Source organism: Embleya sp. NBC_00896, from assembly GCF_045207785.1.
GTDB lineage: Bacteria > Actinomycetota > Actinomycetes > Streptomycetales > Streptomycetaceae > Embleya.
Map to the genome: position 1 here is coordinate 3,496,378 of NZ_CP108776.1, position 57,671 is coordinate 3,554,048.

The 57,671-nt window shown below is 70.8% G+C and carries 46 protein-coding genes and 3 tRNA genes (2 of these 49 only partly in view); 28 read left to right on the forward strand and 21 right to left on the reverse strand.

Features of this window, described 5'->3' with window-relative positions; genetic code table 11:
• From OG928_RS15825 to OG928_RS15835, 3 genes are all read left to right on the forward strand, one after another.
• Window positions 1-5,901, forward strand: partial view of a DEAD/DEAH box helicase gene (locus OG928_RS15825; protein WP_406284159.1) — the 3' portion only. Its footprint begins 855 nt before the window's first position; only the last 5,901 of its 6,756 coding nucleotides appear in the window; its start codon lies off the left edge, out of view; the stop codon is at window positions 5,899-5,901.
• Window positions 5,898-8,177 (forward strand): UvrD-helicase domain-containing protein, encoded by a 2,280-nt coding sequence (locus OG928_RS15830; protein WP_406284161.1) that lies wholly within the window; start codon window positions 5,898-5,900, stop codon window positions 8,175-8,177. Before OG928_RS15825 ends, OG928_RS15830 begins: the two co-directional genes overlap by 4 nt.
• Before the next feature lie 1,284 nt (window positions 8,178-9,461).
• The gene (locus OG928_RS15835; protein WP_406291006.1) at window positions 9,462-9,815 is read left to right on the forward strand and encodes a HEAT repeat domain-containing protein; all 354 of its coding nucleotides are present in this window, start codon (window positions 9,462-9,464) and stop codon (window positions 9,813-9,815) included.
• Here OG928_RS15835 and OG928_RS15840 read toward each other — a convergent pair.
• Window positions 9,743-9,952, reverse strand: coding sequence for a hypothetical protein (locus OG928_RS15840; protein WP_406291335.1), 210 nt, complete (start codon window positions 9,950-9,952; stop codon window positions 9,743-9,745). The genes OG928_RS15835 and OG928_RS15840 overlap by 73 nt on opposite strands.
• Window positions 9,953-10,311: 359 nt before the next feature.
• Here OG928_RS15840 and OG928_RS15845 point away from each other — a divergent pair, with 359 nt between their 5' ends.
• Window positions 10,312-11,805, forward strand: coding sequence for a hypothetical protein (locus OG928_RS15845; protein ID WP_406284162.1), 1,494 nt, complete (start codon window positions 10,312-10,314; stop codon window positions 11,803-11,805).
• Window positions 11,796-12,014, forward strand: a complete 219-nt coding sequence (locus OG928_RS15850; RefSeq protein ID WP_406284164.1) for a hypothetical protein — start codon at window positions 11,796-11,798, stop codon at window positions 12,012-12,014. The genes OG928_RS15845 and OG928_RS15850 overlap by 10 nt, the downstream gene beginning before the upstream one ends.
• Before the next feature lie 237 nt (window positions 12,015-12,251).
• Here the strand turns inward: OG928_RS15850 and OG928_RS15855 are convergent, their stop codons facing one another.
• The gene (locus OG928_RS15855; RefSeq protein ID WP_406284165.1) at window positions 12,252-12,434 is read right to left on the reverse strand and encodes a hypothetical protein; all 183 of its coding nucleotides are present in this window, start codon (window positions 12,432-12,434) and stop codon (window positions 12,252-12,254) included.
• 684 nt (window positions 12,435-13,118) lie between these two features.
• On the opposite strand from OG928_RS15855, the gene OG928_RS15860 reads away from it, so the two are divergent.
• The 3 genes from OG928_RS15860 (at window position 13,119) to OG928_RS15870 (ending at window position 15,839) form a co-directional block, all read left to right on the forward strand.
• Complete coding sequence (locus OG928_RS15860) at window positions 13,119-13,925, forward strand: hemopexin repeat-containing protein (protein WP_406284167.1); 807 nt, start codon at window positions 13,119-13,121, stop codon at window positions 13,923-13,925.
• Window positions 13,926-14,096: 171 nt separating this feature from the next.
• Window positions 14,097-14,633, forward strand: coding sequence for a hypothetical protein (locus OG928_RS15865; RefSeq protein WP_406284169.1), 537 nt, complete (start codon window positions 14,097-14,099; stop codon window positions 14,631-14,633).
• Window positions 14,634-14,678: 45 nt separating this feature from the next.
• Window positions 14,679-15,839: an ADP-ribosylglycohydrolase family protein gene (locus OG928_RS15870; RefSeq protein ID WP_406284171.1), complete on the forward strand. Its 1,161-nt coding sequence runs from the start codon at window positions 14,679-14,681 to the stop codon at window positions 15,837-15,839.
• 115 nt (window positions 15,840-15,954) lie between these two features.
• On the opposite strand, the gene OG928_RS15875 is transcribed toward OG928_RS15870, so the two are convergent.
• Both OG928_RS15875 and OG928_RS15880 read right to left on the reverse strand, forming a co-directional pair.
• The gene (locus OG928_RS15875) at window positions 15,955-17,226 is read right to left on the reverse strand and encodes an FUSC family protein (RefSeq protein ID WP_406284173.1); all 1,272 of its coding nucleotides are present in this window, start codon (window positions 17,224-17,226) and stop codon (window positions 15,955-15,957) included.
• 139 nt (window positions 17,227-17,365) lie between these two features.
• Entirely contained in the window at window positions 17,366-18,586 is a 1,221-nt protein-coding gene (locus tag OG928_RS15880; RefSeq protein ID WP_406284174.1) for a low temperature requirement protein A, read from the reverse strand.
• Window positions 18,587-18,814: 228 nt separating this feature from the next.
• Between OG928_RS15880 and OG928_RS15885 the strand changes: the two genes are divergently transcribed.
• Window positions 18,815-19,468, forward strand: coding sequence for a hypothetical protein (locus OG928_RS15885; RefSeq protein WP_406284175.1), 654 nt, complete (start codon window positions 18,815-18,817; stop codon window positions 19,466-19,468).
• Between the two features lie 169 nt (window positions 19,469-19,637).
• Here OG928_RS15885 and OG928_RS15890 read toward each other — a convergent pair whose 3' ends face one another.
• On the reverse strand, window positions 19,638-22,391 hold the full coding sequence (locus OG928_RS15890; RefSeq protein WP_406284177.1) for an ATP-binding protein: 2,754 nt from the start codon (window positions 22,389-22,391) through the stop codon (window positions 19,638-19,640).
• A 342-nt stretch (window positions 22,392-22,733) separates the two neighbouring features.
• Complete coding sequence (locus OG928_RS15895; RefSeq protein WP_406284179.1) at window positions 22,734-23,345, reverse strand: MarR family winged helix-turn-helix transcriptional regulator; 612 nt, start codon at window positions 23,343-23,345, stop codon at window positions 22,734-22,736.
• A gap of 164 nt (window positions 23,346-23,509) precedes the next feature.
• Here OG928_RS15895 and OG928_RS15900 point away from each other — a divergent pair, with 164 nt between their 5' ends.
• On the forward strand, window positions 23,510-24,583 hold the full coding sequence (locus tag OG928_RS15900) for an LLM class flavin-dependent oxidoreductase (protein ID WP_406284180.1): 1,074 nt from the start codon (window positions 23,510-23,512) through the stop codon (window positions 24,581-24,583).
• 121 nt (window positions 24,584-24,704) lie between these two features.
• Here the strand turns inward: OG928_RS15900 and OG928_RS15905 are convergent, their stop codons facing one another.
• On the reverse strand, window positions 24,705-25,154 hold the full coding sequence (locus tag OG928_RS15905; RefSeq protein WP_406284182.1) for a winged helix-turn-helix transcriptional regulator: 450 nt from the start codon (window positions 25,152-25,154) through the stop codon (window positions 24,705-24,707).
• 245 nt (window positions 25,155-25,399) lie between these two features.
• Between OG928_RS15905 and OG928_RS15910 the strand changes: the two genes are divergently transcribed.
• Entirely contained in the window at window positions 25,400-26,761 is a 1,362-nt protein-coding gene (locus tag OG928_RS15910; protein WP_406291008.1) for an MFS transporter, read from the forward strand.
• 79 nt (window positions 26,762-26,840) lie between these two features.
• Here OG928_RS15910 and OG928_RS15915 read toward each other — a convergent pair whose 3' ends face one another.
• A complete protein-coding gene (locus OG928_RS15915; RefSeq protein WP_406284184.1) occupies window positions 26,841-28,163 on the reverse strand; it encodes an MFS transporter in 1,323 nt (440 codons plus the stop codon).
• A gap of 155 nt (window positions 28,164-28,318) precedes the next feature.
• Here OG928_RS15915 and OG928_RS15920 point away from each other — a divergent pair, with 155 nt between their 5' ends.
• On the forward strand, window positions 28,319-28,900 hold the full coding sequence (locus OG928_RS15920; protein ID WP_406284186.1) for a CGNR zinc finger domain-containing protein: 582 nt from the start codon (window positions 28,319-28,321) through the stop codon (window positions 28,898-28,900).
• Window positions 28,901-29,050: 150 nt separating this feature from the next.
• Here the strand turns inward: OG928_RS15920 and OG928_RS15925 are convergent, their stop codons facing one another.
• Entirely contained in the window at window positions 29,051-29,764 is a 714-nt protein-coding gene (locus tag OG928_RS15925) for a TetR/AcrR family transcriptional regulator (protein WP_406284188.1), read from the reverse strand.
• Window positions 29,765-29,901: 137 nt separating this feature from the next.
• Here OG928_RS15925 and OG928_RS15930 point away from each other — a divergent pair, with 137 nt between their 5' ends.
• Entirely contained in the window at window positions 29,902-31,389 is a 1,488-nt protein-coding gene (locus OG928_RS15930; RefSeq protein ID WP_406284190.1) for an MFS transporter, read from the forward strand.
• A 95-nt stretch (window positions 31,390-31,484) separates the two neighbouring features.
• On the opposite strand, the gene OG928_RS15935 is transcribed toward OG928_RS15930, so the two are convergent.
• Together OG928_RS15935 and OG928_RS15940 are read right to left on the reverse strand one after the other, a co-directional pair.
• Entirely contained in the window at window positions 31,485-32,978 is a 1,494-nt protein-coding gene (locus tag OG928_RS15935; RefSeq protein ID WP_406284191.1) for an MFS transporter, read from the reverse strand.
• 369 nt (window positions 32,979-33,347) lie between these two features.
• Window positions 33,348-33,725, reverse strand: coding sequence for a nuclear transport factor 2 family protein (locus OG928_RS15940; protein WP_406284192.1), 378 nt, complete (start codon window positions 33,723-33,725; stop codon window positions 33,348-33,350).
• A gap of 149 nt (window positions 33,726-33,874) precedes the next feature.
• Between OG928_RS15940 and OG928_RS15945 the strand changes: the two genes are divergently transcribed.
• Window positions 33,875-36,610 (forward strand): AAA family ATPase, encoded by a 2,736-nt coding sequence (locus tag OG928_RS15945; RefSeq protein ID WP_406284194.1) that lies wholly within the window; start codon window positions 33,875-33,877, stop codon window positions 36,608-36,610.
• On the opposite strand, the gene OG928_RS15950 is transcribed toward OG928_RS15945, so the two are convergent.
• Both OG928_RS15950 and OG928_RS15955 read right to left on the reverse strand, forming a co-directional pair.
• Complete coding sequence (locus OG928_RS15950) at window positions 36,538-37,365, reverse strand: hypothetical protein (protein WP_406284196.1); 828 nt, start codon at window positions 37,363-37,365, stop codon at window positions 36,538-36,540. The genes OG928_RS15945 and OG928_RS15950 overlap by 73 nt on opposite strands.
• A gap of 124 nt (window positions 37,366-37,489) precedes the next feature.
• The gene (locus OG928_RS15955; protein WP_406284197.1) at window positions 37,490-38,068 is read right to left on the reverse strand and encodes a TIGR03086 family metal-binding protein; all 579 of its coding nucleotides are present in this window, start codon (window positions 38,066-38,068) and stop codon (window positions 37,490-37,492) included.
• A gap of 72 nt (window positions 38,069-38,140) precedes the next feature.
• Here OG928_RS15955 and OG928_RS15960 point away from each other — a divergent pair, with 72 nt between their 5' ends.
• Both OG928_RS15960 and OG928_RS15965 read left to right on the forward strand, forming a co-directional pair.
• Entirely contained in the window at window positions 38,141-38,992 is an 852-nt protein-coding gene (locus OG928_RS15960) for a DUF6597 domain-containing transcriptional factor (protein WP_406284198.1), read from the forward strand.
• An 88-nt stretch (window positions 38,993-39,080) separates the two neighbouring features.
• Window positions 39,081-40,316, forward strand: a complete 1,236-nt coding sequence (locus tag OG928_RS15965) for a DUF2786 domain-containing protein (protein WP_406284200.1) — start codon at window positions 39,081-39,083, stop codon at window positions 40,314-40,316.
• 96 nt (window positions 40,317-40,412) lie between these two features.
• On the opposite strand, the gene OG928_RS15970 is transcribed toward OG928_RS15965, so the two are convergent.
• From OG928_RS15970 to OG928_RS15980, 3 genes are all read right to left on the reverse strand, one after another.
• Window positions 40,413-40,961, reverse strand: coding sequence for a winged helix-turn-helix transcriptional regulator (locus OG928_RS15970; RefSeq protein WP_406284201.1), 549 nt, complete (start codon window positions 40,959-40,961; stop codon window positions 40,413-40,415).
• An 88-nt stretch (window positions 40,962-41,049) separates the two neighbouring features.
• On the reverse strand, window positions 41,050-43,377 hold the full coding sequence (locus OG928_RS15975) for a DEAD/DEAH box helicase (protein ID WP_406284203.1): 2,328 nt from the start codon (window positions 43,375-43,377) through the stop codon (window positions 41,050-41,052).
• A 208-nt stretch (window positions 43,378-43,585) separates the two neighbouring features.
• Entirely contained in the window at window positions 43,586-45,085 is a 1,500-nt protein-coding gene (locus OG928_RS15980; protein ID WP_406284205.1) for a hypothetical protein, read from the reverse strand.
• Between the two features lie 143 nt (window positions 45,086-45,228).
• On the opposite strand from OG928_RS15980, the gene crcB (OG928_RS15985) reads away from it, so the two are divergent.
• From crcB (OG928_RS15985) to OG928_RS16025, 9 genes are all read left to right on the forward strand, one after another.
• Window positions 45,229-45,612, forward strand: a complete 384-nt coding sequence (gene crcB / locus OG928_RS15985; protein ID WP_406284207.1) for a fluoride efflux transporter CrcB — start codon at window positions 45,229-45,231, stop codon at window positions 45,610-45,612.
• On the forward strand, window positions 45,609-45,965 hold the full coding sequence (crcB, locus tag OG928_RS15990) for a fluoride efflux transporter CrcB (RefSeq protein WP_406284209.1): 357 nt from the start codon (window positions 45,609-45,611) through the stop codon (window positions 45,963-45,965). The genes crcB (OG928_RS15985) and crcB (OG928_RS15990) overlap by 4 nt, the downstream gene beginning before the upstream one ends.
• A 95-nt stretch (window positions 45,966-46,060) precedes the next feature.
• A complete protein-coding gene (locus OG928_RS15995; protein ID WP_406284211.1) occupies window positions 46,061-46,417 on the forward strand; it encodes a metallopeptidase family protein in 357 nt (118 codons plus the stop codon).
• A gap of 135 nt (window positions 46,418-46,552) precedes the next feature.
• A tRNA-Glu gene (locus OG928_RS16000) sits at window positions 46,553-46,625 on the forward strand.
• An 89-nt stretch (window positions 46,626-46,714) separates the two neighbouring features.
• Window positions 46,715-46,789: transfer RNA gene (locus tag OG928_RS16005), tRNA-Asp, on the forward strand.
• A gap of 45 nt (window positions 46,790-46,834) precedes the next feature.
• Window positions 46,835-46,908 (forward strand) — tRNA-Phe (locus OG928_RS16010).
• 118 nt (window positions 46,909-47,026) lie between these two features.
• The gene (locus OG928_RS16015) at window positions 47,027-47,755 is read left to right on the forward strand and encodes a VIT family protein (RefSeq protein WP_406284213.1); all 729 of its coding nucleotides are present in this window, start codon (window positions 47,027-47,029) and stop codon (window positions 47,753-47,755) included.
• 275 nt (window positions 47,756-48,030) lie between these two features.
• Entirely contained in the window at window positions 48,031-48,363 is a 333-nt protein-coding gene (locus OG928_RS16020; RefSeq protein WP_406284215.1) for a hypothetical protein, read from the forward strand.
• Window positions 48,364-48,394: 31 nt separating this feature from the next.
• On the forward strand, window positions 48,395-49,606 hold the full coding sequence (locus OG928_RS16025; protein WP_406284217.1) for a glutathionylspermidine synthase family protein: 1,212 nt from the start codon (window positions 48,395-48,397) through the stop codon (window positions 49,604-49,606).
• A gap of 736 nt (window positions 49,607-50,342) precedes the next feature.
• On the opposite strand, the gene bldC is transcribed toward OG928_RS16025, so the two are convergent.
• Window positions 50,343-50,549 carry a developmental transcriptional regulator BldC gene (gene bldC / locus OG928_RS16030; protein WP_020555617.1) on the reverse strand — a complete coding sequence of 69 codons (207 nt, stop codon included), beginning with the start codon at window positions 50,547-50,549 and terminating at the stop codon, window positions 50,343-50,345.
• Between the two features lie 533 nt (window positions 50,550-51,082).
• Window positions 51,083-51,964 (reverse strand): hypothetical protein, encoded by an 882-nt coding sequence (locus OG928_RS16035; protein WP_406284219.1) that lies wholly within the window; start codon window positions 51,962-51,964, stop codon window positions 51,083-51,085.
• Window positions 51,965-52,112: 148 nt separating this feature from the next.
• Between OG928_RS16035 and OG928_RS16040 the strand changes: the two genes are divergently transcribed.
• Together OG928_RS16040 and OG928_RS16045 are read left to right on the forward strand one after the other, a co-directional pair.
• Entirely contained in the window at window positions 52,113-53,213 is a 1,101-nt protein-coding gene (locus tag OG928_RS16040) for a Leu/Phe/Val dehydrogenase (RefSeq protein ID WP_406291011.1), read from the forward strand.
• 239 nt (window positions 53,214-53,452) lie between these two features.
• Window positions 53,453-53,704 carry a DUF3073 domain-containing protein gene (locus OG928_RS16045; protein WP_020555620.1) on the forward strand — a complete coding sequence of 84 codons (252 nt, stop codon included), beginning with the start codon at window positions 53,453-53,455 and terminating at the stop codon, window positions 53,702-53,704.
• A gap of 233 nt (window positions 53,705-53,937) precedes the next feature.
• Here the strand turns inward: OG928_RS16045 and purM are convergent, their stop codons facing one another.
• From purM to OG928_RS16060, 3 genes are all read right to left on the reverse strand, one after another.
• Window positions 53,938-55,011: a phosphoribosylformylglycinamidine cyclo-ligase gene (gene purM, locus OG928_RS16050; RefSeq protein WP_406284221.1), complete on the reverse strand. Its 1,074-nt coding sequence runs from the start codon at window positions 55,009-55,011 to the stop codon at window positions 53,938-53,940.
• Window positions 55,012-55,129: 118 nt separating this feature from the next.
• Window positions 55,130-56,686, reverse strand: a complete 1,557-nt coding sequence (gene purF, locus OG928_RS16055; protein WP_406284223.1) for an amidophosphoribosyltransferase — start codon at window positions 56,684-56,686, stop codon at window positions 55,130-55,132.
• A gap of 37 nt (window positions 56,687-56,723) precedes the next feature.
• Entirely contained in the window at window positions 56,724-57,512 is a 789-nt protein-coding gene (locus OG928_RS16060; protein WP_406284225.1) for a sterol carrier family protein, read from the reverse strand.
• Window positions 57,513-57,619: 107 nt separating this feature from the next.
• On the opposite strand from OG928_RS16060, the gene OG928_RS16065 reads away from it, so the two are divergent.
• Window positions 57,620-57,671: the start of a hypothetical protein gene (locus OG928_RS16065; RefSeq protein ID WP_406284227.1), read on the forward strand. The gene runs 296 nt beyond the window's last position; the window shows 52 of its 348 coding nt (coding positions 1-52); the start codon lies at window positions 57,620-57,622; the stop codon falls past the right edge of the window.

The window sequence follows — 57,671 nt, forward strand, 5'->3', positions numbered from 1 at the left end:
AACGGCAACAGCATGCTTGAGGTGGCCGAACAGGTCTTCGGGGTGCCATTCCCGCCCGAGGCGGTGGTGGGCGAAGACCGACGCACCGTCTCCGAGTTCGCGGGTTCCAGCGACTTCGCATTGCCGTTTCCGGGGCCGGACGAGGTGGCCGCTTTCGGCGACCCGACCCGCGACTCCGAGGCGTTGGACCGGTTGGCCGCGGCCTTCACCGGTGTGACCGGCTCGACCCCGGCGGAACTGGGGGCGTTGCTACGGCGGCATCGATTGACCGCGGCGATCCTGGAGATCCTCGACGGACGCCCGCGCACCCTGGCCGAGGTCATGGAGGTCCTGCCTCGATACGCCTACCACTGGGGTGTGGCCGTACAGCAGCGGCCGAACATCGCGGCCCAGGCTCTCGCCCGCTACGTCGCGCTGCTGTCGACAGCCCGGGATCCCGACGACCCGCAACGGCCGTTGTTGTCCATCGAGATCCACCACTGGGTGCGATCGGTATCCAGGGTCCTGCGCGGGGTCACCACGGCGCGAGCCGAGTTCCAGTGGGACGACGAGCGGATCACCTCCGGTGGTCGACGGGCTCGGCCGATCCGGGGCACCCCCGAATCGGGGCCGACCGAGAACGGGGACGCCGCCCCCGCCGACGACAGCGCGCCGGCCCCCGCCCAGGTGTTCCTGCCGGCGGTCTTCTGCCGGGAGTGCGGGCGCTCGGGATGGGCAGCCCTGTCCCCGGAATCGGATCCGGCCGAACTGGACATGAACGCCACGAAGATCCGCCGCGCATCGGTCGGACGGGACAAGCGTCGCGTCCGGAACATGATCGCGGCCACCGTCGCCCAGGCATACGATACGGCGCTCGCCAGAGAGACTCCCCGCAGCGGGCCGATCGTCATGGTGCTCGACGCGCTGAGCGGTCGATTGCGTCCCGTGTCGCCGGAGCGCGACTTCGAGACGTCGCAGGACGGCGGACCGCGCGCCGCGAAACCGCTGCGCGACGGCGCGTTCGTGCTGACCGATCTGGCCGACGACCGAGCCGCCGAACGGGATCAGTGCCCTGCCTGCCGTACGACCAACGCGATCCGATACCTCGGAACGGGCCTCGCGGCGTTGGCGGCGGCCTCGATCACGCAACTCTTCACCGGCGGCGAACTCGACGAAAATCTCAAGGAGGACAAGACCCTCCTGTTCAACGACTCCGTCCAGGACGCCGCACACCGGGCCGGATTCGTCGCGAGCCGCGCGTACACCTTCTCGTTCCGTTCCCTGCTCGCCAGCCGGATCGCGGAGGACGAGCCCATCGCGCTCAGCGACCTGGCGGCGGACCTGATCACGGCCGTCGGGGACAGCAAGAAGGTGCAGGCGGCGGTGATCCCACCGGACCTGCACACGGTGCGCGGGGTCGACACCCTGCTCGCGGGGCGCAGCCGAGGATCCCGCGCCACCTGGGAACTGATCGCCGAACGGCTCGCGTTCGGAGCTGTCATGGAGTTCGGCCTGCGTTCGCGACAGGGCCGCACCCTGGAACTGACCCGGACCGTCGCGGCGGACGTCCCGATCACGGACCCCGACACCGTGTACGACATCGTGCGCGAACTGCTCCACACCACCCCCGGTGATGTCGCGCTGCCGGACGGGTCGCAGCCCGGTCCCGACCGCTACCTCGGCCACGTGCGGGGACTTTTGGAGCGGCTGCGCATCCGCGGTGCGATCCGGCACTCGTGGCTGGACGGCTGGATCGACCAGGCCGGGGTGCGTCGCTGGCTGATCTGGGGCGGGCGGGCGACCGGCATGCCCGCTTTCGGCCCACGCCTGTCGGCCCCCGCGTTCCTGTTGGGTACTCCCAAGCCGGGATCCGACGATTTCGACGTGCTCACGGGGCGACTGGGCTGGTACCAGGACTGGACCCGGCGCAGCCTCGGTTTGCGTGCCGACACCGCCAACGCCTTTCTGGTCCGGCTGCTGCCCGCACTGGCCGATGCCGGGGTGGTCTCGGCCCGTACCGCCAAGGACGGCGCCACCCGGGTCTACGGTCTCCAGCCCGGTCACATCCAGGTGCGCAAACTGGACGAAGACAGCGTGGCGGAGGCGTCCGCGCACTGCCCGGTCTGTTCGTGGGAGCAGACGATCCATCCCGAACTGGGCGACCATTGGCACGCCCAACCCTGTCCGCGCTATCGGTGCGGCGGGTTTCTGCGCATCGGTCCGGACCTCGAAAGCGGCGTACGCGGGCGGGACTTCACCAAGGACTTCTACCGGCGGATGTATCGCGAGGCCGGTGTCTTCACCATCAACACCGCCGAACACACCGGCACCCTCAGTCGTCCCAAACGAGAGGCGGTGGAGCGGGCGTTCCGGGCCGGGACCAGCGCCCACTACGCCAACCCGCAGGTGCTCTCCTGTACGCCGACGCTCGAACTGGGCATCGACATCGGCGACCTGTCCGCGGTGGTGCTCGCCTCGCTGCCGAAGGGGCCGGCCAACTACGTCCAACGCGTGGGTCGGGCCGGGCGGCGCAGCGGCAACGCGTACCTGCTCACCATGGTCGACCGCGGCCCCCGCGACCGGTATTACCTGGACGATCCTCGGCTGATGATCGCTGGGGACATCCAACCTCCGGGATGTTTCCTGTCCGCCGTCGAGATCCTGCGTCGCCAATACCTGGCCCACCTGCTGGACCTGGCCGCCGCCGAGCGACTGCCCGCCCCGGACGACGACCTGCCGGTTCTGCCGTTGCCGCGCCTGGCCACCGACCTGTTCGGTCCGTCGGCATGGATGCCCGACTTCGAGCAGGCGGCGCTCGCCGCGGGTGCCCGCCTGGTCGAGGACTTCCTCGCGCTCTTTCCTCCCTACAACCAGGACCGAGGTACGGGAGTGAGCCCGCAGGCCGCCGACGCGCTGCGGGCCTACGCCTGTGGAGGGCTCTCCACGGCCCTGAACGAGGCTCGGCGGGGTTGGGAGAACCGTCGCGAGGAGTTGCGACGCCGGATCGACGCGATCGACAAGGCCCATGGGGAACTCGTCGCCGGTGACCCCGAACACCAGCGGCAAGGCCGGGAATTGCGCGCCGAGCGTCGGGCCGTCGCGCGGCGGGCTGGGGAGATCAGTCGGGACACCGCGCACGGCGCGCTCGTCGACTTCGGCCTGCTGCCCAACTACAGCCTGGTCGATTCCGTCACCGAGTTGGAGGCCACGCTCACCTGGAAGGAGAACGGCGCCGACGGGCGGGCCGAGCACCACAGCAAGGTGCTCAAGTACGACCGCTCGGCTCGATTGGCGCTGGAGGACTTCGCGCCCGGCAACCACTACTACGTTCAGGGTTACAAGCATCGGATCTCGGGCCTGGACATCGGCAGCGCGGATCGGCCGGCCTGGACGTGGTGGCGGATCTGCCCCGACTGCGGGCACGTACGCACCCATCGCGCCCAAGCCGACGCCTCGGTCTGCCCGCGCTGCACCGGCACCGCCATCGGCGACGTCGGCTGCCTGCACAGGGTCCTAGTGCCCCAGCGGGTTCAGGCCCGGGACCAGCGCGACGACGTGCGGGTCCGTGACGACTTCGACGACCGTGAACGTCGCCACTACACGATCGTTCCGGCGGTGGACATCGCCCAGGAGCACATCGACGAGGCTTGGCGACACAAGAAGGCCACGTTCGGCTGGGAGTTCACCCGCCAGGCGATGATCCGCCACATCAACGTCGGTGTGGCTCGCGTCGAGGGCGGGGCCGAGGACTCGTTCGCCGGGCGGGTGGTGCGTCTGAACCCCTTCTGGGTCTGCGACGCGTGCGGCCACGCGGACGCGGACGGCGGCCCCCCGTCGGACCACGGGAGTCCGGTACCGGTCAGCCCCTCGAAATATCACCGGCCCTGGTGCCCTCGGATACGGGAAGCACTCGGCGACACCCGTGCCTCGCGAACGGGCCTCAAACTGCTTCTCGCGCACGAGCTGCGCAGCGAGGCGCTACGCATCCTCATTCCCGCCGTCACCGCGCACACCGAGGAACGACTGGTGTCGCTGAAGGCGGTCGTGCTGGCGGGCATCGCCCGCAGTTACGGTGGTGACCCCGACCACCTGGCGGTGGTCGCCTCGTCGATGGCGGATCCGGACGGTGGCCCCTCGGGGGCGAATCGGCATTACCTCGTGCTGTACGACACCTTGCCCGGCGGGACGGGCTACCTGCACCGCCTCGCCGGGCCCGACGGACTGCGCGACGTCCTGACGAGAGCGCGCGGGGTCATCGAGACGTGCGTGTGCGTCTCCGAGGGGCGAACGGCGTGCCACCGTTGCCTGTTGCGGCATGTGACCGACAGCGAATACGAGTTGGTCTCCCGTGAGCACGCGCTCGACATGCTCGGCGAACTTCTCGGGCGCGAGGGCGAGGGATGGCAGATCGAGCCGGTCGGTACGACTCGCGAGATCACCCTGGTCCATCAGGTGGAGAGCGAGCTCGAAGCACTCTTTCGTCGTGGCCTGTTCGACTGGGCCGAGCGCACCGACGACGTGAGTGTGCGTTCCGCGCTCACCCCGGACGGGGAGCGCGACATAACGCTGCGCTTCACGGCACCGGACGGCAGGGTCAGCGGCTGGCAGATGGAGACGCAGACCGATCTCGGTTTCACCCGCCCGGACGTGGTCTTCCGCAGCCTCGACGACGATCGGCGACGAGTGGCGGTCTACCTCGACGGCTTCAAATATCACGCGAGTGCGGAGTACAACCGGATCGCGGACGACGCGGTGAAACGCACCCGGCTGCGGGCCGATCGCGGTTGGCAGGTCTTTCAACTGACCTGGGACGACGTCCGGATCTGGACCGGGCAGGCGCAGGAGCCCGCCGATCCGGTGTGGGCGCCGTACCACAACACGGCACGCAAGACCGCTTCGGACATTCACCGGCGTCTGCACGCCGGCGACCCCCGTGACCTGCCGCGATTCGTGTGGACCAATCCGGTCGAGACCCTGATCGGCTATCTGACCAGCCCCGATCCCGATCTGTGGCGCCGTCGCACGCAAAGCGCGCTGGCCGGATTCGCCGCCGTATCGGCGACCAGCAGGGCGCTCGCGGACGGTCCCGAGATCGCACGACGCGTCTCGGACGCATTGGCGGGGAACCGATTGGCAGGTGGCCGGGGGGCCGTGCAGATCATGGCGACGAGGGACGCCGCCGGTTGCCCGCTGACCATCGCGCTCGACCTGCGAGGAGGTCAGTCCGCAGCCGCCTGGACGGCGCTCACCGTGCTCGACGACGGCATGGAGACGGTGGGCGGTGACCGGCAGGCGCACCACAGGCGTTGGCAGGCCTGGCTGTACTGGACCAACCTGTTGCAGTTCCTCAACGACGGCGACGGCGACGGCGTGCAACTCGCGGCGAGCCAACTGACCGGCTTCGACCCGGTGGAACTGGCCGTGACCGGTGGCGCGGGTTGGCTGGCCTCGCGACGGGCGTACGCGGCCGACGTCCGTGCAGGAGGCCACGCGGCGGAGATGGTCCCGGAGCCCCGACCCGAGACCGATGCGGCGGTCGCCGCATCGGGTGAGGGGCGGGATGAGGGTTGGGACGAAGTCCTCGCCTACCTCGTGGAGGACCCCGGACTGCCCGAACTGGCCGAAACACTGGCCGACATGGGCATCCGCGCGCCGCTCGCCGGATTCGAGCTGGGCGACGCGGCCTGGCCCGCCGAACTCGCCTGGCCCGACCACCGGGTCGGCGTGGTCCTGGCCCACCGGCCGGATGTCGACGGTGCGCCCGACGGTGACGCCGAGGCGCGTGATCAGGCCTACGCGGCCGCGGGTTGGACCGTGCGGACCGCAGCCGCGTGGACGGCCGCGGAACTCGCCGAAGCGCTGACGCACGAGCCGCGAGCGGCACACGACGTGGACGGGCACGACGACCAGGAGGACCGATGAGCAGCGCCGACACGCCGACCTCGGGCGCGACTCTGCGTCTGCTGGACAAGGCCGACAAGGAGATCGTCAAGCTGGACCGGGCGATCGTCGGCGCGGTCTACAAGTTCCAGCACGAATTCCGCAAGAATCCGAACGCGCCCGGCTTCGATCTCAAGCCCCTCAAGGGTGACGGTCGGCTGTGGTCGGCGCGGGTCAATCGCCAGTACCGGGCGTTGCTGCTGCGCCTGGCCGGCAACGACTGGCTGCTCGTCTCGGTGAAGGACCGGGCCAAGGTCCATCAGCACCTGGATCGCCTGGCCTACGGCATCAACCAGGTGACCGGCGCGATCGAGTACGTCGACCTCCAGGATGTCGAGAAGGATGTTCTGTACCAGGCGACTCCCGCCCCCTCGCAGGTGGCCGAACCGGTCACCGAAGAACGACCGGCCACACCCGAGCCGCTGTTCGCGCGGTACAGCGCCGAGGAGTTGGCGGCGCTCGGCGTGGCCGAACCGCTCATCCCCATCGTCGCGAAGCTGACCACCGACGACGAGCTTCTCGGCCTCGCCGAGTACGCCCCCCGGCACACCGGCGAGGTCCTGCTCAGGCTGCGCGACGGAGTTCCGTACGAGCAGGTTCGCGAGCAGGTCACCGAGCCCGTCGCGGTCGAGCAGGACGAGAGAATCGACGTCGAGGACTGGCAGGCGGCCATCGGGCGCTCGCAGGCCGTGGTCGTCACGGACGACGAATCGCTGCAAAGCATCCTGGACGAGGGGGATTTCGGCCGCTGGAAGGTCTTCCTCCATCCTTCCCAGGAGAAGTTGGTGCATCGCGACTTCTCGGGCCCCGCCCGGGTGAGCGGCGGGCCGGGTACGGGAAAGACCATTGTCGCGTTGCACCGGGTGAAGCATCTCGTCGACCGCTTGCCGCCGGGGCACAACAAGCCCGTTCTGTTGACGACGTTCAACAAGAACCTGGCCGCCGATCTGCGCGCTCGACTGATCTCGCTGGGCGGTCCCGAGACGCTGTCCCGCGTCGAGATCACGCACGTGGACCAGCTTGCGAGGCGAGTCGTCAGCGAGTCCGATCCCGGTCGGTCCAAGCGACGTATCGAGGATGGCCAGGCGCTCACCGAGTGGCGCCAACTCCTGGTGGAAGCCGGCGAGAACCACTGGGACGCGGAGTTCCTGAGCGACGAGTGGAATCAGGTGATTCTCGGGCAGGCGGTCACCTCCCGCGCCGACTACTTCCGCGTCCGGCGGGCGGGCCGGGGCCGCAGCCTTTCACGGGCCGAGCGGGCGGAAGTCTGGCAGCTTGCCGAACGCTTCACCCAGCGCCTGGACGTCAAGGGGTTGGAGACGCATCGGCAGGTGGCCGAGCGGGCGGCCCAGTTGGAGATCGCTCGGAAGGCCAAGATCGACAGCCGGACGCGACAGGACGCGGACCGGGGCGGCCCCGGCAACATCCATGTCGAATCCGGGACCGGCGCCTGGCTGCGCTACCGCTATCGGCACATCGTGGTCGATGAGGCGCAGGACCTCGGCGCGGCCCACTGGAAGATGCTCCGCGCGATGGTGCCGACCGACCGAAACGACATTTTTCTGGTCGGTGACACCCACCAAAGGATCTACGACAACCAGGTCACCCTCGGCAGCCTGGGCGTCAACATCCGGGGGCGGTCGGCCAAGTTGACCCTCAGTTATCGCACGACCCGGGAGATTCTCAAGTCGGCGGTCGGGGTCCTGGAAGGCATCGACTACGACGACCTCGACGGTGGCGGCGATGACCTTGCCGGCTATCGGTCGGTGCTGCACGGAGTACGTCCCGTCCTGCGTTCCGCGGCGAGTTGGGACGACGAGATGGATCTCGTGCTGGAGCAACTCGGGGACTGGCACGACGTCGCCCGTGAGTCGGTGGCGATCTGCGTGCCGACGAATGACATGGTCACGCAGGTGGCCTATCGGCTTGCCCAACGAGGCATCGTGTCCACGGAGATCACGCAGGACGGCCCCCGCCACGAGGAGGGGGTGCATGTCGGCACCATGTATCGCTTCAAGGGGCTCGAATACCAACGCATGATCATCGCGGGCGTTTCCGAGGGCCTGGTACCGAGGTCGGCGGTGGAGAACTGGGCGCGCACCGATCCGGCTCGGCACAAGCGTGAATTGCAGCGGGCCCGCTCACTGTTGTTCGTCGCCGCGACCCGGGCCCGGGACGCCTTGGCCATCTCCTGGCATGGAGAGCCGAGTCGGTTCCTTCGCTCCTTGGGAGCGAGGGGCAGCGCCGAGCACCAATGACGCGTCGACCGATGTGACCACTGCGAACGTCCGCGTAGTCCTCGGCGGTTGCGGGGTTCGCGGCGCCGATGGTGCTCGTGGCCGCCGGGCGGGTGTTCGGCGGGGATGTTGGTGATGCTGGTCGTGGCCGATGTCGTCGCGGCGTTCGCGCGGAACTTCGCGATGTGGTGGGGTGCGCGGGTGTTGGTGGGCGCGGACACTGGCGGATTCCGAGCGATCAGGGCCGGTCCGGCGATGCGCTCGGCGGCGTCGGTGGGGCGAGTGCACGCCGCCGTTTTTGGCGGGGAGGCGATCGGTGCCCCGGCGGCCACCGCGCCCGCGCTCGGGAGTCGACTCCACGCTCGCGGCGATGGTCCGGGGCCTCGGCGACGCTGCGGCGCGGTTGCTTTCGGCACCGGTTCACCCAGCGTGACAGCGGGATCCGTGACCGCGGATGTTCGCGGTCCTGCCTACCGAGGTCGCGGGACGTTCGGGCTCACCCCGGGCTCACAATGCCATTCCCCGCCGTAGAGGCTCGTACCCGGTAGCGTCTGGATGGCGCAAAGCAGCAGGTCAGAGAGTCGCGATGCGAACCAGGGCCAAGTCTCGGGTTTTCACTCGTTGTTCGGCCGCGGATTAAAAGTCCGCTGCTCTGCCAATTGAGCTAACGGCCCGGTTGGACATCGGCGGTGATCCGCGTTTTGCCCACCGGCAGAGCACCGGTAACGGATCGAACATGCTGCAAGTATCCCCGGACACGCCGTGACCTGCGGGAACGACCCGATGGGCGGTGCTTGCTCGGTTGCCCGGGGCATGAGCGCAAGGTGCGTGAATCCGACAAGTCACCTCCTTGGTTGCGGGCAGTCGGGGTGTGCGCGCCCACCTCGAAATCCGTGAGAGGGCGTGAAATCCGGTTCGATGAGTGCCAGTCGCGGACTTCCGGCCTCACAATGGCCTCCCAATCGCTCCGATTGGGCTCGATGACTCCCCCGCGATCTGGTAACTCTGTGTAGTTGAGCTCGCTTTGGTGGCCCAAATGCTCGAATGGCGGGGGCGCGTGCGTATTGCCCCTGCGGCTCGGCGGCCTGCAGGGCCCGGGCGAGCGCGGCCAGTCCCGCGTCGACCGTGACCGGGTTGTTGTCGTTCACTCGGCTCGCCCCAGCCCCCGCCCAGTCCGTGAATCGCGTGCTGCGCCACCTCGGCGGCTCGGGTGACGCCGTTCCCTCGTGCCGAGTTCGCCTTGGTGGGCTCTCTGGTAGTTCCGCAGACCCGGGTCGTGGATGTGGCCGATACTGACTTCGCGTGGTGTTCGGAGCGATCGCGCAAGGGTGGCCGACGGATCCTGAGGCACGCAAGCTGCTGCGTGAGTTCGCCATCAACGATCACTGGGTCGTTCGGCACGCTGCGGTCCGGGCAATCGGGCCGGGGTGGTCAGGGGACCCTGAAACGCGCACGTTCTTGTGGAAGTTCGCCGTCTCGGACGAAGAGGAGATCGTTCGACGGGTTGCGGTCGGGGCGCTTGCGCGGGGGTGGCCGGAGGATTCGGGGACGCTCGCGTTGTTGCGGGAGCGTGCCACGGCCGACGCTCACGAGGCTGTGAGGGCGGACGGGCCGATCTTGACCACTGCGACCCGGCCCCGGATGCCGAGCGGCCGGTGATGTGCCGCATCGATCGCCGCGTCCGTTCCGCGCCCGGCTGCAGCCGACGCGAACAGACGTACCAGCACAACCGACAGGAACGCGCCGCCGGCCACGACCAGCGGAACCAGCCACGGACGCGCACCGGAGTCCGCCACATGACGTGGGCGTCGCGGACGTCGGTCTTGGCCTGGCCCGGGTACAGGTCGGCTACGTACCGGCTGGAACGGCGGGTCCTGGCTCGCAACGAGCGCGGAGGGCTCCGCGAGGCTCGTTCTCGTGCCGTTTCATCGGCTCGGCCATGACAAGCCGAAGCCCGAATAGCGCGAGCGGGCCACCATTCGACCCATCGGAAAGTAGACTTGGAGGGGTCCCATGCACTTCACCATAATTGCCGGTCTCGCCCCGCGGCGATGAAAGATCGGGCCTGCGGAGTTGGCGCAGCACCGGAGCCGACTGGTCATGAGTCACCGAAGTCGAGGCGCCCACAGTCGGAGTCGTTGGAGAGGAATCCGCGTTGAGCAGCGTGCCCGACCACTCGCCGAATCACATGTTGCGCGGCACACCCGGGTTCGGTTTGCAATTGTGGCGGGCGACGCAGAGTCATGACGCCCTGGTCGCGGACTCGGTTGCCCAATCGGCTCCGGCGTCTCGGATGCCCGGGGGCATCACCCCGGACGACAGCTTCTACCGAACCGTGGTGGATGCCCGCGATGCGGACGAACTCAATCGCGCCGTCGCCGGCATGTTCAAGGCGTACACCGGCCGGAACGTCGCGGTGGACCTGACACCGAACGACGATGGCGCGGGAGCCGACCCCCTGTACGAGTCCAAGGTCCTCGCGATCACCGCGGGACATCAATGGGGCCTGACCCCCGGGAAACTGGCACCGGACAGCTATGGCATCGTCCCCACGAACTTGCCCGTCCTCGCCGTGCCCGGCCACAACAGCTATACGAACACGCTGGACGTCGCCTTCGACCCGCGCCACCGATTGTTCCGCGAGGGGCAGGAGTGGGTGGGCAAGTACGCCCGCCGCCTGGGACTGGACCGGAACGATCCGATCGTCTCACCCTTGCATGTCGGCCTGCACGAAAATGTGCACACGCCTGCCATGCGCCACGACCCGGCGCATACGTTCCTGCCCGACAAGCTGACGGCCGACCAAGCGAACGTGACAACGACCAAAGCGACTCTGAAAGGCTGGCTCGTCGCATCGGGAGCAACCGAAGCCGACGCTGCCAGGGCCGCCGAGCTCTGGCGACAGTTGGACCGGGTGGAACCCGATTCCGCCGAATACTCGTCCGCCGCGCAAGAACTGGGCCGGCTTGCCCCTGTCTTGTGGAATCGGGACCAGGCCCTGTTGACCTGGCACGCGCACCGGGAACTGCAGCGTTCGTCTCGACCCCATCCATCGGCAGAAGATCCTCGATGGGCGGAAGTGGACGACGCCCGTGTGCAATCGGACGTAAGCCCGTACGCCGCCGCCAACAAGCGGGAGGCTCTGGGTGAATCCGGTGTCGACGTCTCCCTGTTCGGTCACGACGCGAGTGATACGGCGAAGGTGTACGTCGACGCCTCACCCCTCGACCTCGACGCATTCGCGGACGCCGCCGACGGCCTGGTGGCCACCGCCGTGGACTTTGCCGGCCGGGTCGACCCGGCCACGGGGCGGGAACGGCGAGCCGCCCCCTCCCGCGCCGCGGCCTCGCGCGCCCATTCCTCGGGTGGCACCGACCCGGCAACGATCGCTGGCATGTCCGCCGGTGAGCGAAAAACCGCCACCCGGATGCCACGAACGAGTCTGCTCGCCGGGGCAACCGACGTCGCTCGAACGAACGGGACCCACACGGCACAAGTGCAGGCGCTGGCCGTGTTGCCCCTTCTCGCCGACACCTTCGGCCCCGTTGTTCGAACCTCCCCCGCACACGGTCGTGCTTCGGCCGCCGGCGGGTCTTCGCCGCTTCCCTCCCCCACCCTCCGAAATGAAGCAGGATTGGGATGCGAGTAGGACGCTTGGGTTGGGGTTCGGCGCACGACAACACGTCGCGAACCGCCGAGCGGTCACCGGTGCGGATACGGTGTCGCCCGACGCTGGGCGCCCCCATCTACTACCGGGTGCTCGTCTCCCGCAGGCCGATCGACACTGCACTCGCCGACCTCGCAGCGGACGTGACGTACGCGGACGCCCTGAGGGGCACGTTCCGCCTCCACGCCTGATGCTGCAGGCCCTTTCGGCCCTGGCATTGCCTCAGCGCCATCGTGGGCGGCGTGTCCGCCCGCACAATACGCAGCGTTATACCGTGCGGAGATGGTGGAAAGGACGAATCGGCCCGGGCTACCGTGATGCGCTCAGAATCCGGAGACGCGTCATGCGCGCTGACCTCGGTGATCTACTTCACTAACTCCCTGCGGGCAGCCGCGGTGGCACGGTGACCGGGGCGTTCGCTGGTGTGGTCAGCGTCCGCCACGCGTGGCACGGCGGACGATCTCTGCGAAGTCCGGCCGTGCGTCGGCTTCTTCGACGATCGCGGCGACGAGCGACACGCTGGTGGCGGTGGATCGCCGGCGGGCGGCGGCACTGTACGTGGCTTCGGTGTCGGTGAGGATCGCGCCGGGCACCGGCTCGATGCCCTGCACGCGCACGGACGGGTACGGGTGGCTGTATCCCTCGGTGCCGGTGCGTGAGCGTGCGGCGGTCGTGTTCGGGGGCGCGTTCGTGTCGGTCGCCGTAGCGGTGGCCGCTATGGCGTGGTGCCGGCGGGCGAGGGCGTCGTCGAGTGGGCCAGGGCGGTGCGTGCGGCGGTGACCAGTCGGCTCGCCGAGAGCCTGGCGTCGCCTGCGTGGGCGCCGACTGCGGCGCTGCGGGGGCGGTCCGTGCGCCGGACCCACGCGTCGGGCCCGGTAGTCGATGTCGGCGGCACTTCCGAGGTGGCGATTCGTGCCACGAGTTCGGGGTGAGAGCGCCGGCGACGAATGCTCCCCTGTGTTGGGCCTCCCACGCCACCGTCAGGGAGTCCACGTGTTCGGCCGCGTCAGAGGACCCGGTGCCCCGAAGCGGCACGAGGTACCGCCCGACAGACTCCAGCTTCACTACACTATGCACTCATCTGCATACATTGAGTGCTCGTCGGAGGAGGTCGTTCCTCCTGTCTGCTCGGCCTTCCGGTTCGCGGATGCCTTCCCCGGCCGCAGCGCCCGCCTACAGGCGACTGTCATCGCCGACGGCGGTACACGAGCCCCGGCGGATTGCCGGCAGGCCGCGGAACGACCGTCCGCAGCCCCGAAGTCCCCAGTGAGAAAACAACCGAGAGGTACATCCTCATGACCGAGGCATATTTCGCGTTCCAAAACCGGCCGGAGCCCGGCGAGTTCGTCATCAAGCTCACCGACCCCGCCAAGATCGACCACGCCAGAAAGATCCTGCTCGGGCAGGAGACACAGCGGGTGCACGTCCACGGAAGGATCATCAAGCGGCCCGAACCCTACAACCCGGGGTGGAGCTTCCACCTCGACCCGGCCACCATCGACTTCTTCGATATGGCCATCGAGGTGTGCGACGCGGGCATCCAGTACACCGAGGACCACCTGGACGAGGCGTGCGGGGCCTTCCTGCCCGGATGCCACTGGTGCCCGTGGGGCTCGACCCTCGTCCGCGAGGTCGGGGGTTCGCCGGGCAAAAAGATCGCCGACGGCTGGGCGGGGCTGAAGGACACCGCCTTCGCCGCGGGCATCGACGCCGCGTGCACCGTCCCGGGCAGTTCGACGGACCTGTACCTGTTCAAGGGCAACCAGTACCTGCGCTACCGCGCCACCGAGGAAAAGGTCACCTCCGGCCCCAAGGCCATCGCCGACGGCTGGCCCGGACTCAAGAGCACCGCCTTCGCCGACGGCATCGACGCCGCCTGCGCCACCCCGGGCAGGCCGTTGAACGTGTACCTGTTCAAGGGCTCCCAGTACGCGGAGTACCAGACCCCGGACGAGAAGATCACCGCCGGCCCGAAGGCCATCGCCCACACCTGGCAACTGGCCGAGGACTTCACCACCGGCCTCGACGAAGTCTGCCGCGTCCCCGGCCACGCCACCGACCTCTACTTCTTCAAGAAAGACCGATACGCACGCGGACGCTGACACTCCCGGCCTGTGGGACGAAGCCGTCACGCGCCACAGGCCAGGCGGTCCAGACGACGGCAACCGCCGAACGACAGGGCACATCGGCAGCCTGATGGTCAGCCTGCCGATGCGCCCTCACACAACGAATCCAACGCCCTGCGCCGCTCCGCGTTGGACCGGCCGGCGACGATGTCGTGGAAGGGGACGGGGAACCGCGCCCGGCGAGCCGCCCTGCGCGCCCAGATCGCCGAGATGCCGCCGTTTCGTCGGATCACCGGCCCGACGTCGGCGCAGCGGATCAAGTCCTGCCTGCGGGCGGCGCTGAACAAGGCCATCGCCGCCCGCAAGATCGTCTTCAACCCCGCCGTCCACGTCGAGGTCGCGCCCGCGACCCGGGCCCAGCCGCTCATGTGGACGCCCGAACGCGTCGCCACGTGGCGACGGACGGGGATCGTGCCCGGCAAAGTGATGGTGCGTCTGGAAGCGGGACGACAAGGTTCGGGGCCGGCGGCAGCCTCACCGAGGGCGATCCGGGCGCGCGTTGCATCCCCGCTCGGCTCCCCCGCACCGAGCGCCGACCGTCTGACCCACCGTCACCCCGCGTTCGACGCGAGGTGCCACTCGGGCTGCGGCGCCGCGTACACGAGCGCGTCCCGCCAGGCCGCCCGAAACTCCGGACCGACAGCAGGATCGAACGCCAACGCCATAGCGCTCGATCTGCAATGATTCTCAAATCGAGAATAACTACCCGCCTCAAGCAAGGAACCGCCAGTGAAACACCGTTCATGGGACGAATTGGCCGCCTACCGCGCCCGCGTGCGCGGCTGCATGCTCGGCGGAGCCATCGGCGACGCGCTGGGCAACCCCATCGAGTTCCTGTCCCTTGCCGCGATCCGGGCCAAGTACGGCCAAGCGGGCATCACCGACCTGGTCCCCGACAGCGACGGGGTGACCGGCCGGATCACCGACGACACCCAGATGACGCTCTTCACCGCCGAGGGCTACCTCCGGGCCTACCATCGGTCCAAGGCGAAGGGCATCGGTGGAGCCGAAACGACGCTGATACAACAGGCCTATCTGCGCTGGCTGGACACTCAGACACACCCCTCACCGCCGCCGACCGAAGACACCCGGCACCGCACCGGATGGTTGCGCCAGGAACCTTGGCTGTACGCGCGGCGCGCCCCTGGCAACGCATGCCTGTCCGGCCTGCGCCAGGCATACATCCCGGTCCGGGACGGCAAGTTCGACGGGACTCCGGGGCCGGTGAACCCCGACTCCAAGGGCTGCGGATCGGTCATGCGCTCCGCGCCGTTCGGCTTCACCGACGTCGGGGTCCAATCGGCCTTCGAACTCGCCGCCACCTGTGCCCGGATCACCCACGGCCACCCCACCGGCTACTACGCCGCAGGAGCCTTCGCCGTCATCGTCAGGCACCTGATCGACGGCGAGTCGATGGAGGCCGCCGTCCTGCGGACCCTGCGTCTGCTGGCGCGCTACGACGGTCACGAGGAGACGACGGTCGCCCTGCGCAAGGCCGTGGATCTCGCGGACGACGGCGAGGCAACCTCGGAGAAGCTGGAGACCCTGGGCGCCGGCTGGATCGCCGAAGAAGCCTTGGCCATCGCGGTCTATGCGGTACTGGCGCGCCCTCCGCACCAGACGTTGCACGTCGGCCAACAGGGCGCCCAGAGCCATCCGAACCCGCCACGCACTCCCATCGAGGCCGCCTTCCTGCTCTCCGTCAACCACTCCGGCGACAGCGACTCCACCGGCGCCATCTGCGGCAACCTGCTCGGAGCCCTGCACGGCGACGTGCGTATGCCGCACGCCTGGCTCGCGCAGATCGAGGGGCGTTCGGCGATCGCCACGATCGCGGACGACTTCGCGGCCGAAGTAAATCCGGGCGAGCAACGCCCCTGGAACTACTGATCCAGGGCCAATACCGGTGATTAGGTCTTGCTCCGCTTGGTCGGTGACACGGCGGTGGACGATCCTCAGGGTGCGGACGAAGGACATCCGGTCGGGATAGGCCGCGGGTGGGGCTTCAGCGTCGGTGGCGGGGCTTCGCGTGCCGGCGCACTCGTTTGGTTACTCGGACCAGGCGGTCTCGCGGCGCCAGTACCCGGCGGATGCGCTCGCGCACGGGGATTCGTGCGGCGCTCGCACCGCGTTCCTCGACCCGTCGGGCGAAGCCGCCCGGAACACAGGCCGCCCGGGTCTCGTCGGCGAGCTTGTCCACCGAGGCCAGCACGGTTCCGTACAACTCCCAGCGGTCGGGGTTCTCGATCGTGTCGGCGAGCAGGATCGCCTCCGTGCGGCGGCGGTCCGCCTCGGCCTGCTCCTGCCGTTCCCGCAGGATCTCCTCGGCGCGTTCGATCGCCCCGGGATGCTCCTGGCCCTGGCTGACGACGAGGTATCCGTACGCCGAGAACAAGGCGGCGAGCGCGTGGAAGAGGCTGCGCAGCGACTCTGCGGTGGCGCGAGGGACAAGCGTGCGGTCCTCGTCGTCCTGGTACAGCTGGGTGAGCGACCGGCAGACCGTGCGCAAGGCCACCGCGCTGATCTCCAGCGCGTCGAGTCCGCTGCGCAGGGCCAGCACCGTGAACGACACGCGTCGGCCGCGGGGGTTGAGTCGGGTGCCCTCCTCGGCCGTGGACAGCGTCGCGTCGACCCGCACGATGTCCCGGTCGATGCGCCGGGCCTCCTCCAGCCAGGCCACCGTGCGCGCGTGGGGGACCTCGACTGTGATCTCGCGCGCCATCTTGTCCAGCAACCGGCTCAGCGCCCCGATCGCGTCCATCACCGCCTCGTTCGCCGGGCGAACATGCACTGGTGGGGCCAGGAGGAGCGAGAAGGCCATACCGACGGCGGCGCCGATCAGGGTCTCCGCGATCCGGTCCCACGCGGTGTCGGCCACCTGGCTGACGCCGAGCACGATCATCGCGCTGATCGCGACCTCGTTGACCGAGTCCTCCAGACGGGCGAGGTGGCCGATGCCGAGCGAGGCCACCAGGAGGAGCGCCAGGCTCCACCAGTTCAGGCCGACGGCCTCGCTGAACAGGACCGCGATCAGCACACCGGCCACCACGCTGGCCACTCGCCGCAGGCCGTTGGTCAAGGTCGCGTAGGCGGTGACCTGTACGACGAGCAGGGCGGTGAGCGGCGCCAGGATCGGCTGCGAGTTCTCGGTCAGCCACACCCCGGCCACGTAGGCCACCACCGCCGCGACGGTGGTGCGCAGCACCTGGGCCGCGAGGGAGGTCTCGGTTTCCTTGACCTTCGCCAGTCTCGCGACCAGTTCGGCTTCCGACGGCACTCGGCCTCGCTCGACTCGACCCAGCGGCACGCGATGTGATCGACCGCGCGTCGGATGAGCCGGACTCGGCGCCCGGTACCCATCCCAGGAGAGCATTCACCGCGCGAGCGGCGACTACGCGCGGCGAACGGGCGATGCGTCAGGCCCGCGTGAACATCCTTGGCATGCGCATGAGCGGGATCGGCCGGCCGTTCTCGACGTTCCACGCCTCCAGCCCGTTGAGCGCCCCGAGCAGCAGCGCCACCAGGCCCGCGACCACCACGGCGGGCATCAGCGGCGCGCATACCGCCAGCACGACCGCGAGCATCCCGAATCCGAAGCGCAGCGTGCCGGCCGCGCCGAACATCTGCCAGCGCGAGTAGCAGAAGGTGAGCAGGAACAGCGCGACGCCGGGCGCGAGCAGCAGCGCCGGGGTGCCCGACGGCGCGTCCATCGGGTGCGCGATCGCCTTCTTCAGGCCCACCGCCACGCAGATGATCGAGGTGACATACGAGGCGTGGCAGTACGTGAAGATTTCGCGCACGATGCGAGACTGCTTGGGGTCGGTCTCCAGGCTGTGTCGCGCGGCCGGGGCGCCGTAGTGGAAGTATGTCCACCACAGCGCCAGGATCAGGACGAAACCAATCACCAGCATGGCCAGCCGAGGCACGGTGAACGGGTACTCGGAGGACTGCGTGCCGACCGCCATCACGGTCTCGCCCAGCGCGATGATCAGGAACAGCCCGAAGCGCTCGGGCAGGTGCGAGGTCTCGAACCGCACGCCGTCCAGCTTGTCGCTGAGCACCACCCAGCCGCCGATCTCGACGACCGCGGCGGCCGACCAGGCGGCCACCCGTCCGGGGCCCTCGAGGACCGCGCCGAGCACGAGCAGCGGCCCGGCCACCGCCAGCGCGCAGGTGAACGGATTCCACGTGTTGCCCCGAAACGCCGGCCGGCTGCGCAGCGCGATCCACAGCAGCGTGCGGAGCACGACATACGCGACGGCGAACAGCGTCGCGCCGCCGCGGTCCCCGGTCTCGTACGCCCTCGGGATGCCGACCGCCATCACCAGGCCGCAGCCGCCCAGGGCGAACAGCGTGAACCGGACCTTGGCGGTGTCGACCGCGTCGCCGGCGGTGTTGCCCAGCACGGTCGCGCCGACCCAGCACCACCACAGCGGCACGACCAGGAGCAGGGCCTTGGCCGCACCGCCGACACCGTGCGAGTAGGCGAGCGAGGTGGCGAGTTGCGTGACCGCGAACACCCAGACCACGTCGAAGAACAGTTCGCCCCAGGTGACCTTCTGTTCGCGGCCTTCGGATTCCCCGGACTCGCGGGACTCGGCCGTCCCCGGTATCTCGACCGTGGCTGTTTCGGCCACTTCAGCTGATTCATCCGACCCGCCCACCTGTGCGCTCATACCCCGCCCGCTCACCTGAGGATCAATCAGCTTTGCGTTCCGGAGGATAGAGGAAGCAGTTCGCCGCCGACGCGGCCTGGGCCGGACACGGCGTGGGGGTGGTTCGTTGGTGGCCGATATTTAGGTGTTTGCGTGATTTGCTGGCTCTTGTTTCGACGCTCGCGCCGGGCCACACGAGATGAGGGCTCCATGCACTGCCGACCGATGCTGCTCGTCGCCGCCATCGCCACCGCGTTGGCGCTGGGCGGGTGCGGCGATGACGACGACAGTGCGCCGTCCGTCCGCGCGCCCTCGATCACCGCGCCGGCCACGGTCGCCAACTGCGCCGAGCCCGGGCTCACCCAGGACCAATGGCTCAGGCTCTGCGGGCCGGCGTCCGGGAACACCCGGGCGCCGGGGCGGTCCTACTCGGCGCCGGTGGGCGGGTGGGTACAGATGCCGGGCGACATCGTGCTGTCCGTCTCGCGGGTCGAGGCGACGCCGATCGAGGGGACGGGCGGGCCCGGGTCCACGCCGTGCGTGGTGACGCTCACGGTCACGAACAGGTCGTCGGCTCCCTACGACGTGTCGGGCATCGTCATCCGGGAAATGAGCGGCACCTCGGGCGGCGGCCGAGCCGAGCGGATCACGCACAGCCAACTCGACCACCAAGAGCTCACCGGCTTGATCGCGCCGGGCACGAGCACGTTCACCAATCAACTCTTCAATGTCCCGAACGAAATCCTCGAGGGCTTCCGTGTCGTCGTCGGGCTTCAGCCGACTCCCGGGACCGTCCCCGACGCGACGTTCACGGGGGCCCTCATCCCAAGCGCGACTCCGACGACCGCCACCAGCACCCCGTAACGGCCGGAAGGTTCCGCCGCGCTCGAAACGCGGGAGCAGGAGCAGGAGCGGAAACGGGAGCAGAAACGGGAGCAGAGCGGATATGCCCGTCGTACCCCGGCCCAGGCCGCCGAGGACGAAGCCGTTCCGGCCGGCCGTTCGCCCGGCCGGCTGCTCGGCCGACCGCCGATCAGTCCTCGACGGCCTCGACGGCCTCGTCCGCCTCGACGGCCTCGATGGCCTCGACCCGGTGCAGGTCGTTGCGCGAGGTGACGCCGAGCTTGGGATACGCCTTGTAGAGGTGGTGGCCCACGGTGCGCGGGCTCAGGAAGAGCTGGGCCGCGATGTCCTTGTTCGACAGACCCTGTGCGGCCAGCCGGACCACGTGCAGCTCCTGTGAGGTCAGGCTGCCGGTCGCGCCCGTGTGTCGTGGCCGGGAGGCGACGGTCGCGCCGAGTTCGGTGCCCGCGCGCTCCGTCCACGGCACCGCGCCGATGTCCTCGAAGACCGCCTGGGCATCACGCAGATGGCGGCGGGCGTCGGAGCTGCGGCGATTGCGGCGGAGCCATTCCCCGTACAGCAGGGCGGTGCGGGCCTGGTCGAACGGGCGGATGTCCCGGGCGTGCAGCCGCAGGGCCGTCCGGTAGTGGAACTCGGCCTCGGCGTCCGACGCCAGGAGCGCGCGCCCGCGGGCGGCGAGCGCCTCCACGCACGGGCGACGGGCGGTCCGCGCCCACGCTTCCAGGCGGGCGAGCGGCGCCTCGGCGTGCTCCGGCCGGCCGCTGCGCACCGACGCCTCGATCAGGTCCGCCGCGCTGCGCATGACGAGGACCAGGTAGCGGGCCGAGCCGGCGGCGAGTGTGATCCAGCGGTCCTGGGCCGCCTCGATCCGGCCGTAGCCGAGGTCGAGGAGGGCGAGCGCGTGCGGCCCGCCGATGCTGCCCGGGCCTTCGCCGTCGACGGTCTCGGTGGCCCTGGCGTCCCTGGCGAAGGTGCGGCAACGCTCCTCGTCGCCCTCGATCGCGGCCACGATGGCGAGTACGCCGTTGGCCTGATCGCTCCACAGCGAGCTGCCGGTCGCGCCCTCGATCCGCAGCAACTCCTCTGCGGAGGCGGCGGCTTCGCGGTATCGGCCGAGCAGGATCTCGGTCGTGGCCTGGGCCGCCAGGATCTTGGGGAGCCGGCCGATGTCGCCGCGGGCCCGGGCCTCGGCGGCCGCCGTCCGGGCGATGTCGTAGGCCTCGCGGTCCTGGCCGACGATCAGGGCCACCCCGACCACCGTGGCCACGTCGTCGAGGGTGTCGTGTCGGCCGTGTGCCGCGGCGAGGTCGGGCAGGTCGTCGGCCGGGTCCGGCGGTTGTCCCGTGGCCAGATCGATGATGGCGCGCGCGACGTCGAAGACGGGCCGATCGTCGTGGCGCAGGCGTGGTCGCAGTACGGCGATCCGGTGGCCGACCTGGGCGAGCAGTCGCTCGTCGGCGATGTGCCAGGCGCTGTGGGTGGCCTCGATCAGCAGCCGGCCCGCGCGCAGCGGTTGGTCGGGCGCGACCAGGCCGGCCCCCTCGATCAGCAGCCGGGCCGCGTCGCCGTGGGCGCCCTGGGCGATCCGAAGGCCCGCCCTGATCCGGTTCGCGCGGGCGCGCTGCTCGCGGTCGACGGTGCGGGCGGCGGCCCGCTTCAACAGCTGCCGGACCCGTTCGAAGTCGCCGACCTCGAAGGCCGATTCGGCGGCCAGGGTGAGTCTGCGGGCCTCGGCGTCGGGGTCCGTGCTCAGCTGGGCCGCGCGCTCGTAGGCGGCCACGGCGGAGGCGGTCCCGCGGCGTTCGCGGGCCCGGGTGGCGCTGTCCTCCAACTCGGTCGCGACGAGTTCGTTGGGGGCGGTGGCGGCGGCGCCGAGATGCCACGCGCGCTGGTCGGCCTGGCTGCGCGGATCCAGGGTGCGGCAGAACGCGTCGTGCGTGGCCAGCCGCTGCGCGAGGGGCAGCCCGTCGTGGATGGCGGCGCGTACCAGCGGGTGGCGGAAGTCGACGACCTCGCCGTTGGCGCGGATCAGCCCGGCGGCCATCGCGGGGTCCAGCGCGTCCGGGCCGACCCCCAGATAGGCGGCGGCCCGCAGGATCACGTGCAGGTCGTCGGTGCCGGCCAGCGCGGCCACCCCCAGGACGGTCCGGGTGGCCGCGGGCATCCGGCTCACCTCGCCGTGGAAGGCCCGCCGCAGCCGGTCGGTCAGCGGCAGCGCGCCGGGCGCGGCGCCCGCCCCGCCGAACCGCTCGGACTCGACGGCGGCCGGGAGTTCGAGCAGCGCGAGCGGATTGCCCTGGGCCTCGGCGAGGACCCGAAGCCGGATCCCGGGTTCGAGGACGCGGCCCCCTCCGTCCAGCAGCGCGGCCGCGGCGCCCGGGGTCAGCGCGTCAACCCGGATCTCGGTCAGGCCCGCCGCGGCGAAGCCGGTGTCCCGGGCCGCGAACACGAGCGCGACCCCCTCGGCGTGCAGGCGTCTGGCCGCGAACAACAGGGCCTCGGCCGAGGCCCGGTCCAGCCAGTGCGCGTCGTCGACCAGGCACACCAGCGGCCCGTCCTCGGCGAGCTCGGCCAGCAGCGACAGCACCGCGAGGCCGACCAGGAGCCGGTCCCCGGGCCCGCCGCCGACCAGGCCGAACGCGGCCTGTAGGGCCAGTCGTTGCGGTTCCGGCAGATCCGGGATCCGGTCCAGGCCCGGCCCGAGCAGCAGATGCAGGCCCGAGAACGGGAGTTCCATCTCCGACTCGATGCCGGTGCCGCGCAGCACCCGAAGGCCGTCGGCGGCGTCGGCTGCGTAGTCGACCAGGGCGGTCTTGCCGACCCCGGCCGCCCCCCGCATCACGAGGGCTCCACTGCCACCTTCGCGGACCCGTGCCAACAGCCTGTCGATCGTCGACTGCTCGGTGTCCCGACCGATGAGCATGATCCGCGACAGTACAGGAGGTGATCCGTCCGAACGAGGCCCCCTTCGGGCGCCCTGGGCACCGGCCACGTGCTCGACTCCCTGGTCGGATCCGGGATTCGCCGGGCATGCCGACGGGCACCGCCCGAGTCCGGTTCGAGCCTCGTCGATCGATGGCCGCAGCGGCGCGCGGACCCCCGGGAGCGGGCGGGTCGCGCCGGGTCGGTGTCGGCCGGGCGGAGCTTGGCCGGGGGGGGGTACTCGCGCAGGGTGATCGCGGTGGCGGCCGTGCTGGTCATCTTGTCGAGCAGGCGCGGTCGTTCCCGTCGGTGCGCTCCTTCGGCCCGTCCCGCCGTCAGGGATTCACGCGGTGCGAGGTGGCTCGATCGGGATCGCGGGGTCGTCCGCCCCGGCGGAGGCGGCGGCCGTGAGGTTCTCCTCGAAGGCGCCGAGCAGGCGCAGGGCCGCGGCCTCGTCGGCGGCGGTCATCGAACCGAGCGTGGTCTCCTCCAGTTGCCGCCAGACCTCCTCGACCTCGTGGCGCAGGGCCCGGCTCGCGATCGTGGGCTCGATGACCACGACGCGGCGGTCGTACGGGCAGGCCGCCCGGCGGACGAAGCCGGCCTTCTGCAGTCGTTGGACCATGCGCGTCACGGTGGCCGGATCGGAGTCGAGGGTGCGGACCAGGTCGACCTGGCGCTGCGGGCCGGCCTCCCACAGGCGCATCATCAGCAGCTCCTGGCCGGGATACAGGCCGGTGCGGCGCAGCAGGTGGCCCGCGTACATCCGGTGCAGCCGGGACACCCGGAAGAGCGCGTGGCTGACCGGGCCGCCACGGGTCGCGGCCTCGGCCTCGGCGCAGTCGCCGCCGGGCTGCTCGACGGGCTGCTCGATGGACTCCTCGGTGGACTGCTGGATCGGCTGCCGGATGGGCTCCTCGACGGGCGCTTCGCTCGGGGTGTCCGCTCGCTCCATGTGTCCGCTCTCCATGTGGTTGTCCGGGCACTCAAGTCTATGTACCGCCATCCACAAGGGCTCCGGGAAGAATCCGCGACAAGTCCTTGTTCGAGCAAGCAATGTCATCGGCGCACCCCGATCGGGCGCGCGGCCGGTGGTCACCACTCGAGGAGGGCGAGCCCATGCAGTTCGGAGTCTTCACCGTCGGAGACGTCACGACCGACCCCACCACCGGCCGGACGCCGACCGAACACGAGCGGATCAAGGCGATGGTCGCGATCGCGCGCAAGACCGAGGAGGTCGGGCTGGATGTGTTCGCGACGGGAGAACACCACAATCCGCCGTTCGTGCCGTCGTCGCCGACGACGCTGCTCGGGTACATAGCCGCGCACACCGAGCGGATCGTGTTGTCCACGTCGACGACGCTGATCACCACGAACGACCCGGTGAAGATCGCCGAGGACTACGCGATGCTCCAGCATCTGGCGGACGGGCGGGTCGACCTGATGATGGGGCGTGGGAACACCGGTCCGGTGTATCCGTGGTTCGGTCAGGACATCCGCCAGGGCATCCCGCTCGCGATCGAGAACTACGCGCTCCTGCACCGGCTCTGGCGTGAGGAAGTGGTGGACTGGGAGGGGAAGTTCCGGACGCCGCTCCAGGGCTTCACCTCGACGCCGCGGCCGTTGGACGGCGTCCCGCCGTTCGTGTGGCACGGCTCGATCCGCAGCCCCGAGATCGCCGAGCAGGCCGCCTACTACGGCGACGGGTTCTTCGCGAACAACATCTTCTGGCCGAAGGAGCACTTCGTCCGGCTGATCAACCTGTACCGGGACCGCTTCGCGCACTACGGCCACGGCACCCGTGAGCAGGCCATCGTCGGTCTCGGCGGGCAGGTGTTCATGCGGCGCAACTCGCAGGACGCGCGGCACGACTTCCGGCCACACTTCAACGCGTCGGCCGTGTATCGGGGTTCGTCGATGGAGGACGTCCTGGAGCAGACGCCGCTGACCGTGGGCAGCCCGCAGGAGGTCATCGACAAGACGCTGACCTTCCGGGACACCTTCGGCGACTACCAGCGGCAGTTGTTCGTGCTCGACGGCGGCGGGCTCGCGCTGCCGTCCGTATTGGAGCAGATAGAGATGCTCGGCGAGGAGGTCGTCCCGGTGCTGCGCAAGGAACTCGCCGTCGGCCGGCCCACCGACGTTCCGGCCGCACCGACGCACGCGGCCCTGGTCGCCCGGAAGGGTCGCTGACGGCGGCGGCCTCGGTCGCGACCGGTCCATGCCCCTACGACTCCGCGCGCCGGGAGGGGTGCGCGGGGCGTTCGGGGGCTCCTGCCGGCCACGATCCGAGTGTTCGTGGCGGGCGTCGGGCTCAGCGGGCGCCGGTGGTGACTCCGGCGTCCGCCTCGACCCGGGCGTCGTACTCGGCGCGGGACTCGGCGATCTGCTCCTGGTGCTCCTCGGTCCAGGTGACCAGCGAGCGGATCGTGGTGTGCAGCGTGGTGCCCATCGGCGTCAGCGCGTAGTCCACCCGCGGCGGCACGACCGGGTAGACCGTCCGGTGCACGAGGCCGTCGCGCTCAAGCTGGCGCAGTGTCACGGTCAGCATGCGCTGGCTGATCCCGTCGATCTCGCGGCGCAGCTCGGTGAACCGCAGCGTGCGGGTCTCCAGGATCGCGATCACCAGGAGCGACCACTTGTCGGCGACGCGGTCGAGGATCTGCCGCACCTCGCACCCCTCGCGCACGTCCCACTGCAGGGCGTCGTAGTCGGCGTGGTTACTCACGCAGGGGGTCGGTGACTTCAAAGTGCCTTCTTCCATGAACGTCGATGCTGCCGAAGGATGGGGTCGGTTACAAGAGGGAACCGGGTTCTTTCGGAGAACCGATCGACCGGTGCCTCGATACCTCCCACCCGTTCGTCCACAGGGGCTGCAGCATGTCCGGATCCACGACCACCTCCTCGTCCCCTTCCCCTTCCGCGTCGGCGTCGGCGTCGGCGTCGGCGTCGGCCGAGCCGGCTGCGGCGAGGCCGCCGGTCTCGCCGCCGGAGAACGACACCGGGCGGATGGACGCCCGGGCGTGGGGCATGTTGATCGTGCTGTGCGGCGCGATCTTCCTGGAGGGCATCGACGTCGCGATGCTCAACGTCGCACTGCCGACCATCCGCGAGGACCTGAACATGTCCACGGGCGCGGTGAGTTGGGTGATGAGCGCATACGTGCTCGCCTACGCCGGCTTCATGCTCCTGGGCGGCCGAACCGCCGACCTGCTCGGCCGACGGCGGATGTTCCTCTTCTGGTTGACCGTGTTCCTGGTGTTCTCCGGCCTCGGCGGGTTCGCCACCGAGGGCTGGATGCTCATCGTCGCCCGGTTCGTGACGGGGGCCTCGGCCGCGTTCATGACACCCGCCGGTCTGTCGATCATCACCACGAGCTTCCCCGAGGGGCCGCAGCGCAACAGGGCGCTGCTGTTCTACGCGGGCACCGCCGCGGGCGGCTTCTCGCTGGGACTGGTGATCGGCGGCCTGTTGACCGCGGTCGACTGGCGGTTGGTGTTCTTCGTGCCGGTCGTGCTGGCCGCGTTGATCCTGGCGATGGGGACCGCGTTCATCCCGAACGACGGGCGCCCGGAACGGGACGGGAAGGGCTTCGATGTGACCGGTGCGATCGGCGTCACGAGCGCGATGCTGCTGCTCGTGTACGGCGTGGTCCGGCTGGAGCACCCGGCGCGCGGCTGGGGTTGGACGATCGCGGTCTTCACGGGCGGGGCCGCCGCGCTGATCGGGTTCGTGGCGAGTGAGCGGCGGGCGGCCGCGCCGCTGGTCCGGCTGGGCATCCTGAGGTCGGCGACGCTGATGCGGGCGAACCTGGCGGCGATGCTGTTCGCGGGCTCGTTCTTCGGATTCCAGTTCATCGCGGTGTTCTACCTCCAGGAGATCCGCGACTGGTCGACCCTGGAGACGAGCTTCGCGATGCTCGCGATCGGGGCGGACGCGGTGCTCGCGCCGACGGTGACGCCGCGGCTGGTCGAGCGGTTCGGGAATCTGCGGGTGATCCTCGGCGGGCTGGTGCTGGCCGCGCTCGCGTACGCGCTGTTCCTGCCGATCGACGGGGACACCTCGTATCTGACGATGTTCCCGACGATGCTGCTGCTGGGGCTCGCGTTCGCGCTGGCGTACGGACCGCTCACGATCGCCGCGACGGACGGGATCGACGAGGCCGAACAGGGCCTGGCCGGTGGCCTGCTGTACACCTCCTTCCAGTTCGGCGCGGCGCTGGGCCTGTCGGTGGTGACGGCGGTGATGGCCGGCGTGAGCGGCTCGGAACTCGACGGCTTCCGGACGGCGCTCACCGTGCCGCTGGTGGGCGCGCTGCTCGGCGGGAGCGTGATCGTCTTCGGTCTGCGGAAGCGGGCGAGGATCGGCTAGCGGGGGTGTCCGCCTGCGCGAGATGTCCTCGAACGCCGGATGGGTCGACCTCGGCCCGTCCGGCGTTCGGGGTCCATCCTCACGCCCTGGTCGCGAGATCCGGCGCGTCCGGTACGCGCAACGCCGGGGCCAGTCGCTCGGCGGTGACGATGCGGAGGTAGGGCGGGATCGTCGCGGCGACGGCGACCGCGAACACCAGGAACGCGGCGCGTACGCCGAACCATTGCGCGAGCAGGCCGATCAGCCCGGCGCCGACCGGCATCGCGCCCCAGGTGAGCAGCCGGGCGGCGCCGCTGTACCGGCCCATCATCCGCTCGGGCACCAGATTCTGGCCGATCAGGCGGGAGTTGACCGACCACAGAGTGCCGCCCATGCCGCCGACGAAGGCCGCGGCGGCGACCGCCCACAGGTTGGTGGTCAGCACCGGTACGGCCATCATCGCGAGCGTGCCGACGAGGTCGGCGAGCATGACCTTGCGGTGGCCGAGCAGGCGGTTGATCCGGCCGACCACGATCGCGCCCACCAGGCCGCCGATGCCCAACGCGCTGAGCACGACGCCGTATTGCCTCGCGGACAGATGCATCAGGTCGCGCGCGACCAACGGCATGAGGGCCAGCCATGCTCCCCAGCTCGCGCACAGGACGGTGAGGATCAGCGACATCGTGCGGAGCAGGCGATCGCGCCAGAGGTGACGCAGCCCTTCGACGATCTGCTGGTTGACCGTGGTGGGCTCGGTGGTCGCGGGGTCGGTGGACCCGGTGGCTGCGGCGGCGCCGCGGACCACGCGGAAGCGGCCGGTGAGCAGCAGGAGCAGCAGGCTCGCGGCGAGGTACGCGACCCAGGTCGCACCGAGCGCGAGGCCCGTGCCGGCGGCGAGTAGCAGCCCACCGACAAACGGCCCGGCGAACTCGTTGGCGGCCGTTTCGGCGCCGGTGATCAGGGCGTTGGCCCGCTCCCGGTCGGCGCGCGGAACGATCACCGGGATCAGCGCCGACGCCGAGGTCAGCGCGATCACCTCGGCCACGCCCAGGATCAGGCCGCCGACCGCGAGCGCGGTGATGGTGACGTCGCCGCGGAGCGCGATCGCGACGAGGCCGCCGATCGCGAGCAGTCGCAGCCCGTCGGCCAGCCACAGCAGGTGCCGCCGGTCGGCGCGGTCCACGAGCACGCCCACGTGCAGGGCGATCAGCAGCCACGGCAGCGTGAGGGCGAGCGAGACCAGCGAGATCAGCGCGGGGGAGTCGGTGCTGCGCGCGGCCAGGACCGGTAGCGCGATCTTGGTGATCCCGTCGGCGAGGTTGGTGACGATGGTGAAGGTCAGCAGGACGGCGGTGTTGCGGGCGCGGGGCGCCTTCGCCGCGATTCGAGTGCTCTTGGCCGTCCGCCAGCCTGGCAGGGTCATCGCCGCCCCTAACTGTCTAAAGCTTTGACCGGTTAGTGGCCCAAATCAGCGTGGCATCGGGACGTGAGGCTGTCAACCGGTAAAACCGATAGCCGGTTAGGTAGGGGTAGACTCGGACCGTACGGGGTCGAATCGCACCGGATCGGAGGCCCCCGATGCTGGAAGCGCCCGCATCGGCAGTGTTGATCGAGGCGTTCGTCAACACCGTCGACGTGGAACTGGGCACGGACGACCTCACGACGCCCGCGGCGCTCGGCGCGTGGTTGGTCGAGCGGGAACTGCTCGACGCCGGCGCCCGGGTCGACGCGGCGGACCACGAGACGGGCCTGCGGCTGCGCGCCGGACTGCGCGAGAAGTTGGGCGTACACGTCGGCGACGCGCCGGACCCGGAGTTGGTCCGCCGCGCCGACGAGGCGTTGCGGGGGCTGCCGTTGCTGTTCGGGCTGGGCGTCGACGGCGAGCCGGCGGGCCTGCTCCCGAGCCCCGAACTACCCCCGGTCGCACGTGCGTTGGCCGCGCTGGCGATCGCCTGGAGCGAGCTGGTCACGACCGGCGAGGCGGCCCGATTGAAGCGGTGCGCGGAGCACGGCTGCGCCTGGGTGTTCTGGGACGTGTCCAAGAACCGAAGCCGGCGATGGTGCTCCATGCGGGTATGCGGAAACCGCACAAAGGCCCGCCGCTACGCAGCCCGCCAAACACAAACCACCAAGCCGCCCTCAACCGCCGGCCGGGCTTGACGATGACACTCGAGGCCGTCTCGCCCATCCGGACAGGGCGGCTTTTCGTCGTGCGCAGGTTGCCGGCCGCGACGTCGCCTTCCCCGAGCGAGAGTTCGTCGGTCACGCCGACCCCGTCGCGGCGCTGAGCCCGCACTCCGAGCCGCCGACCTACGCCGGCGGCGTCAGCCCCAGTGACCGGGCCAGGTCGAGCATCTCGGTCCGGTAGATCCGGCCCGGGTCGCCGGTCTGACCACGCAGGTGGCCGTAGATCTCCAGTGACACGAACCCGTGCATGCGTCCCCACACCCGCAGCGCGAGCGCGACGGCCGTGGGCGGCAGGTCCGGGAACTGCGCGCGGACCAGGCCGACCAGCGTCGCGTCGAAGTCCGACCAGTCGTACGCGTCGTCGGACTGCAGCGCCTCGGCGTGCGGCCACGCGGCGGCGACCAGGCCGGTGAGTCCGGCGCACGCGCGGTGTCCCGCCTCGGCCGCGGCACCCCCCTCCGGGGCCCGATATCCCGGCACCGGGTCGCCGTAGATCAGCCGGAAGCCCTCCGGATTCGCGAGCGCCCACTCCCGGAACGCCCGCGCCCAGGCCAGGATCCGGCCCGCCGCGTCCTCGACCGGCAGCGCGTCCCGCGCCGCCTCCGCGGCCTCCACCAAGGACGTGTACACGTCGCTGATCAGCGTGCTGACCAGGTCGTCGCGGGTCGGGTAGTAGCCGTAGATGGCGTTCGCGGTCATGCCCATCTCGCGAGCGATCGCACGCAGCGTGATCGCGTCCGGACCGCCTTCGGCCATCAGCTTGAGCGCGATCGTCTTGATTTCCCGGGCGGTCTCCACGCGCAGGCGGGCCCGTCGGGTCTGCGTCCGTTCTTCCATGGCCGAACTCTACAGCGTTGCGATACTGCCTGGCGTGCTGTAACTATACGGCGTGCAGTAAATTCACACCGCGCAGTCTCATCACGCAGTCGCATCACGCAGTCACACAACCCACACCGCACAGAACGGCTCTCGCTGTGCCCATTTCCCCTGCCCGCACCCGCCGCAGCACCCCCGACCGGACCACATCCGGGCCCGACACCCCGGCCCGGGGCGCTCCCACCGGACTGACCCTGGCGATCCTCGCGGCCGCGCAATTCGTGGTCGCCCTCGACTACAACATCGTTTACGTCGCGCTCCCCGAGATCGGCAGCGGACTGGGCTTCACCGCCCAATCGCTGCAGTGGGTGGTCAGTTCGTACGCGGTGACCTTCGGTGGCCTGCTGCTGCTCGGCGGCCGACTCGTCGACCGGATCGGCGCGCGCAGGATGTTCGCGCTCGGCGTCGCCCTGTTCGGCCTCGCGTGCCTCGTGGGCGGCTTCGCCGGCAACCCCGGCGTACTGCTCGCCGCCCGCGCGCTCCAGGGGGTCGGGGCCGCGATGCTCGCCCCGGCGACCCTGTCGCTGATCAACACCGGCTTCGCCGAAGGCGTCGAGCGCACCCGCGCGCTGGCGATCTGGTCCGCCGCCGGCAGCGCGGGCCTCGCCGCCGGGGCGCTGCTCGGAGGCGTGCTCACCGAGCTCGGCGGCTGGCGCTGGGTCATGTTCGTGATGGTCCCCGCGGCCGCGGCGATCCTGTTCGCCGCACCGCGCGTACTCGCGGCCGATCGGCCCACCGCGGCCGGACGCGGCGGCCTCGACGTCCCCGGCGTACTGCTCGCCACCGCCGGCTCGACCCTCCTGGTCTTCGGCCTGGTCAGCGGGCCCGACGCGGGCTGGGTCTCGCTCCGCGGAGTCGGCGCGATCGCCGCCGGCGCCGTACTGCTCGGCCTGTTCGTCCTCGTCGAGCGACGGACCCGCGACCCGCTCGTACCGCTTCGCCTGTTCGGCAATCGCAGCCTGGTCGTCGCGATGGCCGCGATCCTGGTCTTCCAGAGCGGACTGGGCGGCGCCTACTACGTGTTCACGACGTACCTACAGAACGGCCTCGGGTACAGCGCGCTGAAAACGGGGCTCGCGTTCCTGCCGGTGACGGTCCTGTCCGTGGTGGCCGGCATGCGGCTCGGCCCGGCCCTGATCGGCAGCCGCGGCCTGCGCTTCACCCTGTTCGTCGGAATGCTCGCGAACGGCCTCGGGATCGGCGCGCTCGCACTCGGGATGTCGGCCGACGGCTCCTTCGTGGCGCTGCTGCCCGGCATCCTCGTGTGGGGCCTCGGCGGCGGGGTCACCTTCACCGCGATGTTCGTGACCGCCGCATCCGGCGTGGCCGCCCGGGAACAGGGCATCGCGTCCGCGCTCGCGACCACCGCCCAACAACTCGGCGGCGCGGCGGGCCTCGCCGTGCTGATCGCCATCGCCAACGCCCACCTGGCCACGGACACCGCACCGGCGCCCGAGGACCTGATCGACGGCCTGCGCGCCGCCGGCCTCGTCGCCGCCGCGGCCTCGATCCTCGGCGCGTTCCTGGCCTTCGCCCTCCGCCGGCCGGCGGCCGCCGCATCGCCACCGGACCGCACAGCCGCATAACCCACACCCACAACACCCACGCGACCCGCACCACGCACAAATACGGCGGGGCCCGACCACCCGGGTCGGGCCCCGCCGTCCGTCGAACCACCGCGTCACACCAGCATCTCCACCTTCGCGACCGGCTCCGCCACCGGCTCGCCATCGACCGGCGTCGGGGCCGGCTGCCGCCGAGGCAGCAACTGCACCAGCACCGCGACCACGGCGCAGAAGCCCGTCAGCAGCCACAGGCCGTTCACGAACGCGTCCACATACCCGCCGGCCGTCGGCGCGTCACCCAGCGTGTCGTAGAAGACGATGCCCACCAGCGCCACACCCAGCGCGCCGCCCACCTGCTGGGCCGTGGAGAGCAGACCCGCCGCCGAGCCGGCGTGCCGGGCCTTGATTCCCGCCAGCACCGTCTCCGCCATCGGGCCCATCACCAGGCCCATCCCGAAACCGGTCACCGCGAGCCCCGGGATCAGCCAGAGCGTCTCGTTCGTGCCCGTCACCGTCTCGACGAGCACGACCTGCCCCGCCCCCTGCACCAGCGCACCGGCCGCCAGCACCTGTCGGCCGAGCTTCGCCGCGATCTGCCCCGAGACCGCCGAGGACAGGAAGTACCCGACGCCCAGGGCGATGAACAGCAGGCCCGAGTCGAGCGCCGACATCCCGTGGCCCATCTGCAGGTACAGCGCCAGGATCAGGAAGAACGCGGCGTTCACCAGGCCGTACACCAGCGCCATCGTGATCCCGACCGAGAACGGCCGCTCCCGGAAGAGCACCAGGTCCACCAGCGGCGCGCCACCGTTCAGCCCCAGGCTGCGCTGGTACAGCGTGAACGCGCCGAGCAGCAGCGGAGCCACCCCGAGCGACAGCCAGGTCCACAGCGGCCAACCCTGCTCACGGCCCTGCACCAGCGGAAGCACCACCGCGACCAGGCCGAGCGTGACGAGCGCGGTACCGACCAGGTCGAGGCGCGTGCTGCCCTCGCCGCGGCTCTCCGGCACCAGCCGAGGGGTCAGGACCAGGGCGATCAGGCCGACCGGGACGTTGATCCAGTAGATGCTGCGCCAGTCCAGACCGAACAGGTTCGCCTCGATCAGCACCCCACCGATGAGCTGGCCGAACACACCCGCGAAGCCCATCGCCAGGCCGTACGCGGTGAACGCCTTGACCCGCTGCTCGTCGACGTACAGGACGTTGATGATCCCGAGCACCTGCGGCATCAGCAGCGCCGCCGCGGCACCCTGCAGGACCCGCGCCGCGATCAGCATCTCGGCGTTCCCGGCGAGCCCGCAGCCCGCCGAGGCGAGGGTGAACAGGCCCAGCCCGATCGCGAACATCCGTTGTCTGCCGTAGATGTCGCCGAGTCGGCCGGCCGTGATCAGCCCGGCGGCGACCGCGAGACCGAAGCCCGCGACCACCCATTGGATCGCGGCCGGCGTCGCGTCCAGGTCTCGTTGGGTCGCCGGAATCGCGACGTTGACGATGAAGAAGTCCAGCGTCGTGATGAAGATGCCGGCGAGCAGGACCAGCAGCGCGCCCCACGACTGCTTCTGCGTCGGGGCCTCGGCGTCCGGGGTGATGGCCGTCGTGGTGGCGGGCATGAGCGGTTCCTTTCCGATTTCGGGCAGGCAAAGAAGACCGTGCGTCAGGGGAGGTACCAACAGGAGCGGAGCGGGCGGCGCCGAGCACTGCGCCCGGAGTCCGCAGTCCGGGGGCCGGGAGTCCAGCGGCCGGGTTATGCAGCCCCGGAGCCCGGAGGCCAGCGGTCCCGGTTATGCAGCCCAGGAGCCCGGAGGCCGGAAGGCCGGAAGTCCGGGGGGCCGGGTTATGCAGACCCGGCCCCGGGTCGTCGAGCGGGGTGAAGCATGAGCATGAACAGGGCGAACATGACCGCGGCTACAGGCGTACAACAGCACCGCGACCGCATCGGGGTCGGCCGGCCACCGGGCCGGACGCCGCCCCCACCGGGATCACAGACCCGCGGGAACCTTGTCCAGGAAGCCGCTGACGCGAGCGATGCGACCGTCCTCGGCGACGTGGATCACGTCGAAGCCGACCACGATGGCCTCCTCGCCGACCGGACCCAGGTTCCACGTGAAACGCGCCAGGTCGTGGTGACCGTCGACCGGACCGCCCAGGGTGAAGACCAGGCCCGCGAACTGGCCCTGCACCGCACCGAGCGTCGCGTCGATCGCGTCGTGGCCCTCGGCCGACACCAGCGGGTCGACGTAGGCGGCGTCCTCGGTGTAGACGGCCTCGACGAGCTTGCGGCGCGCGGCGGGGTCGGTCTCGTTCCAGGTGGAGATGTAGCGCTCGGCCAGGGCGGTGAAGTCGATGTTCGAGGTCATGGTGACCGTCCCTCTCGGTTGCTCCGGGCTTCCGGTTGTTCCGGCGAGCTCCGTTGGACATGAACCTACGGACCCCCGAACGGACCGGAATCGGTCCCGCATAGGTACTTTGGCGCGGGGGGATCGGTAGACATGGGGGTCGGCTACGCATGCTGTACGGACGAGACTCCGAACTGAGCACGATCGACAAGCTCCTCGCCGACGCCGAGGAGGGCCGCAGCGGCGTACTCGTGGTGCGCGGTGAGCCGGGAATCGGCAAGACGGCCCTGCTCGATCACGTCGTCGAGACGACGGATCTGCGCACGATCCGCGGTACCGGGATCGAGTACGAGGCCGAACTCCCCTACGCCGGCCTGAGTCTGTTGCTCCGCCCGGCGCTCGGGCACCTCGACCGACTGCCGGATCCGCAACGACACGCCCTGGAGGCCGCCTTCGGGCTCGCCGTGGGCGAGCGCTCCGAGCCGATGTTCGTCGGCCTGGCGGTGCTGTCGCTGCTGTCCGAGTACGCGGGGGACGGGCCGCTGCTGTGCGTCGTGGACGACGCGCAATGGCTGGACCGGGCCTCCAACGACGCGCTCGTGTTCGCCGCGCGGCGACTGTACGCCGAGGGCATCGCGCTGATCTTCGCCGCGCGCGACGACCGGCACGCGTTCCCGGTGCCGGGTCTGACGGAGCTGCACCTGAGCCCGCTGCGCCCCGAGGACGCGAGCGCGCTGCTGGACGGACACGTGAAGGAACTGTCCGCCACCACTCGGTTCCGGGTGCTCACCGAGGCCCGCGGCAACCCGCTCGCGCTGATCGAGCTGCCGGTGTCGCTCGCGGTCGAACAGCCCTCCCACACACTGCGCCCCGGCGCGCTGCCGCTCACGAGCAGGCTCCAGATCGCCTTCCACGGCCAGGTCACCCGGCTCGACGACCGGACCGGGATGCTGCTGCTGCTCGCCGCCTGTGACGACTCGGGCGACCTGGGCATCCTGCTCCGCGCGGGGGCGGAGTTCGGAGTGGGCCCGGCCGACCTGGCCACCGCCGAGGAGGCGTCGCTGATCGTCATCGACGACGACCGGCTGCGCTTTCGGCATCCGCTGATCCGCGCCGCGGTGCAGCAGCGCGCGCCGATCGACCGGCGGCTGGCCGCCCACCGCGCGCTCGCCGGCGCGTTCGACTCGCCGGACCAGGTGGACCGGCGAGCCTGGCACCTGGCCGCCGGCGCGACCGGCGTCGACGAGGAGACCGCCGCCGCGCTGGAGGGCACCGGCGAGCGCGCCCGCGAGCGCAGCGGCCATCTCGCGGCCGCGCTGGCCTACGAGAAGGCGGCCAGGCTCACCGAGAACGTCGAGGCCCGCACCCGCCGGCTCATGCTGGCCGCCGAGGCGGCCTCCGAGGCGGGCGAATTGGACCGCGCCCGGACGTTCGCGGAGCGTGCCCAGCCCACCGCGACCGACGACGCGATCCGGGCCCGGCTGCTGCACGTTCGCGCGCTGTCGGACTTCTGGCAGGGCGCGTTCCCCACCGCCCACGCGCTCCTGCACGAGGGCGCGGGGCTCACCGCGCAGGCCCACCCCGAACGCGCCGCGCGGATGCTGCTCCAGTCCGTGCACACCGCCTGGTACCTCGGCGAGCAGGAACTCGAGGACACCATCCGGCAGTTGGGCGAGCTGCGGTTGGCGCCGACGGCGTCCGTGACGCCGGTCGTCGAGTTCATGACGGCCGCGTTCCCCGCGGCGGGACGCGAATGCGAACGACCCGTCCTCGGCGAACTGATCCACGTCGCGCACCGCACCGGCAACGACGAGCTGCGCGACCTGATGCTCGCGTGCGGGGTGGGCCTCACCCTCGGGCAGGACATCGACGCGCACAACGTGGCGTCGATGTTCGCCAACGAGAGCCGACTCCACGGCGGGATCGGCCGACTGCCGACGATCCTGTTCTTCATGGCCGAGGCCGAGGTCTTCGAGAGCCGGCACGCCGACGCGCTGGCCACCGCGACCGAGGCGCTGCGGATCGCGCAGGACAGCGGGCAGCAGCAGTGGATCAGCCAGTTCGAGAGCGTGCTGGCCTACCTCGCGGGCATCTCGGGCGACGAGGAGGGCACCCACCGGCACGCCGACGCGGCGCTGACCGGCGGGGTCGGCAGCGCGATGCCGGCCGGTGCGCCGTGGACCGCCTGGGCGCTGGGCCTGCTCGACCTGGGCCTGGGTCGGCCCGAATCCGCGCTGAACCGTCTGGAGCGGCTCGGCCGCGAACCGATGCGGCACCACATCTGCGCGACCCGGGCCATCCCGGACCTGGTCGAGGCGGCGGTGCGTTTCGGCGCCCCCGAGCGGGCCCGGGAGCCGTTGGCCCGTTTCGAGGCGTGGGCCGAGCGGTCCGGTCAGCCGTGGGCCCAGGCCATGGTCCTGCGCTGCCGCGCGCTGCTCGCGAGCGACGACGCGGCCGAGGAGTTGTGGCTCGCCGCGCTGGCCGGCCACGAGAGCGAACGCCGGCCGTTGGAGCGGGCCCGGACCGGCCTGCTGTACGGCGAGTGGCTGCGCCGGATCCGCCGCAAGACCGACGCGCGCGACCGACTGCGGACCGCCCTCGAGGAGTTCGACCGCCTCGGCGCGCGCTCATGGGCGGACCGCGCCCGCGCCGAACTGGGCGCGATCGGCGGCAGCGCCACGCCGCAGGGCCCGCAGGCCTCCGGCGTCCTCGCGCTGCTCACCCCGCAGGAACTCCAGATCACCCGACTCGCCGCACAGGGGTTGTCCAACCGCGACATCGCGGCCCAGTTGTTCCTGAGCCCGCGCACGGTCGGACACCACCTGTACAAGGCCTATCCCAAGCTCGGCATCGTCTCGCGCACCGAGCTGTCCGCGATTCCCGAACTGGCGGCGCTCGGCGGCTGATTCCAGCCGGCCGCCACCTCGCGCAGGGCCGGGTGATCGGCCCCGCCGCCGGCGCGGACGTGCTCGTAGAGACCACGCAGCACGTCCGCGCCGGCGTCCGCCCACAGCGCCTCGGCGGCCCGGGTCAGACCGAAGTGGAACCACGCGAAGTTGATCGCGCCGTGCTCGAACGAGCCCTCCATGTTCGCGAGTTCACGAACCGGCGTGACCTCGACCGGCAGCTCGTCCACGGTCGCGGTGAAGGCCCGAAGCGCCGGCAACAGCTCGGGCTCCACGTCGTGCGCGTAGCCGACCATCGCGAGGTTCGCGTGCAGCTCGGCGATCCACATGCCGGGGTACGCGGGCCAGACCTGGTCCTGGAACAGGTGCGTCAACTCGTGCACGGCGACCAGGTCGAAGTACGGCCGCAACGCGGGCGGTTCACCGTAGGCGGCGCGCAACAGGTCGGCCGTGCCGGCGCTCACGTGCGGACGGATGCTCGCGTACAACTCGGTGCCGAACCAGCCGTCGTCGGCGGCCACCCGCAGGTGGTCCTCCGTCCCCTGCGGGGTGCCGTACAGCGGCGCGGTCGCCACGCTGTCCCAGTCGTCGGCGTCCGCCACGGACAGGCGGATACGCGGCGTGACCCCGAGCTGTTCGCTCAGCCACGCGGCGGCCCGCTCGACCCGCCCCGCGACGAACGCGGCCCGCTCCTCGGCGCCGGGGCTGAGGTGTACCGGAAAACCGAAACCTTCGAGTGTTGCGGACGTTGCCACACATACCTCCGGGATGAGCTCGGCCGCCACCATAGGCACAGCCGGCCCACCCCCGCCGAAATTTCCGGCGTGTTCGAACGATCCTGACGATCCGACCTCGGATCCGGTCGATTCGCGCGTTCCGTCAGGGCTTCCAGTGCAGGTCGCGGCCCGAACCGGCCAGGGCGCGGTCGAGCGCGGAGGCGGCCGCCGCGGGCGTGAGCGGGTCGGCGAAGCCGTCGTACTGGCGGTACATCTCGGCGTACTTCGCCACGATGCCCTCGATCGCCTCGCCCAGTTCCGGCGACGCGTGGTACTCCTGGCCCGTCGCCTTCGCGACGTCCCACCCGTGCACGACCATCTCCTTGAGCACCATCGCGGCGATCTCCGGCGCGGGCATCAGCGAGCCGCCGCCCAGGTCGACCTCGCCCTCCCAGGCGCTCGGCTCGGCCCAGGCCGCGACCGCGCGGCGCAGTTGCGCGGCGTACGCGTCGGCCCAGTCGGGCTCGGCGGTGAAGTCGCGCGCGGTCAGCTCCTCGGGCAGCGGCGTCCGCAGCGCCCGGTGCTCCAGGCCGTGCGACGTGTACAGAACCCAGTGGTTGATCAGCGTGCGCGTGTCGAACTCGGCGCACGGGGTCGGCCCCGACAGCTGCTCGGGCGTGACGCCGTGGGCGAGCCGGTCGGCCTCCGCGGACGCCTCGACGAAGAGGTGGTGAATGTTCATGGGTCCGACGCTATGCGGCACCTCCCGGCGGGGTCTTGAACAAACGCGACAGGCAGCGTCTACGGTGGCGGGATGACGCTTCCCTATCGCCCCCGCGGTGTGTTGCGCGCGGGCGTAGCGCCGGGGAAATGGGACGTGAGCCTGTACGAGCCGGCGCCCGACCTCGCGCCGTACGTCGAGCACCACTGGATCGTCCGCTGGGACCTGCGCGGCCACCCGTCGTACCGGCAGCGGGTGCTGTCGCATCCCAACGTGCACCTGGTCTTCGAGGAGCCGTACGCGGCCGTGTACGGCGTGGTGCGGGACGTGTTCGAGCGGGAGCTGATCGGCTCCGGGCACGTCTTCGGGATCAAGTTCCGGGCGGGCGGCTTTCGGCCGTTCCTGGGCAGGCCGGTGGCCGACGTCACCGACCGGGTGGTGCCGGCCGCCGAGCTGTTCGGGTCGGAGGTCACCCGCGTGAACGACACCGTGCTCGGCACCCCCGACGAGTCCGACCGGGTCACCCTCGCCGAGACCTACCTGCGCGGCATCCTGCCCACACCGCACGTCGCCGGCGACACCGGGAACGCCGGGAACACCGAGCACACGCCCGTTCCCGCGCCCGACCCCCTCGTGACGCAGGTCGCCGCGATCGTCGCGCGCCTGACCGCGAACCCGACCCTGTTCCGTGTCGACGACCTGGCCGAGGAGGTCGGGATGTCGGTACGCCGGCTCCAGCGGCTGTTCGCCGAGTACGTCGGGGTCGGCCCCAAGTGGGTACTGCGCCGGGCCCGCCTCCAGGAGGTCGCCGAACGGGCCGAACGCAGCGCCGGAATCGACTGGGCCGCGGTCGCGGCCGACCTCGGCTACGCCGACCAGGCACACCTGACCCGCGACTTCACCGCGACCGTCGGCACCGCCCCGGACCGCTATTCCAAGACCTGAGCGGGCCCGAACCGGCCGCGGAACGCCCGCCGGCCGCTCCCGGGGCACGCGATGATCGTCCCCGCGCCGAAAATGCAATCCTTGACGGGTGTCCACGCTCGTCGAAACCCAATTCCTTGCCGTCCTGAGCGCGTCCGACGACGCCCTGGAGGACGCGATCGACCTCGGCGCGTCCCTGCTCGCGGCCTCCGCCGCCGGTTGGCCGGAGGTCTCGCGTGCGGTGCTCGCGCTCTACGACCGCACCGCCGACGGGTGCTGGCGCCGCGGCTGGCAGCCGGCCGACGTGGTCCGGATGGTCGGGCGCGAGCTCGGCGAACGACACCTGGCGGTCGCCGGCGACCTGGTCGCCGCGCAGGCCCGCAGCTACCCCGGCACCGGCCGCCGCTGGACGACACAGCTGCGCGACCTGGACGCCACCGCTCCGTGGTGGAGCGGGGACGACGCCTACCTCACCGAGCTGGGCGCCCGCGAGGGACTCGACCGCTTCGGCACCGCCGCCCGGGTCCTGGAACTGCTCCGCCTGATCGCCCGCCTGCCCGCGATCGAGCCGCTCGCCGAGGCGTCCTTCCAGGAGCCCGTCCGCAAACAACCCGTGACCGGCGAGCCCCGCCAGCTGGGCCGCATCCGCGCGCTGCTGGCCAAGGCCGAGTCGTCCGAATTCCCGGAGGAGGCCGAGGCGTTCACCGCCAAGGCGCAGGAATTGATGACCCGGCACAGCATCGACGAGGCGCTGATCGGCGCCCAGGAGGGTTCCCGGCACGCGCCCGCGGCCTGCCGGATCGGCGTCGACGCCCCGTACGACGGCGCGAAGGCTCTGCTGCTCGACGCGGTGGCGGACGCCAACGGCTGCCAGGCGATCTGGTCGAGCACGCTCGGTTTCTCCACCGTGGTCGGCTTCGACTCCGACCTCGACGCGGTGGAACTGCTGTACACGTCCCTCCTGGTGCAGGCCACGGCCACGATGAACCGCGCCGGCTCGCGCTACCACGAGTCCGGCCGCTCACGCCGGACCAAGACCTTCCGCCAGACCTTCCTGATCGCGTACGCCGACCGCATCCGCGAACGGCTCACCGCGGCCAAGGAGGAGGCGGTCGCCGCCGCCGACGAGGCCACCGACAACCGCCTGCTGCCGGTGCTCGCCGCCCGCGACGTCGCGGTCCAGGAGACCACCGAGCGGATGTTCCCGACCAAGACCACGCACCGCCTGCGCGGCCGGGACGCCGACGGCTGGAAGTACGGCAAGGCCGCCGCGGACCGCGCCGAGCTCGGCCACCGCGACAAGATCGCCCGCGGCGAGCAGGTCGCCGAGCCGACCCGCCCGTAGCCGCGCGGCCCACCCGGGGCGACCCCGACCGACGAGCGCCCGACAAGCACCGGCAAGCGCCCGCGCGCACCGGCGAACACCGACGAGCCGCGAGCGCTACATCTGCGGCAACCACGTCCCGCGCTGCGCCGGCAGCGCGGGCGTGCGCTGCCCGCACCGCCCCTCGGCCACCGCCCGGTGCGCCTGACGCACCGTCATACCCGGTCCCGCCAACGGCTCGACGTCCTCCAGGTGGAGCGGGTCGCCGCAGGCCGAGCACACCACGGCGGCCTGCGCCTCGTGCCCGTCCGCTCCGCCGTGCCGATAGACCACCGGCGGCCCCGTCTCGTCCGCGAGCCAGGTATCGCCCCACTGGCCGATCGCCGCGAGCACGGGAAAGAAGTCGCGGCCCTTGGCCGTCAGCACGTATTCGTGCCGGGGCCGCCGCTCCTCGTACGGAACCCGGTCGAGCAGTCCCTCGTCGACCAGCCGGTTGAGCCGCTGCGCGAGCACGTTGCGGCCGATCCCAAGGTTCTCCTGGATGTCCTCGAACCGCCGTACCCCGTACGCCGCCTCGCGCAACACGAGCGGCGTCCAACCGTCGCCCAACAACTCCAGGACACGCGCGATGGAGCACGGCCAGGTTCCGAACGAGGTCCGCTTCATGTCGCCACATTACTGAGCGGGACGGGTTCGATACGCAATCGAACCCGCCCCGCTCAGTGCTTTTGACTACATGTCAGTTACCCGATGCTCACGCGTCGCGCTTCCAACGCGGCTTGCGGTCGCCCGCCGGGCCACCGGCCGGACGGTCGAAGTGGCCGTCCCGACGCGGCGCGCGGTCGTGCGAACGGTCGCCGGCGTTGTACGTCGGACGGTCGTTGTAGGCCGGCCGGTCGTTGTACGCGGGGCGGTCGCCGCGCGGGGCGCGGTCGTTGCCGTACGCGGGACGGTCACCGGTGCGCGGGGCCCGGTCGCCGTACGACGGACGGTCGCCGCGGTAGCCACCCTCACGACGCTCGCCGCCACCGTAGGACGGACGGTCGCCGGTACGCGGAGCGCGGTCGCCGTACGACGGGCGGTCGCCCGTGCGCGGCGCGCGGTCGTTGTACGCGGGACGGTCGCCACGCGGAGCGCGGTCGCCGCCGTAGGACGGACGGTCGTTGTACGCGGGGCGGTCGCCACGCGGAGCGCCGCCACCGGACGGACGGTCGCCGCGGTAGCCACCCTCACGACGCTCGCCACCGCCGTAGGACGGACGGTCGCCGGCACGCGGGGCGCGGTCACGGTCGCCGTAGGACGGACGGTCGCCACCGCGCGGCGCGCCACCGCGGCGGTCGCCGCCGCGGTCGCTGCCGTACGGCGGACGGTCGCTGCCGCGGTCGCCGCGGTAGCCACCCTCACGACGGTCGCCGCCGCGGTCGCCGCGGTCGGCACGCTCGTAGCGCTCGGTGCGCACCGGGGCGTCGCCGTTCTTGGCGGCCTCGGCCAGCTCGGCGGCCTTGCGGCGCAGCTCGGCGGCCTCGGCCTTGAGCTCGATGATCCGACCCGCGAGACGCTCGGCCTCGGCCTCGGCCTCGACCGCGGCGTCGGAGACGGACTGCGCCTTGACCTCGGACAGCGTGCGCGCGCCGGTCAGCTTGCGCATCTCCGGGTCGTTGGAGCCCTGCACCCGAAGGCGCGTGGCGTTGCCGACGCCGGCGTCCTCGAGCAGGCGGTCCACCGTGCGGCGCTGGTGCGGCAGCGCGAGCGTGACGACCGCGCCGGCCTCACCGGCACGGGCGGTACGACCCGCGCGGTGCAGGTAGTCCTTCGAGTCGGCGGCCGGGTCCACGTGCAGGACCAGGTCGATGCCGTCGACGTGGATGCCGCGAGCGGCGACGTCGGTGGCGACCAGGACCGGGGTGCGGCCCTCCTTGTACTCGGCCAGCGTGCGGGTACGCGCGCCCTGCGTCATGCCGCCGTGCAGCGCCTCGGCGCGGACACCGGCCTCACGCAGCTGCTGCGCGACGCGGTCGGCGCCGAACTTGGTCCGCACGAAGATCATCGTGCGACCGCGACGGGCCGCGATGGCCGCCGTGACGTACGTCTTGTCCTTCGGCTGCACGACCAGGATGTGGTGCGACATCGTGGTGACCGACGACGCGTGCGGGTCCACCGAGTGGGTGACCGGGTCGACCAGGTACTTGCGGACGATCGCGTCGACGCCCTTGTCCAGCGTCGCGGAGAACAGCATCCGCTGACCGCCGGCCGGGATCAGGTCGAGCAGCGCGGTGACCTCGGGCAGGAAGCCCATGTCCGCCATCTGGTCGGCCTCGTCGAGGATGGTGATCTCGACGTTGTCCAGCACGGCCGAGCCGCGGTCCACGAGGTCCTGCAGGCGACCGGGGGTCGCGACCAGGATCTCGACGCCGCGTTCCAGCGCGAAGATCTGCTTCGGCATCGACATGCCGCCGGTGACGGTCTTCATCCGCAGGTCGAGGATGCGGCCGTACGGCTCGAGCGCGTCGTGCACCTGCATCGCGAGCTCACGCGTGGGCGTGAGGATCAGCGCGAGAGGGCGACGGGCGCGGGCCTTGCGACCCGACAGGCGGGTCAGCATCGGCAGACCGAAGCCCAGCGTCTTGCCGGAACCGGTGCGCCCGCGGCCGAGGATGTCCTTGCCGGCCATGGCGTCCGGCAGCGTCGCGGCCTGGATCGGGAACGGGTGGGTCACGCCGCGGCGCGCGAGCGCGTCCACGACGTCCTTGTGCAGGCCGAACTCGGCGAAGCTGGGGCCGGTCGGCTCGGGCTTGGCCTCGACGTCGTCGTCGGCCGTGTCGACCGGGTCGGATGCCTCGTCGGCCTCGTCGGTGTCGTCGTCCTCGACGCTCGCGTCGGCGTCGGCGTCCGTGTCGATGTCCTCGGCGTCCGTCGCGGCATCGTCCTGCGCCGCGATCTCGGTGTCGCCGTCGTTGTTGTCGTCGTCGTTCTCGACGACCTCGGGAGCGATCTCGGTAATCTCCGAGGCGACCTCGGTCACCTCGGCTGCCTGCGCATCCGCCACACCCTCCTGAACCTCGGCACCTTCGGTGCCGGGCATGGGCGTAGCAGTGTCATTGGCATAGGGGGGCATGCAAAACCTTCCGGATGCGGCCCGTCTCGAAGGTCCGCAGCCGAAATGTGGTCGCACGAGAAAGCGACACTTCTGCGGAGCACCAGAACGAGCCTACGAGGCGCCGCGACTCATGGCAGCGCCTGGATATGGGCAAAGCGATTCACCAGCGTACCCGATCACTACGCGTTTACGCCTATCGGGTGCGTTCGTACTCCACCCTCAGGCGTGCGTCCTCGTGCACGACGAGCAGCCTCGGACGCTCCCACGACCAGCGCTCGGGGAGCAGGAACAGCGTCCCCGAGGCACGGCGCAGCAAGCGCAGACCGGTGTAGCGGTAACGATAGGACGCTCCGGTTTCTTCCTGGACCGCGACGCCCTCCACGTCGCCCATCCGCAGGTCCTGCACCGAGTACAGGACGACGGCGGTACTGCGGGGCAGTTGGTGCGCGACGGCCCTGCCCGCGTCGTGCCCCGACACCCGCGCGTACGCCCCCGACGCCCAGAACAGACACAGCACCACGACCGCGCCGGTGAGCACGACCGACAGCGACCACGGCCGCCCACCCGTGCCCGTGCTCCGCCGATGCGCACCGATCCGCCGCGAGAGCAGCACGCCGTACGCGGCGATCAGCAGGCCGGCGGCGATGCCGCCCGGCAGCACCATCGGCCACCACTGCGCCCCGCGTGCGGGCCAGCGGTGCACGCCGAGCCACGCCGCGCCCGGCACCGCGAACCACGCACACCGCAGCGCCCACGTGAACCACGCGGCGACCCGTCGGTGCCGGCGCAGCCACACGAGCAGCCGGGGATGCGCCACCCGTGCCGCCAGCAGCAGGGCCACGAGCGCGAGCAGCGGGCGGCGCAGCGTGCGCAGGCCGTCCAGGACGTACGCGCGGGCCGGCGTGCCCAGCACGCTCTCGTCGAACCCGAGGTAGTCGGACCTGGCCGCGGCACGGGCCCACCCGAAGGAGTACAGCAGCGCGGTGAGCACGAGCGCGGACACCACGAACGCCGCCGCGAACTCCCAGCCGGCGCGCGCCGACCGCGCGTCGGCGGCGGCCGCGATCTCGGGAGCCCGGTCGGCGGGGTCCCTTCGGGCCCGGTGCGTGCGCTTCTGAGGCTTCGTCATCCTGCTTGTGGGGGACGGTGATCCGTGTTCCACGGCGGGGGCGGGCAGGATCGCGTCGGCTTCGCCGAACCACTCGGTGAGCATCGAGACCGGCTCGACGTACGCCGTCTCGGCGAGCTCGGGGGCGAGCCGGCCGTGCGTCCGGAAGACGGTGAACTCCGGGTGTTCGAACGGCACTCGGCGGGCGAACTCGAAGGGCCCGTGGTAGTCGAGGTGCTCGACCCGGTCGTCGCGCACGACGCCGTCGACGTACGGGCCGCGGACCTCCCAGCCCGCCCGCTCGGCCCCGGAGTCGCGTGCGTCGTGGCTCCCCCACTCCTCGCCCGCCATCGGTTCGTAGGCCCCCATGACCGGCAGCCGCCGCCACTCGGTCCGGGCCTGCGGCACGGCCGACTCCGGGTGGTCCGGCCCGAGCTCCGGCGACCCCGAATCGGGTGCCTCGCCGGTCTCCCACAACAGGTCCACGTCGTGCTCGGCCATCCGGCCCGTCGATCCGGGTCCGGGAAACTCGGGCTCCTCGTCGGTGAATTCCGTCATCGGCCCGATGTCCCCCTGCGTGGTCACCGGTTCAGCATGGGCAGGCCCAAAGTCCGGCTCCAACCTCGGGCCTCCGCCCGTCACCCATTCGGCGGGGGCGTGTGATCGCGTGTGGGGAGCGCGCGCCGCGACGGGGTGAACGTTGCCGGGCGCGGCACTAGCTTGGCCACGTGTCCCAGTCGCAGGTTCTCGCCGCCGTCTCGATCGGGGGCGCCGTCGGGGCGCTGGGCCGGTGGGGGCTCTCGGAGGCGATCCCCCACTCCGGAACGGCCTTCCCCTGGGCGACGTTCACCACCAACGTCGTCGGCTGTCTGCTGATGGGGATCCTGATGGGCCTGACCGTCCGTCGCCCGCTCGTCCGCCCGTTCCTGGGCACCGGGGTCCTGGGCGGCTTCACGACGTTCTCGACGTTCGCGCTCGAGACCCGCGATCTCGCGGCGGGCGACGCGTGGGCGACCGCGGCCGGCTACGTCGTGGCGAGCGTCGTGGTCGGCCTCGTCGCGGTGCAGGTGGGGCTGGCGACCTCGATCCGGCTGCGGAGGGACGCCGCGTGATCCCGCTCATGGTGGTGCTGGGCGCGATGGTCGGCGCGCCGACCCGCTACCTGATCGACCGCCTGCTCACCGCGCGCCGGCCGTCGGTGTTCCCGTGGGGCACGCTCACCGTCAACGTGATCGGGTCGCTGATCCTGGGCGCGCTGGCCGGCCTCGCCCCCTCCGACCGGCTCACCCACCTGATCGGCACCGGCTTCTGCGGCGCCCTCACCACGTTCAGCACCTTCGGCTACGGCACGGTGGACGTGTTCGCGAGGGGCCGCCGGCGCGTCGCCGTCGGCTACGTCCTCACCAGCCTCGCCCTCGGCCTGGCCGCGGCCGCCCTCGGGTACGCGGCGGGCCGCGCCGCCTGAGTCCCGCCCGGGGGTCCCGATCGGTCCGCGTCGTCGATCCGCGCGATCCGCCGGTTGCCGTTTCCGCTTCGCCCGCAGGTAGGCACCATGGAGGCATGGACCTCACACGCGCCGAGTTCGAAGAGCTCGTCTCGGAAGCTCTCGACACGATCCCGCCCGAGCTGACGAAGTTCATGAACAACGTCGCGGTGTTCGTGGAGGACGAGCCGGCGCCGGACGGCGAGCACGGGACCAACCTGCTCGGCCTCTACGAGGGCATCCCGCTGACCGAGCGGGGCGACTGGTACGCCGGCGTGCTCCCGGATCGGATCACGATCTACATGGGCCCGATGCTGCGCATGTGCGAAACCCTGATGGAGGTCGTGGACGAGGTGGCCGTGACCGTGGTCCACGAGGTGGCACACCACTTCGGGATCGACGACGACCACCTGCACGAGCTGGGCTGGGGCTGACCGATTCCGCGGCTTTCGCGCCCTCTACCGCGGGCGCGTTCGGGTCCCCGGTTATCCGCTTTGCAAGCGTCGGCGAAAACCCCGTATAGTTCGGGACGTCCCCGACGGCAACAAGACGCCGGACACGGCCAACAAGCCCCCATCGTCTAGTGGCCTAGGACGTCGCCCTTTCAAGGCGGTAGCACGGGTTCGAATCCCGTTGGGGGCACGCAACAAACCCCCTCGGGGGCGGTAACGAGCCGGACAGCCAGTACGGTAGGGTTTAACACGAAGGAAGCCCAAGGAAACGCGGGTAGAGGTCCTGTGGAGCAGTTTGGAGTGCTCGTCACCCTGTCAAGGTGAAGGCCGCGGGTTCAAATCCCGTCAGGACCGCAAGATGGAAAGATCAGGGCGCCGAAAGGCGCCCTGATCCATCGAGGCCAGGTAGCTCAGTTGGTACGAGCGTCCGACTGAAAATCGGAAGGTCGGCGGTTCGACCCCGCCCCTGGCCACCGCTCACGAGTGGTACCAACGCCCCAGACGAGAATTCGTCCGGGGCGTTCTCGGCATTTCCGGAACGCCGCACGTGTCCTCGCCGTCGGCGGCGGCCCGCGTCGTGATACTTCGATCATGAGTGCCGCGGACAGCTCCGACCGGATGCCCACCCATCCCCCGCACGACGAGGGCATGGGCACCCGCCTCAACTGGCTGCGCGCGGCGGTGCTCGGCGCCAACGACGGGATCGTGTCCACGGCCGGCCTCGTGGTCGGCGTCGCCGGAGCCACCGACGAGCGCGCCCAGTTGCTCACCGCCGGGCTCGCCGGGCTGCTCGCGGGCTCGCTGTCGATGGCCGCGGGCGAGTACGTCTCGGTGAGCACCCAGCGCGACGCGGAGAAGGCCGCGCTCGTCCAGGAGCGCCGGGAGCTGACCGACGAGCCGGAGGCCGAACTCGACGAGCTGACCGAGCTGTACGAGAAGCAGGGCCTGACCCGATCGCTCGCGCGCGAGGTGGCCGAACAGCTCACCGCGCACGACGCCCTCGCCGCGCACGCCCAGGTCGAGCTCAAGATCGATCCGAACGAACTCACCAACCCGTGGCACGCGGCCGGCGCCAGCTTCCTCGCGTTCACCGCCGGCGCGCTGCTGCCGCTGCTGGCGATGGTCCTGCCGCCCGCCTCGATCCGCCTCCCCGTCACGGTCGTCGCGGTCCTGGTCGCGCTGGTCCTGTGCGGCTGGAGCAGCGCCCGGCTCGGCGGCGCCCCCGAATCGCGCGCGATCGTACGCACCACCGCGGGCGGCGCCCTGGCCATGGCGGTCACCTACGGCGTGGGCACCCTGCTCGGCGCGTCCGGTGTCTGATCGATCGACTCGCGGCGAGCGCGTCGGCGCGGGCCACCCGGCCGACGAGCGCTCTCGTGGGGCGGGCGCACCCAACACATCGGGCATCCCCGGCAACACTCGACAAAAGGACCCGCGACGGTTGGGTACTTCCCCTCATTCCCGCGCCCCGAGCCCCCGCGGACCCCCAGGGATCGATACGGTCCTCGGGTCGGTCCGCACCTCGACCGTCGTCGGAAGACCCATCGAGCGGAGGATCCGTGGTCACTTCCCCACGCGCCGGCCGGAACCGCACCATGAAGTCGACCGCGGTCGCGGCGACGCTGACGCTCACCCTCGCCGGCGCGCTCACCGCCTGCGGGAGCGGTGGCGGCAAGGGTTCGAGCAAGAGCGGCTACGCCGAGATCTGCGCGGACAAGTCGCGGAACGTGCGCGTCGACGACTTCCAGTGCCTGGGGCGCACCGACCCCAATCTGTCCTGGTACTACGTCGCCCAGAAGTGCGGCCAGACGCTCAGCCCCGCCAGGGGTATGACACTCGCCGCCGGGCAGGGATCCTTCGATCGCCCGCGCAAGGGCAAAGTGGAACGTGGCGGCTTCGGCTCGTGCCCGTCGAAGAGTTCTAGCTGACGCGGTGTCACATCCGGGGAGGGCCTGAACCATGCGCCGTATACCCACCACGCCTCGACCGGGCTGGAAGCCGCTCGTCGAGTCGCAGGGGCTGCTGTACGCCACGTGGGAGGACGACGACGGCACCGAGGTGCCCTACTGGCACGAAGAGGCCTACTACGAGCTGACGTTGGGCGAGGTCGACCGGCTCGAGGACGTCACCGAGGAACTCCACGAGATGTCCGTCGCGGCGGCCCGGCACGTGATCGAGCGCGGCGATCTCACCGCGTTCGGCCTGCCGGACGAGGCCCGCGAGTACCTGCGGATCACGCTGGAGGAGGACCACCCGAGCGTCTACGGGCGGTTCGACCTCGCGTGGGGCGGCGACGGCCGGGCGGCCAAGCTGCTGGAGTACAACGCGGACACCCCCACCGCGCTGATCGAGGCGTCCCTGGTCCAGTGGTACTGGCTGCGGGACCGCTTCCCCGAGCGCGACCAGTGGAACAGCCTGCACGAGCGCCTGGTCCGCTCGTGGTCCCGGATCAAGCCGTACCTGCGCTCGGAGACCATGCACTTCGCGCACGTGGAGGGCACCGAGGACGAGGAGGAGTGGCTGCACACCTCCTACCTCCGCGACACCGCCACCGAGGCCGGACTGACCACGATCGGCCTGGAGGTCGCCGAGATCGGCTGGGACTCCGAGCGGCTGCGCTTCGTCGACCTGGAGGAGCGGGGCATCGACACGATGTTCATGCTCTATCCCTGGGAGGACATGCTCGCCGAGCCGTTCGGGAAGCACATCGTCGGCCACCCGAGGTCGTGCCTGTTCATCGAACCGGCCTGGAAGGCGCTGCTGTCCAACAAGGCGCTGCTCGCGGTGCTGTGGGAGCTCTACCCCGGCCATCCGAACCTGCTGCCGGCCTTCCTCGACTCGCCGCGCGGCATGGAGTCCTACGTCGCCAAGCCGCTGCACGGGCGCGAGGGCGACGCGATCCGGATCGTCACGCCCGCCGGCGAGCACGTGCAGCCCGCCGAGGCGTACGGCGACGAGGGCTGGTGCTATCAGGAGTACGTGCCGCTGCCCGACTTCGACGGCAACAAGCCCGTGCTCGGCGCGTGGGTGGTCGACGGGAAGTCCGCGGGGGTGGGCATCCGCGAGTCGAGCGGCCCGGTCACCGACGGGTACGCGCGCTTCCTGCCGCACGTGATCGACGGCCCGGCGCCCGACGAGGACACCCGGCTCTCCTGGCTCGACGAGGACTGACCGGGACCGATCGGGCCCGGTGCTCGCACACGGTCACGAAAGCGCGATTTCTCGCGACCTTTCGATCGTCGGACGAAGCCGCTGATCATTACTGAGCGTGATTGTTTGGCGTTTCGGGCGGGGTCCGACCGATCCGGGCCGATGTGCCGCCCGCGGCGCCGGTGAAGCGCGTCCGAGGAGCATCTCCGACCCCGGCAGCGGTCCGGGCGGCGGGGCCCGCGCCGATGCGGGGCCGAGCCGAACACCCGAGCCCACACGGCCCGCTCCGGGCCGAACTCACGCCCGCCCGCGCGCACTCCGCACAGCCGCCTCGGGAGGCGCGCGCCCGGCGCCCGCCCGGCGCCTCCGACGCGGCGCCGCGGCCGGCCCCGTAGGCCGCCCGGCGGGACGGAACGAAGGACCCACGCGCCGTCGGCGAAGATCGACTCTCGTGCGCTCGACGACCTTCCATGTGACCAAGGTCACTGTTTTGACTGGAAATGGTTTTCATCGAAGGCCGGAAATCGACCGCGCATTCTATGTGATATTTTACTGCCGGACAGCGTGGATCATGGTCGAAAACCCTCGAACGGCCGCCACGCGCACCCCGGCCGGCCCGCGCTCGACCTCGTTCGAAGCCCCTCTCGCCGCCTCGGGAAACGACACCGGACCGCGTTCGGGCACGCAAAAAAGAGTGCTGCACCGGACCCGGCGGGATCCGGTGCAACACTCAGGGGAAAAGCTTTCGACGCAGCCCTCAGGCTTCGCTGCGCTGCTGCGGAATGCCCGCGAGCAGGGCGCGGACCTCCACCTCGCGGTAGCGACGGTGTCCGCCGAGCGTGCGGATCGACGTGAGCTTGCCGGCCTTGGCCCAGCGCGTCACCGTCTTGGGGTCGACGCGGAACATGCTGGCAACCTCGGCCGGCGTCAGCAGCGGCTCGGCATCAGGCGTACGAGCGGTCATGAGCGGCCTCCTCGGGAGAACCGAACCAACACGGTTCTTTCTTCAAATTCTGCACCTTGACCCACGATGTCCTAAATAGTTCATGAGGGCCAAGTCGGTTATAGGACGAACGGCTTGTCCTTCACAGTACAAGTACACCATCCGCCGCACCCGGTTGGTCAAACCGCCGGAATTGGCATCCCAGGGTTCAAGCCACGCGATCCCGAAGGACCAGGCATAGCGGACAGTCACGCGCCTGTGACGATGAGTCACTCAGGCCAAACCGGCCCCTCGCGTCCGCCCCGCCCCATCAGCAACGAAGTATCCACGACAACCGACCCGGCCAGACCGACTACATCTGGTTTGTCCTTTTCATCATATACGAACCATTCGCTGGCGTATGCACCTTGTTGTGAGTCGATCTCCAACAACCTGGAGGGCTGGGAGTCCCACAACTCGAACCAGCAGGTTGAGAGGCTTTCAGATCACGGGGCGACTGAACACGAAAGAGTGACGACGGTCACGCCGAAACTTCATGAAATGCGGACGCTTGCTCAGCTCGCGTGCTCCAGGGCACGTACCGATTGCCAACGCTCCGTAATCCTGCGGTAGGCGGCCGATGCTCGCGCTCCGTCACCGGACCCGAGTGCGGCGATGCCCTCCGCGACGTCCCCGACCGAGTTCTCGGCGGCCAGATCGTCGCCCGACAGCAGCCGCACGAGGCCGCCGTAGTCCAGCTCGACCATCGCGCGCGGGTGGAACTCCTCCAGCCACCGGCCGACGCTCTCCAGGCCGGTGATCAGGGCGCCGTCCTCGACGGAGTCGCGCAGCACCCGCAGCGCCCGGGCGACCCGGCGCCGGGCCTGGACCATGGGCGTGCGGTAGTACAGCTCGCCCGGGCCCGCGGCGGCGCCGTCCGCGGCCGGCACCAGGATCCGCTCGTCCGGCGTGAACAGCACGAACCAGCGCACCGGCACGTGCCAGGTGCTGCTGTGGATGTGCGGGTGCACGTCGGGGTGCTCGGACTTCCAGCGCTCGTGGTCGACCTGGGCCTGGTCGATGACCACCCGCGGCCAGAACACGTCCAGGACCGTCGCGGGGTACTCCCGCCGCAGCTCCGCGAGCGCCGTCCAGCAGCGCAGCCGGGTCTGGCGCGGACACACCACCGTGACGCCGTCGAGGACCTGCACGTAGGCATCCTCGCTCTCGTGCGGCGGCGCGACCACCGGAGGGGTCGCCAGGAGGTTCTCCAGGCCGCTCCGGTGCTCCTGCGCGGTGAGCTCCGCGGTGGAGTGTGCCTCGGGCGCCGCGGGGGTGTCTGTCGGCTGTGTGGCGGCGTAGGCCGCCCACCGCCCGCGTTCGGGCTCGGCAAACGCGGCCAGCGGCTCGTACACCCGCAGGTACGCCGCGTAGGGGGCAACCACCGAAGTCCGCACGTACCGAATCTTGGCACGTCGCGCGTGGTCGGACGTGGAGAAGGTCCAACCCGGTGATCCGTGCGGGTTCTAGGCTTGAACCGCCGCGCAGATCCGCGCGGCGGCAACATCACCACGATCCCATGGAGTCACCACAGTGACCGACAGGATGGACGGCCCCGACGGCACGACGTCGGGCCTGGTGTTCGGCAGGTCGACCGGCCACGAGCAGGTCGTCTTCTGCCAGGACCGTGCGAGCGGCCTGCGCGCGATCATCGCGATCTATTCCAGTGCCCTCGGCCCCGCCCTCGGCGGGACCAGGTTCCACCCCTACGAGACCGAGGAGGAGGCCGTCGACGACGTCCTCAACCTCTCGCGCGGCATGGCGTACAAGAACGCCCTCGCCGGGCTCGACCACGGCGGCGGCAAGGCTGTGATCATCGGCGACCCCACCCGCGACAAGACCGAGGTCCTGCTGCGCGCCTACGGCCGCTTCGTCCAGTCGCTGAACGGCCGCTACATCACGGCCTGCGACGTGGGCACCTACGTCGACGACATGGACACGGTCGCGAAGGAGTGCGCCTTCGTCACCGGTCGCTCGCCCGAGAACGGCGGGGCGGGCGACTCCTCCGTGCTGACCGCGTACGGGGTCTTCCAGGGCATGCTGGCGTCCGCCGAGCACCGCTGGGGCTCCCCCACGCTGCGCGGGCGCCGCGTGGGCGTCTCGGGCGTCGGGAAGGTCGGCCGGCACCTGGTCGGGCACCTGCTCGACGACGGCGCCTCGGTCGTGCTCACCGACGTGGACGAGCGCGCGGTGGCACGGGTGCGGCACGAGCACCCCGAGGTGGACTTCGTGGCCGACACCGACGCGCTGATCCGGCTCCCGGATCTGGACGTGTACGCGCCGTGCGCGCTCGGCGGCGCGCTCGACGACGTCACCGTCCCGGTACTGACCGCGTCGGTGGTGTGTGGCGCGGCCAACAACCAGCTCGCGCACCCGGGCATCGAGAAGGCGCTCGCGGAGCGCGGCGTGCTGTACGCGCCTGACTACGTGGTGAACTCGGGCGGGGTGATCCAGGTCGCCGACGAGCGGCGCGGATTCGACTTCGAGCGGGCCAAGCGCAAGGCCTCGGGCATCCGGGACACGACCGCGAGGATCTTCGCGCTGGCCGACGAGGAGGGCGTCCCACCGGCCGTGGCGGCCGATCGATTGGCTGAGCGACGCATGGCGGATGTGGGCCGCCTGCGTGACATCTACCTCCAAACCTGAGCGACACGGTATCGTCAGACCCGGCAAAGGACCCCAGATCAGGCCCCTGACCAGCCGGAACGGCAGAGCCCGGTCGGGGTCCGAGCCCCGCTGTCACCCATGCGACGTACCGTCCGGCGGCGGAAGCAGGTACCGTTAATCCCCTACGGGCCGGTTCTCAAGCGTCATCGAACCGTCCCTGACTATGAACGCGTGTCAAGACCCGGGGCCGTGAGCCCCGTCGTTGAGGGGGTCGAGCCATGGGGCGCGGCCGGGCCAAGGCCAAGCAGACAAAGGTCGCCCGCCAGCTGAAGTACAACAGCGGCGGTACGGATCTGAGCCGTCTGGCTGAAGAGCTGGGCGCGTCGTCGCCAACCGACTTGCCGATTGGCAAGCCCGAGGTTGACGACGACACGAGTGAAGACGAGTTCGACGACCCCTACGCGGGGTATTCGGCTCGCTACAACGATGACGAAGATGAGGAAGACGACGGCCGATCGCGCCATCGTTGACCCCGCACTCTTCGGACTCAAGCACGGAAAAAACGCCCTCTTCAGCCGGGGCGCCCGTGCGGTGACGCCGTCCGGTCCGGGACCGAGTAGGACGACTACTCGACCCCGGACCGTTTGGCGTGTTCGCGAACGCACCCACGAGGGTGCCGCCGCCCCGACCCGGGACGACGGCCACCGCCGAGGGTGCCTTTCTCATGCCTTGGCGCCGCTGTTCATCGTGTGAACCCCGCCACTCATGCCCGGTGGTCGCCGGCGAGTACGGCCCGGCCGGAGCCGGTGACGATGTCGCCGAGGATCCAGGACGGCACGCCGCGCTCGGCGAGCACCGCGAGCGCCGCGTCGGCCGCGTCCGCGGCGACGACCGCGACCATGCCCACGCCCATGTTCAGCGTCTTCTCCAGTTCGGCGCGGGCCACGTCGCCGAGCGAGCCGACCAGACCGAAGACCGGCGCCGGGGTCCAGGTGGAGCGGTCCAGGCGGGCGTCCAGGTGGGCCGGGAGCACACGCGCCAGGTTGGCCTCCAGGCCGCCGCCGGTGACGTGCGAGAACGCGTGCACGTCGGTGCGTCGGGCCAGGTCGAGGCAGTCGAGGGAGTAGATCCGGGTCGGCTCCAGGAGCTCCTCGCCGAGGGTGCGGCCGAGTTCCGGCACATCGCGGTCGAGCTGCCAGCCGGCGATCGTGAAGAACACGTGCCGGGCCAGCGAGTAGCCGTTCGAGTGCAGGCCCGAGGCGGCCATCGCGATCACGACGTCGCCCTCGCGCACGCGCTCGGCGCCGAGCAGGCCGTCGGCCTCCACGACCCCGGTGCCGGCGCCCGCGACGTCGTACTCGTTCGGGTCGAGCAGGCCGGGGTGCTCGGCCGTCTCGCCGCCGACGAGCGCGCAGCCGGCCAGCACGCAGCCCTCGGCGATGCCCTTGACGATCGCCGCGATCCGCTCGGGGACGACCTTGCCGGTCGCGATGTAGTCGGTCATGAACAGCGGCTCGGCCCCGCACACCACGAGGTCGTCGACGACCATGCCGACCAGGTCGTGGCCGATCGTGTCGTGCTTGTCCATGGCCTGGGCGATGGCGACCTTGGTGCCCACGCCGTCGGTCGCGGTGGCGAGCAGCGGGCGCTCGTACCGCTTGAACGCGGAGACGTCGAACAGGCCCGCGAAGCCGCCCAGGCCGCCGACGACCTCGGGCCGGGTGGCCTTGCCGACCCATTGCTTCATCAGCTCGACGGCGCGGTCACCGGCCTCGATGTCGACGCCGGCCGCGGCATATGTCGCGGTACGGGGAGTGGGGGTGGACTGGTCGCTCACGGCGGCGGCCCTTTCGGGTCGGGTCGGTGGATCTCCTCGGCGCGCCCCGTCGGGTCCACCCGGGTGGGTGGACCCGACGAAACGGTCCGAAGAAGAGAACTCGGCGGGACTCGGGTGGTCAGGGACGACGGAGCGCGTCCTCCGCGCCGCCACCGCCGAGGAGGGCCTGAACGCCGTCCACATCGGTGCGGACGGACTGCTCGATGCCTTCGAGCAGGTGCTTGCCCAGCCGCTCCGGGTCGGGCAGCTCGATCGGGTATTCCCCGTCGAAGCAGGCCCGGCACAGGCGGTCCTTGGGGATGGTGGTCGCCTCGACCATCGCGTCCAGCGAGATGTACGCGAGCGAGTCGGCGCCGAGCGACTTGGCGATCTCGTCGACCGAGAGGCCGTTGGCGATCAGTTCGGCACGGGTCGCGAAGTCGATGCCGAAGAAGCACGGCCACTTCACCGGCGGCGAGGAGATCCGCACGTGCACCTCGGCCGCACCGGCCTCGCGCAGCATGCGCACCAGCGCCCGCTGCGTGTTGCCGCGCACGATCGAGTCGTCGACGACGACCAGTCGCTTGCCCTGGATGACCTCGCGCAGCGGGTTGAGCTTGAGGCGGATGCCCAGCTGGCGGATGGTCTGGCTGGGCTGGATGAAGGTCCGACCCACATAGGAGTTCTTGACCAGGCCGTTTCCGTACGGAATGCCGGACTGCTCGGCGTAGCCGATCGCCGCGGGGGTACCGGACTCCGGCGTCGGCATCACCAGGTCGGCCTCGACCGGGTACTCCTGGGCCAACCGGCGGCCCATCTCGACCCGCGACGCGTAGACGCCGCGACCGGCGATCGTGGTGTCGGGGCGGGCCAGGTAGACGTACTCGAAGACGCAGCCCTTGGGCTTTGCCTCGGCGAAGCGTCGGGTGCGCAGGCCGTGCTCGTCGACCGCGATCAGCTCGCCCGGCTCGATCTCGCGAATGAACGACGCACCGACGATGTCGAGTGCGGCGGTCTCGCTCGCGACCACCCAGCCGCGCTCCAGGCGCCCGAGCACGAGGGGCCGGATGCCCTGGGGATCGCGCGCGGCGTAGAGCGTGGTCTCGTCCATGAAGACGAGCGAGAAGGCGCCCTTGACCTTGGGCAGGATCTGCATCGCGGTCTGTTCGAGGGACAGGTCCGGGCTGCCGGCCAGGAGCGAGGTCAGCAGATCGGTGTCGCTGCTGGATTCGATCCGGCCCTGGTAGGGGTAGTTGATCTCGCCGCGATCGGGGCCTTGCTCGGCGACCATACGGGACAGTTCACCGGTGTTGGTGAGGTTGCCGTTGTGGCCGAGGGCGATGCTGCCCGTCGCGGTGGCCCGGAAGGTCGGCTGGGCGTTCTCCCAGACCGACGAACCGGTGGTCGAGTAGCGGGCATGGCCGACGGCCATGTGTCCGCGAAGCGAGCCCAGAGTGGTCTCGTCGAAGACCTGGGAGACCAGGCCCATGTCCTTGAAGACCAGGATCTGGGATCCGTTGCTCACAGCTATACCGGCGGATTCCGTCCCGCGGTGCTGCAATGCGTAGAGACCGAAATAGGTGAGTTTTGCGACCTCTTCGCCGGGGGCCCAAACGCCGAAGACGCCGCAGGCGTCCTGCGGGCCTTTCTCGCCGGGGAAGAGATCGTGGTTGAGTCGTCCGTCGCCACGTGGCACGTGATCGAGTCTACGACAGGGCCGGATGGGTCGCGGTTCACCCCATGAGTGGCAGGTTTGCGGACAAGTCGCTGCGTTCGCCACTGGCCAGGACTTGTCCGTTGTCGACCGCGTCTGCCCAGGTCAGGCGGCCGGTCGCGAGGCGGATCCAGGTCTTGGGGTCGGTCTCGACCACATTGGGCGGGACGCCTCTGGTGTGCCGGGGGCCTGTGACGCACTGCACGACGGAGAACGGCGGGACCCGCACCTCGACCGCGTGGCCGGGGGCGCGGGCCGCGAGCGCGTCGGTCAGCGCGCGGACCACGGTGCCCAGGGCCACCCGGTCGTGCGGGAAGGGTTCGCCGGTCGCGCGTTCGAGGTCGTCGGAGTGCACGACGCCCTCGACGAGGCGGGTCACGAGCATGTCGGCGACCCGCATGGGGCCGATCCGGGTCGCGGTGACCCGGGTGTCCTCGACGGCTTCGAGGGCGGCGATCGCGGCGTCGACGTAGTCGGCGGGGGTGCGGCCGGCCTCGGCCATCTCGTCGGCGGCGTCCGAGATCGCGGCGGCGTGCGCCGAGGTGCCGTTCGCCCAGCGCTCGACCGTGATCGGGGGGTCGGTCGGGATCGGCAGGCCGAGCCAGCGCGGCACCGCCTCGACACTCGCGGCCATGTGGCCGACGAGATTGGCGGTGGACCAGCCGGTCAGGCCGGACGGGGCGGCGAGTTGTGCGGGGGTCAGCCGCGCGGTCACCTCGACCATCGCGCGCCATTCGGCGATCAGGGCGGCGCGCACCTTGACCGGATCGACCTTGCGGGGGCGGGGGGCGGCGGGCTTGCTCGTCATGGGATGCAGATTAGGGGCGGCTCGGGGCACGGAGAAGCCGATTCGTTTCTGCACGGATCGGGTCCGCGGGCCGGTGCCGGGCGCCCGTTTGTTGTGACGCTGAGGCCATGAGTGCTTACGGGGACCCCGAGCGGGTCGAGGCGGTGGCGGCGGAGTTGG

Coding starts and splice junctions, on each gene's coding strand:
- OG928_RS15830 (WP_406284161.1), top strand. CDS start 5,898: ATGAGCAGCGCCGACACGCCGACCTCGGGCGCGACTCTGCGTCTGCTG.
- OG928_RS15850 (WP_406284164.1), top strand. CDS start 11,796: ATGCGAGTAGGACGCTTGGGTTGGGGTTCGGCGCACGACAACACGTCG.
- OG928_RS15860 (WP_406284167.1), top strand. CDS start 13,119: ATGACCGAGGCATATTTCGCGTTCCAAAACCGGCCGGAGCCCGGCGAG.
- OG928_RS15865 (WP_406284169.1), top strand. CDS start 14,097: ATGTCGTGGAAGGGGACGGGGAACCGCGCCCGGCGAGCCGCCCTGCGC.
- OG928_RS15885 (WP_406284175.1), top strand. CDS start 18,815: ATGCACTGCCGACCGATGCTGCTCGTCGCCGCCATCGCCACCGCGTTG.
- OG928_RS15890 (WP_406284177.1), bottom strand. CDS start 22,391: ATGCTCATCGGTCGGGACACCGAGCAGTCGACGATCGACAGGCTGTTG.
- OG928_RS15895 (WP_406284179.1), bottom strand. CDS start 23,345: ATGGAGCGAGCGGACACCCCGAGCGAAGCGCCCGTCGAGGAGCCCATC.
- OG928_RS15900 (WP_406284180.1), top strand. CDS start 23,510: ATGCAGTTCGGAGTCTTCACCGTCGGAGACGTCACGACCGACCCCACC.
- OG928_RS15905 (WP_406284182.1), bottom strand. CDS start 25,154: ATGGAAGAAGGCACTTTGAAGTCACCGACCCCCTGCGTGAGTAACCAC.
- OG928_RS15910 (WP_406291008.1), top strand. CDS start 25,400: ATGGACGCCCGGGCGTGGGGCATGTTGATCGTGCTGTGCGGCGCGATC.
- OG928_RS15915 (WP_406284184.1), bottom strand. CDS start 28,163: ATGACCCTGCCAGGCTGGCGGACGGCCAAGAGCACTCGAATCGCGGCG.
- OG928_RS15920 (WP_406284186.1), top strand. CDS start 28,319: ATGCTGGAAGCGCCCGCATCGGCAGTGTTGATCGAGGCGTTCGTCAAC.
- OG928_RS15925 (WP_406284188.1), bottom strand. CDS start 29,764: ATGGAAGAACGGACGCAGACCCGACGGGCCCGCCTGCGCGTGGAGACC.
- OG928_RS15935 (WP_406284191.1), bottom strand. CDS start 32,978: ATGCCCGCCACCACGACGGCCATCACCCCGGACGCCGAGGCCCCGACG.
- OG928_RS15940 (WP_406284192.1), bottom strand. CDS start 33,725: ATGACCTCGAACATCGACTTCACCGCCCTGGCCGAGCGCTACATCTCC.
- OG928_RS15945 (WP_406284194.1), top strand. CDS start 33,875: ATGCTGTACGGACGAGACTCCGAACTGAGCACGATCGACAAGCTCCTC.
- OG928_RS15955 (WP_406284197.1), bottom strand. CDS start 38,068: ATGAACATTCACCACCTCTTCGTCGAGGCGTCCGCGGAGGCCGACCGG.
- OG928_RS15960 (WP_406284198.1), top strand. CDS start 38,141: ATGACGCTTCCCTATCGCCCCCGCGGTGTGTTGCGCGCGGGCGTAGCG.
- OG928_RS15970 (WP_406284201.1), bottom strand. CDS start 40,961: ATGAAGCGGACCTCGTTCGGAACCTGGCCGTGCTCCATCGCGCGTGTC.
- OG928_RS15975 (WP_406284203.1), bottom strand. CDS start 43,377: ATGCCCGGCACCGAAGGTGCCGAGGTTCAGGAGGGTGTGGCGGATGCG.
- OG928_RS15995 (WP_406284211.1), top strand. CDS start 46,061: ATGGACCTCACACGCGCCGAGTTCGAAGAGCTCGTCTCGGAAGCTCTC.
- OG928_RS16015 (WP_406284213.1), top strand. CDS start 47,027: ATGAGTGCCGCGGACAGCTCCGACCGGATGCCCACCCATCCCCCGCAC.
- OG928_RS16020 (WP_406284215.1), top strand. CDS start 48,031: ATGAAGTCGACCGCGGTCGCGGCGACGCTGACGCTCACCCTCGCCGGC.
- OG928_RS16025 (WP_406284217.1), top strand. CDS start 48,395: ATGCGCCGTATACCCACCACGCCTCGACCGGGCTGGAAGCCGCTCGTC.
- bldC (WP_020555617.1), bottom strand. CDS start 50,549: ATGACCGCTCGTACGCCTGATGCCGAGCCGCTGCTGACGCCGGCCGAG.
- OG928_RS16040 (WP_406291011.1), top strand. CDS start 52,113: ATGGACGGCCCCGACGGCACGACGTCGGGCCTGGTGTTCGGCAGGTCG.
- OG928_RS16045 (WP_020555620.1), top strand. CDS start 53,453: ATGGGGCGCGGCCGGGCCAAGGCCAAGCAGACAAAGGTCGCCCGCCAG.
- OG928_RS16060 (WP_406284225.1), bottom strand. CDS start 57,512: ATGACGAGCAAGCCCGCCGCCCCCCGCCCCCGCAAGGTCGATCCGGTC.